Source organism: Corallococcus macrosporus, assembly GCF_017302985.1.
Classification (GTDB): Bacteria; Myxococcota; Myxococcia; order Myxococcales; family Myxococcaceae; genus Corallococcus; species Corallococcus macrosporus_A.
On sequence record NZ_JAFIMU010000007.1, the window covers coordinates 966,453 to 1,022,694 of the forward strand.

Consider the following 56,242-nt stretch of genomic DNA (forward strand, 5'->3'; position numbering starts at 1 on the left):
GCTACGCGCTCTCCACGGTGGACCGCACGGGCCTGCCGTCCGCGCAGTGGACCGCCATCGTGCGCGGCGGCATGTTCCGCCTCTACACCATGGCCACCATCCCCGCGGGCCTCTACCGCGCGACGCAGCCCTCGGGACAGCTGGCCATCAACTTCGGCGTGCTGTCGCGTCTGGCGCTGCTCAACAACGAGGGCCAGGAGCGCCTGCTGGGCATCGAGATGGGCCTGATGGGCCTGGGCCTGGTGCCGCAGTCCGGCGACATCCAGTTCCCGCCCACGCTCGCGGTCGTCATGGGGCTGGGGTTGCGCGTGCCCATCGGTCCGGGCGCGGCGGTGGGCGCGCAGGCGTGGATTGCCCGCGAGTTCCGGGGCGACATCACCCGGCGCACCAGCGGCGACCCCAACACCGACACCGTGGTGCCCTCCAGCAAGTGGTCCTTCATCTTCGGACCCAGCATCTCCGTGGGCAACGTGGGCTTCAACCTCTGAAGCCCACCCGGGACGTGGCGCGGCGGGCTACTTCCCGAGCAGCGCCTTGAGCAGCCGCCGCACCTCCGGCGGCCCCTCCACGCGGTAGCCCGCGCGCGTGTGCTTGTTGCCCGCGTGCACGGTGATGCCCCCCCCCTGCGGCACCGCCGCGAACAGGTCCTCGTCGGTGACGTCGTCGCCCAGGGCCATCACCCGCACGTCCGGCCCCTCCTGCTTCAGCACCTCCGGCACGACGCGGCCCTTGTGGACACCCTTGGGCCGCACCTCCACCACCCGGTCCCCGGGCAGGATGTGCATGGGCTCCTGGGAGAACTGCTCGAAGAGCAGCAGGCGCAACTCGCGCGCCTGGAGCGCGCCGAACTCCGCGTCCACCTTGCGGTAGTGCCACGCGAGCGACGCCGTCTTCTCCTCCACGAACGAGCCCGTCACCCGCGCCGCGAACGCGTCCAGCACGGGCTTCACCTTGGACTTCCACTCGAAGGACGCGCCCGGCAGCGCCTGCCACGGCTGGCCCCGGCGCATGCGCGACCACAGGCCGTGCTCCGCGTGCAGCCCCAGGGGCAGCTCTCCGAACCACGCCTCCAGCGTCTCACGCGGGCGGCCGCTCACGATGTGCACGGACACGTCCGGACGGGCGCACAGCTCCTTCAAGAGCGTTATCAGCTCCGCGTCCGGCGCGGCCATCTCCGGCGTGGGAGCGAAGCCCACGAGCGTGCCGTCGTAGTCCAGGAACAGCACCTTGCGCCCCGGCCCCTTCAGCTTGTCCAGGGCGGCCATGCCGTCCGGCAGCGGCGGCTTCTCCGCCTGGGAGGGCAGCCCCTGGAGCCGGTCCAGGAAGCTGCTCACCCACCAGTGCACGTCGCGTGACTTCACGCCCGCGCGCAGAGAGCGCATGCGCTCCTGACGCTCGGCCTGGGGCATCTTGAGCGCCTGCTCGATGGCGTCCGCCATGTCCTCCACGTCGTAGGGGTTCACCTGCAGCGCGTCGCGCATCTCCGCCGCCGCGCCCGCGAACTCGCTGAGCACGAGCACGCCGTCCTCGTCCGGGCGGGCCGCGCAGAACTCCTTGGCCACCAGGTTCATGCCGTCGCGCACGGGCGTCACCAGCATCACGTCCGCGCCCCGGTAGAGGCTCACCAACTGCTTCTCGTTGAGCGAGCGGTAGAGGTAGTGCACGGGCGTGCTGTGCACGGTGCCGTAGAGGCCGTTGATGCGGCCCACCAGCTCGTCCACCGTCTCGCGGTACTCGGCATAGGCCTGCACCTGCGTGCGGCTGGGGACGGCCACCTGGATGAAGCGCAGGCGCCCGCGCAGGGACGGGTCGCGCTCCAGCACGCGCTGCACCGCCAGCAGGCGCCGGGGAATGCCCTTGGTGTAGTCCAGCCGGTCGATGCCCACGAGCAGCCGCTCCCCTTGAGCGCGCCCGTGCAGCGTCTTCACCTCGTCCAGCACCGCGGGCTCCTGCGCCAGCGACTCGAAGGCGGCCGCGTCGATGCCCATGGGGAAGGCGCCCACGCGCACCTCGCGCCCCTGAAAGAGGACGCGGTCGATGTCCGTGTCCAGCCCCAGGTGCCGGAGCAGCGTGCCGGAGAAGTGCCGCACGTAGCTCACCGCGTGGAAGCCGATGAGGTCCGCGCCCAGCAGCCCCTCGAGCAGCTCCACGCGCCGGGGCAGCGTGCTGAAGATTTCCGACGACGGGAACGGGATGTGGTGGAAGTAGCCGATGCGCGCCTGCGGCAGGCGCTTGCGCAACATGCCGGGCACCAGCATGAGCTGGTAGTCATGCACCCAGATGGTGTCGCCCGGCTGGTAGTGCTTCGCGGCCAGGTCGGCGAAGCGCTCGTTCGCCTTGCGGTAGGCGTCCCAGTCCCGGTCCTGCCGGGGGACGCGGTCCAGCATGTAGTGGCACAGCGGCCAGAGCACCCGGTTGGAGTAGCCCTCGTAGAAGCGGCTGACCTCGCTGGCGGACAGGTACAGCGGCACGCAGCGCAGGTCCGACAGCTGCTGCTCCACCTGCGTGCGCTGGGCGTCCGTCAGCCGGGAGACATCTCCGGGCCAGCCGATCCACAGGCCTCCGGAGCGCTCATGCGGGCGGCTGAGCCCGGTGGCCAGCCCTCCAGCGCTCCGCACCACGGAGACGGAATCCTTCTCCGCCTTGACGGTGACGGGAAGACGGTTCGAGACGAGCAGGAGTCGAGCCATAGACCCACTAGCTCTATTCACCCCCTGCGGAAATGGCTACCACCTCCTGTGCCGGGCGGACGTTTACCGGCCCCTGGGCCGCCCGTGACCAGCCGAGCCGGACCAGCAGCGCGGGCTCCTTGCCGGCCTTCCAGATGAAGGCGTCCAGCACGTAGTGCGTGGCCTGCGGCAGTGCAAGCAACGGCACCACGAGCGCCAGCACATCGGCCTCCAGGACAGGTCCCGTGTCGCCGAACAACACCGGGCGGTCGTGCCACACGAGCACGTCCCACAGGCCCTCCTCCAGCAGCGCCAGCACGCCGAGGAACAGCAGGAAGCCGGGCAGCCCCGCGCGCAGGAGCCCCCCCAGTCCGCCGAAGCCCCCTTCCGCGTGGCGGCCGCGCGCGTAGCGGAACAGCAGCGCGAAGTACGGCACGCCGTGCAGCACCACGTTCATCACCGTGAAGGCGAAGTCGTCCCGCGCGAGCACGATGCCGCCGAACCACGCCACCCACGTGGCCACCACCAGCAGCACCTTGCCGGCCTGCACGCCGTCGCCCCGCGCGATGCGGAAGGACTGGAAGCCCGCCCACAGGCAGAGCACCGCCGCGTGCGCGCCCAGCGCCACGGTGCCCGCCCACGCGGGGAGCCCGGCGAGGAAGTCGTTCTCCACGAACCACCAGAAGGCGCGCGGCAGGTTCGCGTGCCACCAGATGACGGGCCCCAGCGTGGCGGCGTAGACGGCGGCCGCGTCCAGGCGCCGCTCGAAGGAGGACGCGCGCGCCTTGCGGTCGTAGAGCGCCACCCAGCCGTACTGCTGGCGGATGAAGTGGAACAGCGCCACGTACGCGAACAGGCTCCAGAACACGCCCGGAGACACCAGGTACGCGAAGACGCCCACCGCGTACGCCGCGAGCGGCGCGCCCACGTAGAGGCCCGCGCGGCGCGACACCTCCTCGCCGTCCAGGTACGTGCGGAACAGCGTGGACCAGACATGCGCCACGTCCACGCCCACCACGAACAGCAGCCACGCCCACGCGGGCGTGTCCCCCACCGCCCCCAGCCACGGCGCGGCCAGCACGAAGGCCACCGACGCGAGCGCGCTGCCGGCGAACACGGTGAGGTCCACGCCACGGCCGAACAGCCAGGCCTGCGTGGGAGCGAGGAGACGGGGCATCGGGACCGCGAGCCTACCAGCCCGCCCGCGCCGCGCATGGCTTCCGGGCCCTCACACCAGCCCTTCGCGCACCAGCCCCTCCGCGCTGGCGAGCACCGCCTCCGCCGCGGGACGTGCACGCCAGCCCAGCAGCCGCTCGGCCTTGGCGGTGCTGAACTCGCGCCGCACGCCCAGGTCGCCCACGAACTGGCGAAGCTCCGGGTCGAACAGGGCACCCAGGCGCACCAGGAAGTCCGGCACCGTCCGCGTGGACACCTTCGCGGCACGCGCGCCCAGGTGCTCGCGCAGCAGGTGGGCGACGTCGGAGAGCCACAGGAAGTCGCTCGTCGCGGCGAAGCGCTGCCCCGCGGCCTCCGGCGCGGTCATGACCTTCAGGTGCAGGTCCACCAGGTCGCGCACGTCCACCATCGCGAAGCCCAGCCTGGGCAGCCGGGACATCTGCCCGCGCAGCATCCGCGCCAGCAAATCCAGTGACCCGGAGATGTCCTTCCCCATCACCGGCCCCTGGATGAGGGAGGGCAGCACCGTGCTCAGCGTCATCGCGCCGCCCTGCTGTTTCACGAAGGCCCACGCGTCCTGCTCCGCCAGCGTCTTGGAATGCGCGTAGTGATTCACGCCCTTCCGGGTGAGGTCCGTCCACACGGTTTCATCCGTGGGCGGGGCCCCGTCGCCAGGAGGCCCGGACGGAAGCGCGGCCATCAGCGTGGACGTCATCACCACCCGCTTCACGCCCGCCTTCGCGCCCGCCCTCAGCACCCGCAGCGTGCCCTCGCGCGCGGGGCGGATGAGGTCCTGGCCCTTGAACTCGCCCACCCCCATGGGGGACGCCGTGTGCAGGATGAAGTCCGCCCCGTCCGCCGCCCGGTCCCAGCCCTCGTCCGCCAGCAGGTTCGCGGCGAAGACGGAGAGCCGGTCTCCGGGGTCCACCTGCCGGGAGATGCCCGCCCGCAGCGTCCCCTCCCGCGCCAGGCTCCGCACCGTGGTCCGGACCCGGTAGCCCTTCCGCAGCAGGGCCACCACCGTCCAACCTCCCAGGTAGCCAGAGCCCCCGGTCACCAGTACCGTTTCGGCCTTCGAGTCCTCGCGCATGGTCCAACCCGCCTCGTCCTGCTCCCGGGGGAGTAGGTATCAAAAGGAGAGTGGGTATATGTTGGTAACTTCGGCGCACTTCAAGAAGGCACCTTCATGAAACTCGGTCACCTCGACCTCCCCTCGGAGGTCTGCCGCTCCGTCGGGGACGTGCTCGGCCGCGTCGGCGACAAGTGGTCGGTGCTGGTCATCGTGATGCTGGCGGACCAGCCACTGCGCTTCAGCGAGCTGCGCCGGTCCATCGGCACCGTGTCGCAGAAGATGCTCACGGCCACGCTGCGCGGACTGGAGCGCGACGGCTACCTCACCCGCACCGTCACCCCCACCATCCCACCGCGCGTGGACTACGCGCTCACGGAGATGGGCCGCGACGTGCTGGTGCCGCTCAACGCGTTGGCGCAGTGGGCGCTCGCACGCCGCGAGCAGGTGGAGGCCGCGCGCCGCGCCTATGACGCGAAGGCGTGACGCCCGGCGCTGCGGTTTTCCACGGGGGTCCCCGCATACCGGAGCGTGCTGTCTCGTCAGAAAATGCGACCGGCAGCGGCCCGCATGACAGCCCCCGTGGAATCTTCCTGAAACAAAGTCATGCGTCAAAGACAACAACCCGACACGTGTGACTAATTTGCAAGGATATTCGTATTGAGCGTTATCATGGATAACGCCACACAGACGCAGGGCCCAAGCGAGGAGGCTGTCATGTCCGGAACGGCGATGATGAATGGCCTGGTGCACACCGCGGACCTCGAGTGGAAGCCGCTCGGTCCAGGAACCTCCTACCGCTTGCTGCGCGTGAGCGCGGAGACGGGCGTGTGGAGCGCCATCCTGAAGATGGAGAAGGGCGCTGTCTTCGCGCCGCACAAGCACCTGGCGGCGGCGGAGATCTTCATCCTCTCCGGCTCGACGCAGGACCGCTACGGCACCACGCGCCCGGGTGACTACGAGTTCGAGCCGGTGGGCGCCGAGCACCCCGCCACCACGGCGCTGGAGGAGTCGCTCATCCACTTCACCGCGCACGGCCCCATCGCGTTCCACGACGACAAGGGCCGCATCGCGATGCTGCTGGACTGCGAGTTCTTCCTGAAGGAGCAGCAGCAGGAGCCGCAGTACAGCATCAAGAAGGCGGCCTGACGGCCCTGCTGTGTTTCACTCGCCGGGTGTCTGACATTGACACCCGGCGCGAGCCAGGCGGCCCTGCTTCAGGCCGCCTCCAGCAGGCGCAGGAAGGCCCGGGCGGCGTCGGCGTCGCTGATGCCCTGGAGCCCCTCGCTGACCTGCAGCTCCGTGGACACGACGCCAGGCACGCGCGTCTGTCCGAAGCCCCCCGCCACCCAGACGCGGTCCTCGCGCGCGATGCGGTCGCGCTGGCGGTTGTACGCCTGGGGTGAGCCCCGCAGGAACACGTGGAACATGTTCGTCTGCACCGGCTGCGGCAGCACGGTGACGCGCGAGTCCGCCGCGATGAGCGTGGTGAGCGCCTTCGCGCGCTTCACGTAGCCGGGGATGGCCGCGAGCGCCGCGTCGAAGCGCATGGCGGCGGAGGCCACCAGGGGAGCCAGGTGGTACAGGTTGCCGCCGTGCCGGTGGCGCCACACGCGCGCCTCCTTGATGAAGTCGCGGCTGCCCACCAGCATGGCGCCGCCGATGCCGCCCACCATCTTGTAGAAGGACACGTAGACGGAGTCGAAGCCCTTGCAGATGTCCGCGTAGGAGCGGCCGTAGAAGGGCTGGCTCTCCCACAGCCGCGCGCCGTCCATGTGCAGCTTCACCTTCCGGTCGCGGCAGGTGCGCTTGAGCTCCTGGAGCTGCTCCCACGTCTGGAGCTGCCCGCCCAGCCAGCGCACCGGCAGCTCCACGCTGACGCTTCCCAGCACGTCGCGGGCGTTGGCCACGTCCTCCGCCAGCAGCGGCCGCGTCCACGGTCCCAGGTACACGGCGCGCAGCTGGTGCAGCACGGAGTACGCGTCGTCCTCGTGCAGCACGTGGTGCGACGACGGGTGCACGCCCACGGTGCGCACGTTGCTCGCGTCCGCGTAGATGCGCAGCGCGATGAGCTGCGCCATGGTGCCCGTGGGCATGAAGCACGCGTCCTCGAAGCCCAGCAGGTCCGCGACCTTCTTCTCGAAGGCCTGCACGAAGTCGCCGTTGCCGTAGACGTCGCTGGACAACTTCTGGCGCTGCATCCACTCGCCGATGCGCGCGTACTCCGCGCCGTCGTCGGAGCTGGAGCGCACCGGCAGGGACGCGGTGCAGGACTCCCGCAGCTTCTCGTACTCGGCGGGAGACATCGCCGGTGCGGCCCCCTTGGGCCCCGCGACGCCCGCGTCCGACGCGGGGACTCCCACGAGCCCGGGCGACTTCACGGTGCGCAGGGACGGCGTGCCCCCGTCGGCGGCCGCCTCGCCGCGCTTCGGGAACAGCGTGAAGCCCGCGAGCAGGCTGGTGAGTGCGAGGAACTCCGCGCGGCTGAAGCGACTGTCCTTCATGTGCCCTTCCCTCCCGCTTCCGGTGGCTACAACCAACTGGCGCTCGTACGCCCCATTCCCGCCAGGGCCCGCTCCGCGGCCTGGACGCCGAACCAGTTGGCCTCCTCGAAGAGGGCCATGCCGCCCAGGTCCGTGTGCGCGAAGTGCAGGTGCCGTCCCAGGCTCTGTTGCGCGGCGCGGCGCGCGTCCCCCCAGAGGAAGCCCGGTTGGGGGCGCACCATGGCGTGGCCCCAGCGCTGCACCTCCAGCCGCTGCGCGAGCGCGCCCACCCCGGGATGCGCCGGCAGCAGGTCCGCCATCACCAGCGCCTCCCAGTCCCCGTACGTCGCCAAGAGGGCCTTATTGCGCTCCGCCTTCACGTCCGCGCCGGCCATGGGCAGGTACCAGGTGAGCACCGTGGGCCCGCGCTCGTCCTGGCGCAGCGTCTGGTGCGTGGCCACCACGTAGCCCAGGCTCTGGCTCTCGTAGAAGACGTTGTCCCAGGCCAGCGGGAAGCCGCGCGACGCCGGCGGCGCGGACACCGTCAGGTTCGCCACCACCCACGGGCTGTAGACGAAGGCATCCAGCCACGCGGGCCGAGCCTCGCGCCACGGCGCCACCACGTGCGCGGCGACGAAGCGCGGGCACGCCAGCACCACCTGCCGGGCCTGGAAGGCGCGGGGCGCCCCGGTGCGCGCGTCCAGCGCGTGCACGCGGCAACCGTCCTCGCCCGGCTCCACCGTGTGCACCAGCACCTGCGTCTCCAACTGGCGCGGGCCCAGCGACGACGCCAGCTGCTTCACCAGCCGGCCGTTGCCCTCGGGCCAGGACAGGAAGCCGTCGCTGCGCTCACCCTTCCCATTCTGCCGGGCGGCGAAGTACCAGATGCCCGCCCAGGCGGAGACGTGCTCGGACGTGGTGCCGTAGTCGTCGCGGCACGCGTAGTCCACGAACCACTTGAGCCGGGGCGAGCGGAAGCCCTCCGCCTCCATCCACGCCGCCATGCTCACCCGGTCCAGCGCGGTCCACTCCGCGTCGTCGCTGGAGAGCGCGCCGGGCACCGCGAAGGCCTTGCGCCCCTTCGCGTCGCGCGCGGCGGCGAAGGCGTTCATCCGCGCGTCGAAGCGCTCCAGCTCCGCCAGGTCCCCGGGGCTCGCGCCCGCGCGCAGGTACAGCCCCTCGTACCAGTGGCCCTTGTAGAAGACGCGCTCGTCGGGCTCCTGGATGAGCAGCTCCTCCGCGAAGGACGGGTGCCCTTCCGCGTCCACGCCGGTGACGGCGTCCATCTCGCGCAAGAGGCGCATCACCGGCCCGCGGTCCTCCAGCGGGGACGGCAGGTAGTGCGCGCCCCACGGGAACGCGGACACGCCGTTGCGGCCGGAGCGCGACGTGCCCCCGGCCTCCGCCTCCAGCTCCACCACGCGCACGTCCTTCACGCCCGCGGCGGTGAGGCGCCACGCGGCGGACAGCCCGGCCGCGCCCGCGCCGACAATCAGCACGTCCACCGGCTCGAAGGCCTGCGCGCGCGGCAGCGGCCCCGTGCGCAACTTGTGACCGGTGTCCACCGCCCGGTCCACGATGGCGCCCGGCACCGGCGCGCGAGGAGCCTGGGACCGCGTACAGGCGCTCGCCACGGAGGCGCCCAGGAACGCGGCCACCAGCTCGCGCCGCGTCAGTTCCACCGGCGCCACTCCTCTTCGTAGTAGTGCACCAGCACCTGGTTGTTCAGCCGGTTCACCTCCGCGGGCAGCGGCGCCATGTCCGGCGAGAAGCGCGTGAGCCCCTCCAGCGTGTCCTCGTCCAGGAACGCCAGCCCCTCCGGCAGCGGGCGCTGACGGCCGGCCGCCTCCTGCGCCACCAGCACGTAGCCCCACTCCCCGAAGGACGGCACCAGCGCGTGGTAAGGCTGCGTCCAGAAGCCCGCCGCCTTGAGCGTGGTCTCCACGCACCAGAACGAGCGCCGCGCGAACAGGGGGCTGGTGCTCTGGATGACCGCCACCCCGCCCGGCGCCAGGCGCTTCTTCAAAATCTTGTAGAAGCCCGTCGTGTACAGCTTCCCCAGCGCGAAGTTGTTGGGGTCCGGGAAGTCCACCACCACCACGTCCCAGTTGTTCGTGCCTTCCGCCAGGAACTGCATCGCGTCCGTGTTGATGACGCGCATCTTCGGGTGCGTCATGGAGTGGTGGTTGAGCGCCGCCAGCTCCTTGTAGCCCGTGGCGAGCCCCGTGATGGCGGGGTCCAGGTCCACCAGCGTGATGGACTTCACCTCCGGATACTTCAGCACCTCGCGCGCCGCGAGCCCGTCCCCGCCGCCCAGAATCAGCACGTGCTCCACCTTCCGCGCGCGCACCATGGCCGGGTGCACCAGCGACTCGTGGTAGCGGTACTCGTCGATGCTGGCGAACTGGAGGTTGCCGTTGAGGAACAGCGAGAACCCCCGCTTGCCGCGCGTGACGATGATGCGCTGGTAGGGGGAGCTCGTGGCGTGGACGACCTCGTCCGCGTAGAGCTGGTCCTCGTAGAACGTGGTGAGCCGGTCCCCCAGCGCGAAGCACACCAGCAGCCCCGCACACAGCACCACCGCCTTGACGCGCAGGCGCACGGGGTTCGCCAGCACGGGCGCGAGCAGCCACGTGCTCCACAGCCCCACGCCCGCGTTCAGGAGGCCGAAGAGGAGCGACGTGCGCACCAGGCCCAGCTTGGGCACCAGCAGCAGCGGGAAGGCCACGCTGGCGGCGAGCGCGCCCAGGTAGTCGAACGTCAGCACCTGGCTGACCAGGTCCTTGAACTTGAGCTGGTCCTGCAGGATGCGCAGCAGGAGGGGAATCTCCAGCCCCACCAGCGTGCCGATGGCCAGCACGCTGCCGTACAGCACCACGGGGAACACGCTGGTGAGCGTGAAGGTGAGGAACAGCATCGGCGCGCACAGCCCGCCGAGCAGGGCCACGGCCAGCTCGATCTCCACGAAGCGCTGGGCCACCCCGCGCTCCACGAAGCGCGACAGGTAGCTGCCGATGCCCATGGCGAAGAGGTAGCCGCCAATGACGGTGGAGAACTGGGTGATGCTGTCCCCCAGCAGGTAGCTGGCGAGCGTCCCGACGATGAGCTCGTAGATGAGCCCGCACGTCGCGATGACGAGGACGGTGAGAAAGAGCAGCGTCTTGTTCAAAGCGTCACGTGTTTCAGCCGCTGATGGCCGCCGCGATGATGATGGCCAGCCCCAGGATGAAGGAGCCGATGACGATGCCCAGCGCGACGTTCTGGTCGACTTCAATCTCCTTGTGCACGTCGTACGGCAGGATGAGGCGGATGACGTAGAAGCCGGCCACGAACACCGCCAGGCCGATGAGCGAATAGATGACGCTCGCCAGCACTCCCTGCAGGGTGACCACCACTCCGAGCAACAGCATCACTTGCCTCCCATGAATCCACCGGTCCACAAGAGCACGCCGCCGGGACCGCGCTTCACGTCGCCGGTCACCCGCCCGCGCTCCTCGTCACTGAAGGGGGCCCACCCCGTATAGGTGGCCCACGCGTACGCCACGAGCACCAGTCCGCCCAGGAATCTCATAGGTTGCTTTCCTTCCAGCGCTCGGTCTCGAAGCTGTTGGCGCTGAAGAACGACAGCGCCGGGATGATGATGAGCAGCACCAGCGCGATGACGAACCAGCTCTCGTTGGGCGTGTCGTGCGTGAGCACCACCTGGTAGCTGACGATGGGACCGATCGTGGTCGCCGTGAGCTGCAGGCTCGGGTCGAACGACGTGGTCGTCCGCAGCACGTACTTGCCCTTGGGCAGCGAGGACAGGAACACGCTGCCGTCCTGGCCGCCCTCGCTCCAGGAGCCGTCGCTGTCGCGCCCGTGGTAGTAGCTCACCTCTTCGTAGAAGCTGACGACGTCCTGCGTGTCCTGGTTCACCAGGTCGCCCTGAACGCCCACCCAGGCGTTGTCGAGCGACTTCGACATGGTGATCTGCGCCCGCACGTTGCCGTCGCGCGAAAGCTCGAAGGGCTCGCTGAAGTGCATGGCGGTGGGCGTGCCGGACGCCGCGTCCCGGGGCAGCGTCACCCGCATGTCCAGCACCCGCGCGTTGAGCGCCCGCGCATGGAACACGGCCGACAGGGCGAACAGGCCCAAGAGCCACAGCGCGGACCAGGCCAGCGTCTTCATCATCGCCGCGCGGCGCGTGTTGGGCTGGCTGGGCGCGATGCCCCGGGGCCTGGGCAGCGGCTCCTTCAGCTTGAACGCGTCACGCACCTGCTCCGGCGTGAGGTACTCGCCATGCGTGTAGGTGACTTCGTTGTCGGTGGCGTCCTCGTTCACCGAGTACGGCGGCGCGACGTACTCCGTGGCGCGCGCCGTCTCGCCCTGGAAGACCTTCCAGTAGAACTCGCCCACCACCGCGTCGGTGACGGCGGTGACGGACTGGAAGGCCTTGTAGCGGCGGCGCTCGTAGAACGCGGACACCTGCGGCACGACGCTCGCGTCACCGGCCGCCATGGGCTTCAGGAAGACCCAGTGGCCGTTGGACTCCATCAGCCAGGTGAAGCCGCGCGCCGGGTGGTAGAGCAGGTACTCCATCCACGGGTAGCGCGTGCCCTCCACCACGCACGAGCGCTCCTGGTAGCCGATGCAGATCCACTCCGCGCCGTCGAGCGTCCCCTTCTGCCCCAGCGAGAGGGCCGCCGGCAGCTCCGGCTTCTGGAGCAGCTTGAGGAAGGCCAGCTTCCCCTGCGCCACGCTCATCAGCGCGCCGCAGTACGGGCACGCCACGCGCAGCGTCTGGTCCGGCGCGCGCAGCTCCAGGGGACCGTTGCAGTTGGTGCAGCGCGCCTGCTGCAGCTGCGCCTTGCGCACGCGCGGGCGCATCTCCCCCGCGGGGATGCCCAACTGGGACAGCTCCAGCTTCTGCCCCAGGAACACCTCCGGGTCGCGGTCGCGCGTGCCGAAGTCCAGGGTGACGAAGAGGCCGCGCGGGCCGGTGGCGTCCACGTAGTGGCTGTCCGCCGTCGGATCCACGTCGCTGGGGAGCTGGCCTTCCGCGGCGGTGACGCGCCCGTGGCCGCGCTCCTCCACCACCAGCGGCCGGTTGCGCAGGCGCAGGCGGTCACCGGGATGGAGGCGGTCCAGGTGGATGCCCTCCTCCACGCCCGCGTCGGAGAGCAGGTGGAAGGCGCCCTCGGACTCGCTGAGCCAGCCGGTGCGGCCGTCGGACATCTCCACGTACCACTCGTCCCAGGGGCCAGCGCCGTGGTCCTTCTGGAGGTGCCCGACGATTTGAAACGAGGTGTCGTTGACGCGGCCCTCCAGCCCCAGGCGCAGCGGGGAGTCGGTCTCCACGACGCGGGACACCTTGCCGTGGGCCTCCAGCTCCGCGCCCACGCGCGCCACCATCGTCTGGCAGTAGGCGCAGACGACCACCTGCGCGGACCCGACGGAGAACTCCACGCTCGCGCCACACGACGGACACGCCCCCTGCGTCACGCCTCCACCCCTCTCGACAGCTCGCGCACGCGGCAGGACGTGGCGCCCAGGTGCTTTTGCGCCAGCGCGTCGAAGTCCGGCCGCGCGCGGGTGCGGCAGCAATACACGTTGAGCGCGGCGAAGCCGTGCTCCGGGAAGGTGTGGATGGTCAGGTGGCTTTCAGCCAGGAGCGCCAGGCCGGTGACGCCGCCGGGCTCCGGGAAGACGTGCCACTGCGGCTGGCCCACGACCTTCAGGTCCATCAAGACGACCAGCTCCTCGAAGAGCGCCGCCAGCGCGGCCGCGTCCTTGAGCCGCTCCGGCGCGCAGCCGCTCGCGTCAACCAGCCATTCCTGTCCGGTTGTCACAGGGGAAACCTCCGGGGATGGAGCCCTCTTTAACACGCTGGAGCCCGGTCGAAAGCCGCTAGGATGCCCGCCCCATGCGCACCCGATTCCTGACCGCTGGACTCCTCTGCCTCGCCCTGACCGCGTGCTCCAAGGACAAGGAGCAGCCGCCGGCCGCGAAGGCCCCCGCCGCACAGCCCTCGCCCTCCAACTCCCAGGCGGCTACCCGCACGGTGAGCCTGCAGACGGACGCGGCCTCCGCGAAGGGCTTCCAGAAGAAGGCCCTGGAGGGCCAGGACCTCTGGGCCACGATGGAGACGAACCAGGGCACCATCGTGCTCAAGCTCTTCTCCAAGGACGCGCCCAAGACGGTGGCGAACTTCGTGGGCCTGGCGTCCGGCGAGCAGCCGTGGATCAACCCCCGCACGGGCGAGCGCGTGGAGGGCAGGCCGCTGTACGACGGCGTCATCTTCCACCGCGTCATCCCGGACTTCATGATCCAGGGCGGCGACCCCACGGGCACCGGCCGGGGCGACCCGGGCTACCGCTTCGGCGACGAGTTCAAGAGCAACCGGGACTTCGACAAGAAGGGCCTGCTGGCCATGGCCAACGCGGGCCCGGGCACCAACGGCAGCCAGTTCTTCATCACCACGTCCACGCCGCAGTTCCTCAAGGGCCGTCACACCATCTTCGGTGAGGTGGTGAAGGGCTACGACGTGGTGGAGAAGATCGCCAACACGCCGCGCAATCCGCAGGACCGGCCGGACACGGACATGGTCATCCAGCACGTCACCATCAGCGACGCGCAGCCGTGAGCCTCCGCCCGCGCCACGTGCGCACGAAGCTGGGAGAGCTGAACTGCCACGTGGTGGACGCGCTCCCCCCGGGCACGACGCCGGAGCTGGTGGTGGTGTTGAGCCACGGCTTCGGCGCGCCGGGGACGGACCTGGTGGCGCTGGCTCCGGAGCTGATGACGGCCGCGCCACGGCTGGCGCAGGCCGTGCGCTTCGTCTTCCCGGAGGCGCTGCTGTCGCTGGAGTCGCTCGGCATGCCCGGGGGCCGCGCGTGGTTCGAGATCCCCATGGACATCCTCATGGGCCGGGGGCGCGACTGGGAGCAGTACTCCCAGACCGTGCCGCCGGGGGCACCCGCCGCGCGCCGGGCGCTGATGAGCACGGTGGCGGCGCTCGGGGTGCCCATGAATCGCGTCGTGCTGGGAGGCTTCAGCCAGGGCGCGATGATGTCCACGGACGTGGCCCTGCGGCTGGAGGAGCCTCCCGCGGGCCTGTGCCTGCTGTCCGGGGCGATGGTCGCGGGCAAGGAGTGGGAGCCGAAGGCGAAGGCCCGGCCGTCGCTGCCGGTGTTCCAGGGGCACGGCCGCCAGGACGCGGTGCTCCCCTACCCGGAGGGCGAGCGGCTGCGCGCCATGCTGACGGGCGCGGGGCTGACGGTGGAGTTCCTACCTTTTGACGGCGGGCACACCATCGTCACCGAGGAGCTGGAGCAGCTGGCGGCGTTCCTCGTGAAGCGGATGGACGGGCGCTGACCCGCGGGACGGAGGTTCGGGGTGTACCAGGCGAAGGAGCTGACGGTGTCCACGCGGGGCCGGGGCCTGGTGGACATCACCGGTGAGGTGCAGAAGGCGGTGAAGGGCTCGGGCATCCGCGAGGGCCTGTGCACGCTGTTCCTGCACCACACCAGCGCGTCGCTGCTCATCAGCGAGAACGCGGACCCCGTCGTCCAGCGCGACCTGGAGGCGTTCTTCTCCCGGCTGGTGAAGGACGGCGATCCGCTGTTCCAGCACGACGCGGAGGGGCCGGACGACATGCCCGCGCACGTGCGCACGGTGCTGACGCAGGTGTCCCTGAGCGTGCCCGTGAAGGACGGAGCAGCGGACCTGGGCACGTGGCAGGGCGTCTACGTCTGGGAACACCGCACGTCCCCGCACCGCCGCCGCGTCACGGTGTCCGTGCTGGGCGGCTAGAGCCCTTCGAGCCTCGTCACCCAGGCATCGAAACGAGGACACGCAGCCCGAAGACTTGCGAGTCCGGTTGATTCGACCGCGAGGGGGCCATGGAGCGTCTTCCCATAGCTCGGAATCCTCGCAAGGAGTCGTTTAGATGGCGCGCTCTTAGGGCCATCATTCACGTCCTCCGGTGGATATGCCGCGATCTCGGAGCGAAGCTGCTCGAGTCCCCGCAGATCATCTTCTGCGTCCAGCACTCGCGCCAGCTCGCCAAGACTGGCGAGCACCAATGCCTCGAACTCGTGCCGCTGAACATACGGGATGAGTCGGCGGTCCCCGAACTGCTTGGAGATCACATCCTCTACTTCGGACGCACGATGACGGGTGTCACCGATCCTGGACAGAGCTTCGAGTTGAGGAAAGTCCTTGGGCAACCCGTAGAGATCAATCAGCGTGGTGAATGCCACGTCGGGGCCTGAGTTCTCGCCCATGACGCGCCTCAGATCCCTGTCCCAATTCCTCCAGAAGCCCCCGCCCTTGTCGAGTTTGGCGCCCGTGAGTGCATCGCGGCGGGTCGTCACGATGATGACAGATGTATAGATGGAGCGCGCATTCAGGTGTGGGCATAGGACTCCCTTCACGAACCCTTCCTCAGTCTGCCCTTCCACGACGATGATGAGCCGCTTCACGGGCGTCCCCCGAGGACGTTCTTCTCGTAGAGCTCGGACAGGCTGTAGTCCTCAAGCCAACCCTTCAGCCGTTCGGGGTCGAGCCGCCGGAACGTCGTGGCGCCCTGGGCCCTCTCCGTGACAACGACCTCCTGAGGCTCGAACAGGTCGAGCAGCGCTGGCGACTGCGTCGCCAGCAGGATCTGCGCGTGGGTGCTGGTGGAGCGGACAAGGCTGGCAAGGATGCCGAGCGCGGCTGGGTGAAGCCCGAGCTCCGGCTCATCGATACTGAGGAACGCAGGGAGCGATTCCACAGGCTGACCGAGCGCGGTGAACAGTGCGATGCACCGCAGCGTTCCATCCGAGAGATGGTGCGGACCGAAGAGCTGGTCTCGCTCGTCCACCCAGTCCAGCCGCACGCTCGATGTGTCCGGGTGTGCCGGGTCGACCAGGGTTGGCTGCAGGCTCTTGATGAAGGGGGCCACACGCCTGACGAGCTGGCTGATGCGGCGCCATGCCGCCTGCTTCGCGGGCTCTTCACTGATCTCAAGCGACCGCAGGTACGCAGCCAGGTTGCTTCCATCAGACCGAAGGAAGCGCACGTCTTCCTGACGGGAGTTCTGACGCAGCGGAGCGGCGAACGAGGTGTCGTGGAAGTGGAAGAAGTTTGTCTTCGACAGCCACCACCTCACGGTCTTGGCGGTCGGGCCACCCTGCTCGCCCGCGGCTTCTTCCAGGATGGACTCCTTGTGCCCCGCGCCCAGCGATGTGAGCTTGGTCACGTCGCTTCCGGCACGTCGATGCTCGACGGTTTCGTCCAGGAACAGAAGCGTGTCGCCCGCCGCATATCCCAGGCGCGCGACATAGGCATTCGCTCCCGTCTTCTGCTCGAACTCCAGGCGGATGTTCAGCTCTCTCGTCAGCTTGGGCCCATAGTGCAGGAGTGCGGAGGCGCCACCCGCCTCCCCGACATACCGGCGGAGCGACTGCGTCCGCATCAGTGCGACCATCCGCAAGAGGGAGAGCAGGTTCGACTTGCCCGCTCCGTTGGCGCCGATGAGGACCGTCACACGACCGGGTTCCAGGTCGACGTTCTGGAGCGACCTGTAACCTTCAACGTGGATGCGCGTGATGGCTTTGTTCTCAGCGGACATGCGTCGCTCTCCTCCGACATGGCGCGCGGCAAGGTAGCCGCTCCCCTCTCGCGACTACAAGGAACGCCCTGTCTCCGCCACTCCTAGAGGTCGCGAACGGTGGCGACGACGGGCGCGCTCTTGCGGCGCTTCTTCGGCGCCTCATGGGCCTGACCGCGGATGCGCACCCAGGTGCCCGGGTCCGCTGGCGTCGCGTGGGCCATGGACCAGCCGGTGGGCACTTCCGGCGTGGTCCAGCCGTAGAGGGCGCGGGCGTCCCTGGGGGCCAGGTTGATGCAGCCGTGGCTCACGGGTTCGCCGAAGCGGTCGTGCCAGTAGGCGGTGTGCAGGGCGAAGTCGCCCTCGAAGAACATGGTCCACGGCACGGTGGCCACGCGGTAGCTGGCGCTGCCCATGGTGCCCGTCATGTCCGCCTCCGCGAACTTCACCCAGATGCGGAAGAGTCCTTCGGGTGTGTCGGTGCCGGGTTTGCCGGAGGAGATGAGCGTGGCGTAGACGGGGCGGTCGCCCTCGTAGGCGATGAGCGTCTGGGCCTCCAGGTCCACGTCCAGCCAGCGCGCGCCGGGTTCCACGATGGACGGTGACGCCAGCGGCCACGCGACGTGCAGGTCGTCGCGCGCCACCCAGTGGTCCTCCGCGATGCGGACCCACTGGCCATCGGGGGACAGCTCGCGCACGGAGACGAGCGTGCGCGGCGGGAGCACGGTCTCGCGCTCGGCGCTCGCGTCGGGGGCCTTGCGCACCACCACGTCGGTGCGGGGCGCGGTGCGGGACTGGGCCCAGCCGAAGGGCATCGGCAGGGACGCGAGGGCCTCCGCGTCCAGGCCGCTGAAGTCGGAGGGGCGGTGTTCGCGCAGCACGCGCGCTTCGAAGTACTGGCCGTCGGAGGTGCGCCAGAAGGTGCGCCGGCCGACCTTCACCTGGCCCAGGAGCTTCACGGTGACGGAGCCCTTGAGCAGCACGCCCTGCCGCTTCCTCCGGGCCAGCGCGAGGCTCGGGTAGGCGCGCACGCGGTGGCCGACGACGCGCGCGTAGATGCCGGGCGTCAGTGCGCCCTCTTCCAGGCGAGGCAGCGGGCGGACGCGGGGCTCGCGGAAGTTCTGTTCCAGGTAGCGCTCGCAGACCCAGCCACGGGGCTCGATCTCCACCCACGTCTCGCAGTCGGGTCCACGCATCGCGCCCTTCCAGCGCACGCGCATGTCCTGGGCCACGGTGCCCAGCGAAGGCGAGTCCTGCCGGGGCTCCGAGCGCACCGCGATGGAGCGGCGCACGCGCAGCGAGCCCGCGTCCGGTGCGTAGGGAATGGCGTAGGGCTCCATGCCCGCGTCGACGTCCGTGAGCGGAGCTTCGGCGACGACGTCCTCGTCACCGTCCGTGCCCACGACAGCGGGGCTTCCTCCGTCCAGCCCATCCGTATCGGCTTGCGCGAGGGCATCCGTCCCGGTCGCCGGTTCCTCCGCGTCGATCAACGGCTCACCGTCCGGTCCCAGTTCCAGCACGGGGACCTCGGACTCGGTGATGACCTGCGGTTCCTCTTCGCCGGGCAGGGCTTCGGTGCTCGCGCCGACGGAGACGGACTGCGACAGCGAGGGCTCCAGCGACAGCGCACTGCCCGCGTCCTCGGAGTTCTCCAAGGCGTCCAGCAGGGCCGGCGCGGTGGCGTGCATGACGCCGCCATCGTCGGAAGGCTCGGGCGCGGTGGCCTCCCATGCGAAGTGCAGCGCCTGCGCGGACTCCGCGGGCGCAGCATCGGGCTCGGGCACCTGTGCCGTCACGGTGCCCGCATCCACCGGAGCGATGGGAGCGGGGGGCTCCACCGGAGCGCACGCGAAGAGAATCAGGGGGAGTCCGAGGGGCAACCAGCGGCGGCGCATACAGGCCGCAACGCTACGGGTCCCCGCTGACATCCTCAACGTCGGCCCAGGTGCGATCTCCTGCGCGCGAAAGCGCCTGGGTGGGCAGGGCATGCGCCCCGAACGGCGATTGCCACGAACGGCGGAAAGTGCCCGCCGCGGATCAGCCCCGGCCCTCCGCGGGCGGGATGCCCTCGGGGGCTTCTGGCGCCTCCAGGAGTTTGTAGAGCGTCTTGCGGTCCACGCCCAGCAGGCGCGCGGCTTCGCTCTTGTTGCCGCCCACGTGCTGGAGCACGTGCGCCGCGTACCGCCGGGACAGCTCCGCGAGGCTGGGCAGGTCTCCCGCGAGCCCCGTCAGCCGCTTGGGCGCGTCACCGATGGGCTCCGGGAAGTCCGGCGGCCCCAGCACGCCCGTGACGTTCAGCGCGAGCGCCCGCGCCATCACGTTCTCCAACTGCCGCACGTTGCCCGGCCAGTCGTACACCGTCAGCCGCGCCATCGCGTCCGCCGTCACCACCGGCCGCACCCCGCCCCGCGCATGCAGCGACGCGAAGTGCTCCACCAGCGCCGGGATGTCCTCGCGCCGATCGCGCAGGGGCGGCAGGTGCAGGTGCACCACGTCCAGCCGGTACAGCAGGTCCTCGCGGAAGGCCCCTTCCGCCACCCTCGCCTTCAGGTCCTTGTTCGTCGCCGCCAGCACCCGCACGTCCACCTTCACCGGGACGCTCTCGCCCACGCGGCGGATCTCCCCCTCCTGGAGCACGCGCAGGAGCTGCGACTGGACCTTCATCCCCACGTCGCCAATCTCGTCCAGGAACAGCGTGCCGCCGTTGGCCTCCTCGAACAGGCCGCGCCGCGCACCCGACGCGCCCGTGAAGCTGCCCTTCGCGTGGCCGAACAGCTCGCTCTCCATCAGCGACTCGGTGATGGCGCCGCAGTCCACCGGGATGAACGGGCCGGAGGAACGCGCCGAGCGCTTGTGCAGCGCCCGCGCCACCATCTCCTTGCCCGTGCCCGTCTCACCGGTGATCAGCACCGGCACGTTGCTCGTCGCCGCGCGGGCGACCTGCTTGTAGACCTCCAGCAGCGCCTGGCTGCGGCCCACCAGCGACGTGCGCTCCACCTGCTTGCGCAGCGTGCGGTTCTCCTCCACCAGCCGCTTCTGCTCCAGCGCGCGCTTCGCCACCCGCATGATGGCGTCCACGTCGAACGGCTTGGACAGGTAGTCGAAGGCGCCCTGCTGGATGCTGTCCAGCGCGCCCTCGATGTTGCCGAACGCCGTCACGACAATCACCGGCGTGTCCGGCAGGTTCGACTTCACCAGTTGGAGCACCTTCAGGCCGTCGCCCGGGTCCGGCATCGCCATGTCCGTGAGGACCAGGTCGAAGGACTGCTCGCCCATCCGCTCCGATGCGCCCTTGGGGTCCGGCGCCTGCGTCACCGGCCCCAGCACGCCCAGCAGACGCTGGAGCAGGTCCCGCGCATGCGGATCATCATCGACGACGAGGATTCGGGCTGAGCTCATGAGGCCTTGCGGATGGAGGGGGCGTCGCGCTGCGGCCCGGACTCCACCACAAGCGGCGCCGGAGTGCGCGCCACACGCGCGAACCTCACGCGGATCCGCGTGCCTTTTCCCTCTTCCGAGTGCACCGTGAGCGTCCCGCCGTGCGCCTCCACCACGCGCCGGGTGGTGGCCAGCCCCAGGCCGTGCCCGGGAATGCCTCGCACCTCCGCGGCCCGGAAGAACGGCTGGAACAGCGACGCCTGCGTCGCCGGGCTCATCCCCAGCCCGTTGTCCGTCACCTCCACCACCGCGTCCGTGCCTTCCGTCGCCACCCGCACCTTCACGCGCGGATCCGGCCGGCCCGCCGTGTACTTCACCGCGTTGGACAGCAGGTTGCGCGCCACCACCTGGAGCAGCTGCGCCGGGCAGTCCACCAGCACGCCCGGCTCCAGCTCGCGCTCCAGCGACACGCCCAGCGCCGTGGCCGTCTGGCTCACCTCCAGGAGCAGCGTGCTCACCGCCGTGTCCAATTCCCCCATCGTCCCGTCGCCCCGGGTGCCCGCGCGGCAGAAGCGCAGCAGCGCTTCAATGAGCTCGCCCATGCGCACCGCGCTGGATTCGCACTGGGAGATCATCTCCAGCGCGCCCGGGTCCTTCACCGCGCCCGAGCGCCGGATGAGCGTCAGGTAGCCCTTGAGCGGGGACAGCGGCCCCATCAGGTCGTGCGCCACGCGGCGGGTGAACGCATCCAGCTCCTGGTTGTGCCGCCCCAGCTCCTCCAGCTGCCCCTGGATGGTGGCGTCCTGGCGCTTGAGCAGGGAGATGATGTGCCAGCCCACCACCATGGACAGCAGGATGGCCAGCAGCGTGGTGACCGCGCCCAGGGCCGTGTTGCGCACCCGCAGCGTGCCCAGCCGTCCCACCAGCACGCGCGCGTCGGATGCGTTCTCCGTGGCGAGCTGTCCCGCCAGCTGGTCCACCTCCGCCGCCAGCGGGCGGATGCTCTCCACCAGGTGGCGCCGGGCGCGCTCCGCGTCGCGCTGGCGTGAGAACACCGCCGCCGCGCGCACCTGATCCGCGAGCCCCTGGCACGCGCCGTTGAAGCGCAGCCAGACCTCCTTCTCACCCGGCGGCAGGTGGCGCATGTACGCCTCCGAGGACTGGCGGATGCTGCCCAGGATGTCCTCCATCACCGCGTCGGCTTCCTTGCGCTCGGCGTCTCCGCTGGAGCGCACGTGCGCCTCGATGGCGGACTCCAGCGACATCACGTCCACGCGGATGCGGCCGATGAGGCTCGCGCGCTCCAGGGCCTCCAGCACCAGCGCGTCCACCTGATGCCCGGTGCGCACCTCCGTCCAGAGCATGAAGCCGGTGACGCCCGACAGCAGCATCACCACGAAGAAGAAACCCGCGCGGTAGCCACGGATGGGGGTCCGCGAGTTCATCGCCACGGCCACGCTCCTTGGATCATCTATTCGTGAAACTCAGGGCACCGGGCCCTTGGCCTCGGTGGAGGAGGCACCCGGCAGGGGCGGCTGGGTGCGCCGCCGCGCGCGCTCCAGCGCGGACTCGTACCACACGTCCGACAGCTCCTCGTGCAGCGCGGACAGCTCCCGCTGACGCGCCAGGAGCTGCGCGTTGTGCTCCTCCAGCGTGTGGCGCTCCGCCTCCAGCCGCGCCAGCTCATCCGTCGCGGTCGTGCGCGCCTGCTCGGCTTCCGCGCGCGCCTGCTCGGCCTCCGCGCGCTCCTGCGCCAGCTCCTCCAGCGCGGACTCCAGGGCCGCCATCCTCGCCGCCAGCGCCTCGGTGCGCTCGCGCTCGGCCTGGTACTCGCGCTGCCAGCGCTCCGTCTCCGACACCTGGGCCTGGAGGCGTTCAGGCGGAATGGTCGCGGCGCATCCCACTCCGAGCCACGCCATACTCCATGCCGCCAGCAGGTGCCGCATACGCCATCTCTCCCGACACCTGACCGCGCGACATGCACGACGAGGACGACCGGGCTTCATGCTCCATCTCGCGGCCCGGCGCGTGGCGCTCGGAACGGAAAGGACGCGGTGCAGCTTGCAGAAGAGCGTCGTTGCCGTCAAAGCAACGTGCGCCTGCCTGGGGAGCTTGCACCCATTGTTTCAATCACAACTGAGGAGATTCTCCCCATGGTGGATCCGCTCCCACCCGGAGAACCCCGCGAAGTTGCTTGAAACCGGTCCTGGCACGCCGGGTGCTCTAGGGCTCTGGCATCAACCGATGCAATCCCGCGTCGGCGTGTCGTCCCCGGAGCCATCCATGAAGACCGTCATCGTCGCCGCCCTGTTCGCCGCCTCCGCCGCTTTCGCCAACACCCCGGCCCCCGCCGCGCAGCCGGCTCCCGCCGCCGCCCCTGCCGCGCAGCCGGCCCCCGCCGCCGAGCCGAAGACCGAGGCCGCCGCCCCCGAGGCGAAGGGTGAGATGAAGGGCGAGATGAAGACCGAGACCAAGACCGAGACCAAGGCCGGCAAGAAGGGCTCGAAGACCAAGACCGAGAAGAAGACCACCACCGAGACGAAGACCGAGGGCTGATCCCTCCCGTCACGCGGCGGTCCGTCTCCAAGGGGCGGACCGCACGTGGTGCCCGACAGGGGCGCTCTCTTCAGAGGGCGCCCCTGTTGTCGTTTCCAGGCCCCGGAACGGCCCTTCTCGCCACTTCCAGTGTTTTCAGTAGAACCACCATTTGACAGGAACAGAGGAATCGCGCATAACAGGACATATGTGGATGGCGGCTCATCCACGACAGGAAGGGGCGTCCCCCTCCCCCCCTTCAAGCGAGACGGTCATGGTGGAAGCGTTCACGAAGGTGTCCGAAGCGTCGCGGTTGCTCCTGGACAAGGGCCTGTGCCCGGCCACGGGTTCGGATGCGCTGGGCATGGTGGCCCGCCCGCTGAAGGTGGACCGGGCCTGCATCTTCGAGAACCGGACCACGAACCTGGCGGGCCGGTTCCTCACGGACCTGCGCCACGCGTGGGCGGAGCCGGGCGTGGTGTCCCCCCTGGCGCACCCGGTGCTGCGCGCGCTGCCCATGCACGACTACGCGATGGCGTGGACGGACATGCTGGAGGCGGGGATGGTGGTCAACTGCACCTCGCGCGAGGCGCCGCCGATGATGCGCGAGCTGCTGGAGCGCCAGGGCGTGCAGTCCGTGCTGCTGTGCCCCATCGTCCCGGCCAAGCAGTGGTGGGGCTTCGTGGCGTTCGAGGACTGCCACCAGCCGCGCATCTGGCGCCCGGAAGAGGTGTCGCTGCTCAAGTCGCTGGCGCGGGCCATTGGCGCGTCCGTGCGGCACGCGAGCATGCGCTCCTCGCTGTCGCAGGTGCGCTCCAACCTCACCAGCGTGCTGCGCCCCGTCGTCGGGGACACCTGAGCCCACCTCCGGACTCCGGTGGGTCGTACCCGGGTCATGGCCGCCCGCCTTCCGGGCGAGCGGGAGGGGGCCCGAGGGACTGAAGGGGAGCGGTAACGCGGCGCCCCGTTTCTGCTACCCTCGCCGCCCTGCGCCCCGCCCATGTCCTCGTTTGAGCCAACCGCCATCAGTCGTTCCCGGCCTCCTGACCTCGTCAGCGGCTACCGCCTGGAGAAGCTCGTCGGTGCCGGCGGCATGGGAGAGGTCCACAAGGCCACCCAGCTGTCGCTCGGCCGTACGGTCGCGGTGAAGCTGTTGAACCCGGAGCTGGCCAAGGACCCGTCGTTCATCGCGCGCTTCCAGAAGGAAGCCGCGGCGCTGGCGACCCTGAGCCACCCCCACGTCGTCTCCATCGTCGACAAGGGGAAGACGGACACCACCTATTACCTGGTGATGGAGTTCGTGGACGGGCCGTCCCTGCGCGAGCTCATGCGCAGCCCGTCCATGGAGACGCCGGTGCTGCTGCGCCGGATGCTGGAGATCTGCCGGGCCATCGAGTACGCGCACGGCCGGGGCGTCATCCACCGCGACCTGAAGCCGGAGAACATCCTGCTGGATCAGCAGGCCGGCGGCATCGCGAAGGTGTCCGACTTCGGCCTGGCGTCGTTCCTGGACGACGCGACGGCGGCCTCGCGCTTCGCGCTCACGTCCACGCACGTGTCCATGGGCACCATCTCGTACATGGCGCCCGAGCAGCGCGTGGACGCGAAGAGCGCGGACGCGCGGGCGGACATCTTCTCGCTGGGCGTCATCCTCTACGAGACCTTCACCGGCGAGGTGCCGCTGGGCACCTTCGATCCGCCGTCGCGCAAGCGCGGAGGGCTGGACCCCCGCGTGGATGCCATCGTGATGCGGTGCCTCAAGCCGGATCCCGACGACCGCTATCCTTCCGTCACCGCGCTCATCGCGGACCTGGAGCCGCTGGTTCCGGGAAGCCTGCTGTCCATGCCGCCCCTGCGGCTGACGCGCTGGCAGCGGGCGAAGCACGCGATGCGCCGCGCGGCGCGGGTGACGGCGCAGACGGCCGCGGGCGTGACGGTGCTGGCCGCCGTGGGAGTGCTGGGCGTGGCGTACCACCGCAGCGGGCAGGTGCACACGCAGGAGCCGCTGCCGGGCAAGGTCATCATGGACACGCGGCTGCAGGACACGCCCCGCAACGGGCCGGGCCGGGTGGAGGACGTCACCCCGGACAAGCGCCGCGTGACCATGGGGGACGGCCCGGACCTCCCGCAGATGCTGGTGGCCGGCCGGACGCTGAGCTTCGAGAACAAGGCCCTCGTCTTCCCTCCCGTGGAGGAAGATGGAGCGTCGCGCGTGGGCCGCGCCCGCGTGGACGTGGTGGGGCTGGTGGGCGGCGTCGCCCGGCTGACCGCGCGCGTGCGCGCCGAGGCGCCGCCGACCACGTGGAAGCGCCGCCTGAAGGAAGTGCTCAACGGCCCGCCGCCGGAGCCGGTGGCCTCGCTGGGCCTGATGGGCCGGGAAGGCCGCTACGTCACCATCGTGCATCACGGCGCGGGTGCGCCGCTGTCCGTGGAGTGGTCGCTCGGCGAGCGCAGCGGCGCCATGCTGGGCCTCGTCGCCCCGGAGAGCGAGGCGCGGCTGGAGCTGTTCGTCACCGAGGACGGCGTGATGCAGGCCTACGTCGGCCAGGGGAAGGATCAGCGCCCCATCGCGGAGCCCTTGAACCTGGGCCGCGACTGGCAGGCCCAGTTCGCCGAGGCCCCCGCGCCGGCCGTCGGCTGCATCGAGGGCACCTGCAGCATCGACGGGCTCACCTACACGGTGGACCGGCCCGCGCCCGTGACGGAGAGCCCCGCCTCGCCCGTGGTGGTCATCCCCCAGGCGCCGGTGCGCACGGTGGCGGCCAACACGGTGCCGGCCAAGGCGGTGGTCCAGAAGAAGCCGGCCCCGCCGCCCCCGCCCAAGCGCCCGCCGGCCAAGGCAGCCCCCGTGAAGACCGCCCCGAAGCGCCGCTAGGGGACCGGGCGGGGCCAGTCCCGGACACGCGCTTCAAGGGGAATATGGCCTCGCCGGAGGGATTGCATTATCCCTCGGCTCCCCTATGCGCACCTTCCGTCGCGGCCTGACCGCGCTCGCCCTCGTCGCCGGACTCACCGGCTGCCCCCGGCCCTCCTCCGTCGTCGCGCCCCACGTGCTCGAGTCCGCCGCCGAGCGCGCCGGCCAGGGTGACGCGGAGGCGCGCACGCTCGCGTTCGCGGGCTTCCACGCGTACCTCGTCGCGGGCGACGTGAAGCTCGCGCAGCAGCGCTTCGACGCCGCCGTGCAGAAGGACCCGGGCGACCCGTACGCCCTGGAAGGCCAGGCGCTGCTGGCCCGGCGCAACGGCCAGTCCGACCGCGCGCTCGCCGCGTCCCTGGAGCTGGTGAAGCGCGCCCCGCGCCACCCGGTGGCCGTCATCGCCGCCCGCTACGTGCTGGACCGCGTGGGCACCTCGCGCGCGGAGGACGACACCATCCTCAAGGGCGTGGACGCCGCGCTCACCGCGGGCGCCCGGGGTGAGACGGCCTACCTCTTGCGCGCCGCGCGCCTGGCGGTGGCCAGCCTCCGCGCGGACTCCGCCACCCAGGCCCAGACGCTCAAGGACCTGGGCAGCGCGAGCGAGGCCTCGCTGGTGGGCCCCTTCTCGCCCTTCCACGTGCTGGCCATCGACGAGCCCATCGCGCCGGAGAAGGACGGTTCGTTCGCGGGTCCCTTCACGGGCGCGTACGGCCCGCTGGCGGTGCGCACGCTGCGCTCGCCGGACGGCCGGCTGGACCTGGGCGGCGAGCCCGGCCACGGGGACATGTACGCGCTGGGCATCGACGCGGAGGTGGCGGAAGCCGGCGTGTACGTGCTGCGCACGGTGAGCCAGACGTCGCACCGCGTGCTGATGGACGGCGCCCCCGTGCTGGAGCGCCGCGACTGGGCGCGCACCGCGTCCACGGTGAGCGTGCGCGCCATGGAGCTGCCCGCCGGCAAGCACCGCTTCGTGGTGAAGATGTCCCGCGACAACACCCAGGGCGGCCTCACCTTCGCGCTGATGAAGGCGGACGGAAGCCCCGCCGGCGTTCGCCTCACCGCCGCCACCGGGCCCGCGCCGCGCTGGAACGCGAGCGCCCCGGACGAGGCGGAGGTCCCGGACCTGTACCCGGGCGCGGAGGACCTGGCCCAGGCACTCCAGGGCGAGGCCGGTGAGACGCTGAGCACCTTCCTCGCGGTGCGCGACGGCCTGGCGCGCGACCCGGACGGCACGCAGCGGCTGATGGCGAAGCTGGAGGCCACCACGCCCGCGCTGCTCACCCTGCGCGCGGAGCAGGCCGCGCAGGACCGCGGCATCCCGTCCAAGGTGGCGCGCGGCCGGGCCACGCGCGACCTGGAGGCGGCGCTGGCGAAGGACCCGGGCAACGTGTCCGCGCTGCTCTTGCGCGCGGACCTCTTCCTGGATGACGGCCAGCCGGCCACCGCGCTGGACACGCTGAAGACGGCGCGCGACGCGGTGAAGCCCGCGGGCTTCCCGGTGCACATCCTCCTGGCCCGCGCCGCGCTGGCGCTGGACGTGGACGCGCAGGCGGAGGTCGCCCTGGCCGCCGCGCTGGAGGCCCAGCCGGGCCTGTGCGAGGCGCTGGGGTTGCAGTACTCGCTGGCGCGCCGGCGCGACGCGGTGGCCCGCACGGACGAGCTGGTGAAGGCCCAGGAGGGCTGCCCCGGCGCGGACGCGCGGCGGGTGGACCACCTGCGCACGCGCGGCGACCTGGAGGGCGCGGCGAAGGGCTACACGCAGCTCCTGGCGCAGGACCCGGACAACCTCACCACCGCCGCGGCGCTCTCCAGCGTCTACCTGAGCCAGCGCCGCTACGACGACGCGGCGAAGGTGCTCCAGGCCCAGGCCACCGTGTGGCCGCGCAACGCGGAGATCCTCAAGCGGCTGGCGGACGTGCGCGAGTACGCGGGCCAGGCACAGGAGGCGCTGAAGCTGCGCGAGCAGGCACTCAAGCTGGACGGCACGGACCTGGCGCTGCGCCGCGCGGTGGAGCGCGCGAAGACGGGCAAGGAGCTGCTGGCGGCGTACGCCATCGACGGCAAGGAGGCGCTGAAGGCCTACGAGGCGGCGCCCGTGACGGGTGGCAGCTCGGCGGCGTACGTGCTGGACGCGGCGGCGGTGCAGGTCTACCCGGACGGCTCGCTCGTCAACCGCATCCACACCATCCAGAAGGCGCTGGAGCAGTCGGGCGTGCAGGAGATCGCGGAGGTGAACATCCCGCGCGGCGCCCAGGTGCTGGCGCTGCGCACGCTCAAGGCCGACGGCCGCGTGCTGGAGCCGGAGAACATCGAGGGCAAGGACACCATGAGCCTGCCCGGCGTGCAGGTCGGTGACTCCGTGGAGGTGGAGTACCTGCTGCCCGAAAGCGACCGCGGCCCCGCGCAGCCGGGCTTCACCGCGTCCGCGTTCTACTTTCAAATCGCCAACCAGCCGAACGCGTGGAGCACGTACACCGTCGTCGCGCCCAAGGGCAGCGGCATGAAGGTGGACGCGCACGGCATGAAGGCGCCGCCGCCGGAGGTGAAGGGCGACGTGGAGGTCTTCCACTACGACGCGCGCCGCGTGCCGCCGTTCATCCCGGAGCCGGACGCGCCGCCCTCTGGCAACGAGTACCTGCCCTTCGTGATGGTGGGCGCGGGCGAGACGGGCAACGACGGGCTGGCGCGCGTGTACGGCGACGCGTTCCAGGACCGGTGGCTGCGCACCTCGGAGGTGGAGGCCTTCGCGCGTCAGGCCACGGAGGGCAAGAAGGGCCTGGACGCGGTGAAGGCGCTGCACGCCGCGGTGATGAAGCGCTTCTCCGGCCGCGACGCGAGCCTCGCGCAGTCCGCCGCGTCTACCGTGGCGCAGGACCGCGGCAGCCGGCTCACCGTGATGAAGGCGGGCCTGGAGACGCTGGGCATCCCGTCGCGCGTCGCCGCCATCCGCACCTTCAACACCGACCCCGCGCCCTACCTCTTCCCGGCGGACGCGCTCTTGCCCTACGCGGCGCTGCGCGTGGAGGTGCCGGGCGAGGAGCCGGTGTGGCTGGACACGTCCGTGCGCTTCGGCCCCTTCGGCGAGCTGCCGGAGGCCGCCATGGGCGAGCGTGAGGCGTACCTCATGCCGGAGCCCGGCAAGCCGCTGCAGAAGGTGAAGACGCCGCCGCTCAAGCCGCGCGCGGGCAAGGACGTGAAGCTCACCCTGGAGCTGGGCGCCGACGGCGGCCTCAAGGGCCAGGGCGAGGAGACGTACACCGGCTTCGAGGCCGCGCAGATCGCCGAGGCCTTCGAGCAGCTCTCCGCGGAGAGCCGCAAGCAGGCGCTCCAGGGCGCGGTGTCGCGCTACTTCGGCGGCGCGGAGCTGTCCTCCGTGAAGCTGGAGCACGAGGAGTCCGTGGGCGCGCCCTTCACGCTGCGCTACGCGTTCACCGTGCCGCGCTTCGGGCGCATGGAGGGCGACAGCCGCATGGCGCTGGGCCCCCTCACCTTCCCCGCGCTGCTGGGCCGGCGCTACGTGCAGCTGTCCACCCGCACCACGCCGCTCTACATCGACGACACGGAGGCCAGCCGCACCCACGTGGCCCTCACCCTGCCCCAGGGCTGGAAGCTCAGCGACCCGCAGGCGGCCCTGAAGGTGGACAGCGAGTTCGGCCACTTCACCCGTTCCGAGAAGCAGGACGGGCGCACGCTCAGCATCACCGAGTCCATCCAGGTGCCCCGCGCCCGCGTCACCCCGGCGGAGTACGAGAAGTTCTCCGCCTTCGCGGGCGACGTGGACCTGCTCCAGGTGCGAGAGCTGTTCCTCGTGAAGCAGTAGCTCGCGCCTCTTCCGCGCGTCACCTCAGTGGTGCGCGGAGCCGGGCTCGGACAGCTTGCGGTGCTGCTCGGCGGAGATGGGCGCGGGCAGCACCGTGGCGGCCGCGGCCATCACCTTGTTCGCGAGCGAGCCGGCGACGACCTTGTCCTTGCCGGCCATCAGGGCCTCGTAGCCCTCGCGCGCCACCTGCTCCGCGCTGTCCTTCTTCTGCGCGCCCACGCGCGTGTCGTCCATGCCGGCGCGGTGGAAGAAGTTCGTCTCCGTGGGGCCCGGCATCAGGGCCGTCACGGTGATGGCGGTGTCCTTCAGCTCGTTGCGCAGGGCCTCGGAGAAGGAGAGCAGGAAGGACTTGGAGGCGGCGTACACCGCCTCGAACGGGCCCGGCATGGTGGCCGCGATGGACGACGTGAAGAGGACGCGGCCCACGTTGCGCGCCACCATGTCCTTGAGCACCAGCTTCGCCAGGTGCACCGACGACGTGACGTTCAGGTTGATGAGGTTCAGCTCCGCCTGGAGGTCCGTCTGCCGCGCGAAGTCGCCGCCCACGCCCACGCCCGCGTTGATGGCGATGGCGTCCACCGGGCGGCCCACCTGCTTGATTTCAGCGTAGAGCTTCTGGACGCCCTCCGCCTTCGCCAGGTCCACCTGCACGCTCTTCACCCAGGCGCCCAGGCTCTCGAAGGCGGCGACCACCTCCACGATGCCCTTGTCCTCCGCGGCGATGAGCAGGTCGAAGCCGTTCCTCGCGAACTGCTTGGCCAGCTCGTAGCCGATGCCACTGGAGGCGCCGGTGACGACGGCGAGGGGACGGGTGGACGTGGATGCGCGCGAGGCCATGGCTCTCTCTCCGGGGTGGGGAAGACGTGGAGTGAAAGCTTTGGCGTCGCGCGGTGCCGGGCAAGCAGGGCTCGGCCGCCTGCCTACGGCTGCTGGAAGATGGCGACGGTGGGCGTGCCGTCCTCGCCGATGTAGCCGCGGTACATGCCGCTGGAGTTGAAGGGCATGGCCACGTGGCCCTGGCGGTCCATGGCGATGACGCCGCCCTCGCCGCCGGCCTTCACGAGCACGTCGTTCACGACGTAGCTGGCGGCCTCCGGGAGCGGCAGGTCCTGGTACTCGACGCGGGCGCAGATGTCGCGCGCCACCGTGTAGCGGATGAAGAACTCGCCGTGGCCCGTGGCGGAGACGGCGCAGCGCTCATCCGCGTAGGTGCCCGCGCCGATGATGGGCGCGTCCCCCACCCGGCCGAAGCGCTTGTTGGTCATGCCGCCCGTGGACGTGCCCGCCGCGAGGTTGCCTTCCATGTCCAACGCCACCGCGCCCACCGTGCCGAACTTGTGGTCCCCCGTGATGGGGTCCACCCCTGGCGTCAGCGACGAGCCGGGCTGCGGCTGCGGCTGCGCGGGGGGCTCGGGCTGGGCAGGCTGCGCGGGCGCGGGCGGTGCATCCTTCGCGCGCTCCTGCTCCAGCGCGCGCTGGAGGCCCTGCCAGCGCTCCTCCGTGAAGAAGTACTTCGCGTCCACCAGGGGCATGCCCTGCGACCGAGCGAAGGCCTCCGCCCCGTCGCCCACCATCATCACGTGCGGCGACTTCTCCATCACCAGCCGCGCCAGGTCGATGGGGTTCTGGATGTGATGGACGCCGGCCACCGAGCCGGCCATGCGCGTCTTGCCATCCATCACCGCCGCGTCCAGCTCGTTCACGCCGTCGTGGTTGAACACCGCGCCCTTGCCGGCGTTGAAGTACGGCGAGTCCTCCATCACGCGGATGGCCGCCGTCACCGCGTCCATGCTGCGGCCGCCCTTCGCCAGCACCGCGTGCCCCGCCTGGAGCGCCTGCGTGAGCGCGGCGCGCATCGCGGCCTCGCGCTCCGGGGAGAGGTTCTCGCGTGAAATCACGCCCGCGCCGCCGTGGATGACCAGCCCCCACTTCGGCTTCACGCGCGGCGCTTCATCCGTGCGCAGGGCCGCCTCGTCGCGCGCGGCGCCCGCCTGCGACGACGTGGCGCAGCCCATGGGGGCCAGCAACAGCGCGGTGCTCGCGAGCAGGCCGCGGTGCATCCGGGAAGAGAACGAGGGGGACATGCCGTGCGCCTCCAGAAAGGAACGTGTGTCGTAGAGCCGTTCCCCTCAAGCGTCCAGCGCCGCCGCGTGCCGCGCCGCACCCGCCACGGGGAGGATTCCGCCCCGGCGACACCCCGGGCGCCTGCCTGCCCGCCTGCCCTCCGCTTCCCCTCCCAGGAGGGCATGTCCACCGTGCAGGTTTGGGTTGTCGGGCAGCGCCGGACATCGGGACATCGGGAGGACGGGGCAATGAAGAAGCTGAAGGGGATGCGGGTGGCCGTACTGGCGGCGGATGGCTTCGAGCAGGTGGAGCTGACGCGGCCGGTGAAGCGCCTGGAGAAAGAGGGCGCGAGCGTCACCATCGTCTCCCTCCACAAGGGCCGCATCCGGGGCATGAACCTGCTGGTGCCCGGCCGCAAGGTGCGCGTGGACGCCACGCTGCGCGAAGTGAAGGCCGCGGACTTCGACGCGCTGCTCCTGCCCGGAGGCTTCATGAACCCGGACTTCCTGCGGCAGAGCGCCCTGGCGCTGGACTTCGTGAAGGACGCGGACCTGCTGGACCTGCCCATCGCGGTCATCTGTCACGGGCCGTGGCTGCTCGCGTCAGCGGGGCTCCTGGAAGGCCGCCACGTGACGTCCTGGCCGGGCATCCGCAACGACATGGAGAACGCGGGCGCGCACTGGACGGACCAGCCCGTGGTGCGCGACGGCAACTGGGTGTCCAGCCGCGGGCCGCACGACCTGCTCGCCTTCGAGCACGCGATGGTGGAGATGTTCGCGGAGCGCATGTCGCCCGAAATCACCCGCCGCGCCACGGCGGAAGCCCCGTCGCGCTGGCCCCGGTGGCTCGCGGGCGGACTCGCCGCCGCGGCCACGGTGGGCCTGGTCGCACGCGGCCGGAAGGCCCTGGTCTAGGCCTTTACATCCAGCCCAACTGGAGCCGCGCGACGTCCGTCATGCGGCTCTGGTCCCACTGCGGCTCCCAGACCAGCTCCACGTTCGCTTCCTTCACGCCGGGCAGCGCGGAGACCTTGGAGCGCACGTCCTCCACCAGCACCTGGCCCATGCCGCAGCCGGGCGCCGTGAGCGTCATCTCGATGTCCACGCGCTGTCCGCCCTCGTCCAGCGGCGTGGCCTTGCACGTGTACACCAGCCCCAGCTCCACGATGTTCACGGGGATCTCCGGGTCGTAGACCGTCCGGAGCTGCTCCCAGACCTGCTCTTCGTTGAACTCACCGAACTCGCCGGGCGTCACGCTCTCATCGGGCGCCTTCGCCTTGACGGCGTACTCCTCGCCCAGCACGTCCGCGTTCTTCTGGTCGATGCGGAACAACTGGCCGTACGGGTCCTGCACCGTGACGTTGCCGCCCAGCGTCTGCACCACCGTCAACTCCGAGCCCGCCGGCAGCAACACCTTGTCCCCGCTGGGGATGAGCATCGCGTCCACGTCGCGCTCGATGACCGTCATCGCGCCTCGCATGTCCCCTCCTCCCTACTCCGTCGACACCGACGTGGTGCGGCCATCCAGCGCCGCGTGCAGCGTGTGCCACGCCAGGCTCGCGCACTTCACCCGGGCCGGGAACTCGCTCACGCCCGACAGCACCGCGAGCTTGCCCAGCGACTCCACGTCCACCTTGTCCGGGCCTTCGGTCACCAGCGTGTGCACGCGCTCGAAGAGGGACTCGGCCTCCTCGCGCGTCTTGTCCTTCACCGCGCCCGTCATCAGCGACGCGGACGCCTTGGAGATGGCGCAGCCCTGGCCCTGGAAGCCGATGTCGCGGATGACGCCGTCCTCCAGCTTGAGCGTCACGGAGAGCTGGTCGCCGCACAGCGGGTTGTAGCCCTCCGCCGCGCAGGTGGCGCCCTCCACCACCCGGAAGTTGCGCGGGCGCTTGGAGTGCTCCAGCACCACCTCCTGGTAGAGGTCCTTGAGGTCGGAACTCACGCGAACACCTCCTTCACCTTCTGCAGGCCCTTCACCAGCGCGTCCACGTCCTCGCGCGTGTTGTAGAGCGCCAGCGACGCGCGCGCCGTGGCCGCCACGCCGAAGCGCTGCATCAGCGGCTGGGCGCAGTGGTGCCCGGTGCGGATGCAGACGCCCTCCTGGTCCAGGATGGTGCCCACGTCGTGGGGGTGGACGTCCTCCAGCGTGAAGGACAGCACGCCCGTCTTGTGCGGCGCCGTGCCCACCAGCTTCAGCCCCGGAATGGACTGGAGCGCCTCCGTCGCGTACGCGAGCAACCACTGGTCGTGCTGGGACACGTTCTGCATGCCCACGGCCTCCAGGTAGCGGATGGCCGCGGCCAGCCCCACCGCGCCCGCCATGTCCGGCGTGCCCGCCTCGAAGCGGTGCGGCACGCGGTTGTAGACGGTCTTCTCCATGGTCACGGAGAGGATCATGTCCCCGCCGCCCTGGTACGGCGGCAGCGACTCCAGCATGGAGAGCTTGCCGTACAGCACGCCGATGCCCGTGGGCCCGAAGAGCTTGTGGCCGCTGAAGGCGTAGAAGTCACAGCCCAGGTCCTGCACGTCCACCGGGAAGTGCGTCACCGACTGCGCCCCGTCCACCAGCACCGGGATGTTCTTCGCGTGCGCCTTGGCCACCAGTTCCTTGATGGGGTTCACGGAGCCCAGCGCGTTGGACACGTGGGTGATGGCCAGAAGGCGCGTCTTCTCCGTGAGCAGCGCGTCCACGGCGTCCATGCGCAGCGCGCCCTGCTCGTCCACGGGAATCACGCGCAGCTTCGCGCCCGCCGCGTCGCACACCATCTGCCAGGGCACGATGTTGGAGTGGTGCTCCATGGCGGAGATGAGCACCTCGTCGCCAGGGCCCACGTGCTTGCGGCCGTAGGTGGCGGCCACCAGGTTGATGGCCTCCGTGGTGCCGCGCACGAAGATGACCTCGCGCACGTCCTTCGCGTGGATGAAGCGGCGCACCGTCTCGCGCGCGTCCTCGAAGGCCTGCGTGGCGCGCTCGGAGAGGATGTGCACGCCGCGGTGCACGTTGGCGTTGTCGTGCGTGTAGTAGCGCGTGATGGCGTCCAGCACCGCCTGCGGTTTCTGCCCTGTGGCGGCGCTGTCCAGGTACACCAGCGGCCGGCCCCGCACCTCCTGCCGCAGGATGGGGAAGTCCGCGCGCACCCGCGCGAGGTCGAATCCAGGCCCACTCATCCCATCACCTCCGCCGAACCCGGCAGCTTTTCCGCGAGGAGCGCTTCCACGCGCGCCCGCACCGGACCCTCCGGCACCGCGCGCACCAGCTCGCTCGCGAACGCCTGCGTCAGCATCCGCTCCGCTTCCACCTTCGGGATGCCGCGCGAGCGCAGGTAGAACAGCGCGTTGTCATCCAGCCGGCCCACCGCCGTGCCGTGCGCGCACTTCACGTCGTCCGCGAAGATCTCCAACTGGGGCCGCGCATCCACCTGCGCGCCCTCGGACAGCAGCAGGTTGCGGCTCTGCTGGCTGGCGTCCGTCTTCTGCGCGTCCTCGCGCACGCGGATCTTCCCGTGGAAGGTGCCGCGCGCGCGGTCGTCCAGCACGCCCTTGTAGAGCTCGCGGCTGGAGCAGTGCGGCACCGCGTGGTCCAGGTCCGTGCGGTTGTCCAGATGCTGCGTGCCCCGGCCCACGAACAGGCCGTTGAGCACGCACTCGCCACCCTCGCCCGCGAAGGCCGCGTGCACTTCGTTGCGAGCCAGCGCCCCGCCGAACGAGAACGCATGCGACTGGAAGCGGCTGTCGCGCCCCTGCCGCGAGTACAGCCCGCCCAGGTGCAGCGCGGTGTCCCCTTCCGCCTGGAGCTTGAAGTGGCGCAGGCTGGCGTTGTCCCCCAGCGACACCTCCGTCACCGCGTTGGTGAACGTCGCGCCCGAGCCCAGGCCCGCGTACGTCTCCACCAGCGTGGCCTCGCTGCCCTCGCCCGCCACCACGACGATGCGCGGGCTGGCCAGCACCGGCCCGTCGCCACCGCGCGCGAGGAACAGCAGCTGCACCGGCACCTCGCTCAAGGCCCGGGGCGCGAGCGTGAGCAGCGCGCCCTCCTCCAGCAGCGCCGCGTTGAGCGACGTGAAGGCATGCGCCGACGGCCGCGAGAGCTGGCCCAGCGTCTCCTGGAGCAGCGCCCCGTCCTCGCGCAGCGCCTGCGACAGCGGCTTGAGCACCACGCCGCGAGGCAGGCCGGACAACACCGACAGCGCCGGCACGAAGCGCCCATCCACGAACACCAGCCGGGGACCGGGCAGCGCCAGCCGCGCCACCGCCTGCGCCACGTCCTCGCCCGCGGACACGTCCCGCGCGGGCTGGAACGGATGCGACGACAGCGTGGCCACGGGCGTGTACTTCCACTCCTCGTCCTTGGAGGTGGGCAGGCCGCGCGCCTGGAACTGGCTCAGGCCCTCTTCACGAATGGCCTGGAGCCACGCCGGGGCGTCCCCGCGCGCCTGGAAGGCCCGGGCCACGTCGGCGTAGTGGGCCGCGCTCATGGCCGGGCCTCCTTCGCCTTGCCGGCGGCGGCGCCCTCCCCGCCAATCCAGCCGTAGCCCTTCTCCTCCAGCTCCAGCGCCAGCTCGCGCCCGCCCGAGCGCACGATGCGGCCCGCCGCCATCACGTGCACGTGGTCCGGCACGATGTAGTCCAAGAGCCGCTGGTAGTGGGTGATCACGACCATGGCGCGGTCCTTCGCGCGCAGCGCGTTCACGCCGCCCGCGACGATGCGCAGGGCGTCGATGTCCAGGCCCGAGTCCGTCTCGTCCAGCAGCGCCAGCCGGGGCTGGAGCACCGCCATCTGGAAGATCTCGTTGCGCTTCTTCTCTCCGCCGGAGAAGCCCTCGTTCACGGAGCGGTTCATGAACGCCGCGTCCAACTGCACGAGCTTCGCCTTCTCCTTGGCCAGTTGGAGGAAGTCCATCGCGTCCAGCTCTTCCTCGCCCTTCGCGCGGCGCTGCGCGTTGAGCGCCGTGCGCAGGAAGTGCAGGTTGCCCACGCCGGGAATCTCCACCGGGTACTGGAACCCCAGGAACACGCCCGCCTTCGCGCGCTCCTCCGGCGGCGTGCCGAGCAGGTCCTTGCCGTCGAACAGCACGGAGCCCTTCGTCACTTCATACGTCTCACGCCCCGCCAGCACGCTCGCGAGCGTGCTCTTGCCGGAGCCGTTGGGCCCCATGATGGCGTGCACCTCGCCGGCGCCAACCTCCAGGTGGATGCCCTTGAGGATGTCCTTGCCGCCCACGCGGGCGTGCAGGTCCTGGATGCTCAACAACGACGCCATCACCCGACGCTCCCTTCCAGACTCACGCCCAGGAGCTTCTGCGCCTCCACGGCGAACTCCATGGGCAGTTCCTTGAAGACCTGACGGCAGAAGCCGTTCACGATCATCGACACCGCATCCTCCTGCGAGATGCCGCGCTGCCGGCAGTAGAAGAGCTGGTCCTCGCCAATCTTCGACGTGGACGCCTCATGCTCCACCTGCGCGGTCGCGTTCTTCACCTCGATGTACGGCAGCGTGTGGGCGCCGCACTCGTCGCCCAGCAGGAGCGAATCGCACTGCGTGTAGTTGCGTGCGTTCGCCGCGCTCTTGAGCATCTTCACCTGGCCCCGGTACGTGTTCTGCCCGCGGCCGGCGGAGATGCCCTTGGACACGATGGTGGACCGGGTGTTCTTCCCGATGTGCACCATCTTCGTGCCCGTGTCCGCCTGCTGCCGGTGGTTGGTGAGCGCCACCGAGTAGAACTCGCCCACCGAGTCATCCCCCTTGAGGATGACGCTGGGGTACTTCCAGGTGATGGCCGAGCCCGTCTCCACCTGCGTCCACGAAATCTTGGCGCGCTGGTGCGCGATGCCGCGCTTGGTGACGAAGTTGTAGATGCCGCCCTTGCCTTCGGCGTCGCCCGGGTACCAGTTCTGCACCGTGCTGTACTTGATGGACGCGCCGTCCATCGCCACCAACTCCACCACCGCCGCGTGCAGCTGGTTGGTGTCGCGCATGGGCGCGGTGCAGCCCTCCAGGTAGCTGACGGAGGCCCCTTCGTCCGCGATGAGCAGCGTGCGCTCGAACTGGCCCGTGTCCGCCGCGTTGATGCGGAAGTACGTGGACAGCTCCATGGGGCACTTCACGCCCTTGGGCACGTAGCAGAACGAACCGTCGCTGAAGACCGCGGAGTTGAGCGCCGCGAAGAAGTTGTCGGAGAAGGGCACCACCGTGCCCAGGTAGCGCTCCACCAGCTCCGGGTGCTCGCGCACGGCTTCGGAGAACGAGCAGAAGATGACGCCCGCCTTGTAGAGCTTCTCCCGGAACGTGGTGGCCACCGACACGGAGTCGAAGACGGCGTCCACCGCGACGTTCTGCAGGCGCTTCTGCTCCTCCAGCGGGATGCCCAGCTTCTCGTAGGTGCGGAGGATTTCCGGGTCCACCTCCGACAGGCTGTCCTTCTTCGGCTTCTGCTTCGGCGCCGAGTAGTAGCGGATGGCCTGGTAGTCGATGGGGTGGTACTTCACCGCCTGCCACGTCGGCTCCTTCAGCGTGAGCCAGTGGCGGTACGCCTTCAGGCGCCACTCCAGCATGAAGGCCGGCTCGTTCTTCTTCGCCGACAGCACGCGGATGACGTCCTCGTCCAGCCCGGGGGGCAGCGTGTCCGCCTCCACCTGGGTGACGAAGCCCGCCTGGTAGCCCTTGCGGGTCAGCTCCTGGATGGTCTCGGTGCTGCTCATGAACGGACTCCCGTGACGGAAGGAGGAAGGGCCGCGGACGTCGGCAGGCCCAGGCCCACCAGCCGCTCCGGCATGCGGGGCGCGGGCGCGCGCAGGTCCGCGAGCGTCAGCTTCCCCAGCGCTTCCTGGATGGCTTGATTGATGAGGCGCCAGTGGCCGCGCACCTGGCAGACGGCCTCCAGCTCACAGGGGCCGGCGGGCTTGCCCTGGTGCTGGCCGCACTCCGTGAGGGACACCGGCCCCTCCAGCGCGGACACCAGCTCCGCCAGCGAGATGGCCTCCGCCGGACGCGACAGGCCGTAGCCGCCGTTCGCCCCCCGGTGCGACACCACCAGCCCCGCCTGCAGGAGGCCCTTGAGGACCTTGCTCGCGGACGGAAGGGCGACATGCGTGCGCGCCGCCAGCTCTCGCGTGGTACGGGTTTCCCCGTCCGCGCGTGCCAGCTCGGCCATCAGCACGATGCCGTAGTCGGTCATCTTGCTCATCCGGAGCATGTGGGGGGTGTCTCCTCGGGGCTGTCCGCGGGCCCGATGCCCGCGACGGCCTCTTATGTAATCTGGACCACCGCAGTCCACATTCAAATCGGGGCGTGACGAGCTAGGGTGGGGCCGTCCGCTTTTCGTGTCCGTCTCCCCTCCGAGGAGCCCTACCGATGCGCCGTCCCCTCCCCCTCCTGCTCACCGCGCTGGCCCTGGCCCTGGTGGGTTGTGAGAAGAAGTCCGCCCCGGCCCCCGCGCCCGCGCCCGCCACGCAGGGCGGCAGCGCCACCACGGCCCCGCCGGGCCCCCCGCCGGAGGGCAGCATTCTCATTGGCGAGGTGGGCAGCCTCACCGGCTCCGAGGCCACCTTCGGCATCTCCGCGCGCAACGGCATCGACCTGGCGCTGCAGGAGGCCAACGCCGCGGGCGGCGTGCGCGGCCAGAAGCTGGTGGTGCGCGTCTACGACAGCCAGGGCCGTCCGGAGGAAGGCGCCCAGGCCGCCACGCGGCTCATCGCGCAGGACAAGGTGGTGGCGCTGCTGGGTGAGGCCGCGTCGTCCGTGTCCATGGCCATGGCGGACAAGGCGCAGGCGGCGAAGGTGCCCATGATCACCCCCACCTCCACCAGCCCGGAGGTGACGAAGAAGGGCGACTACATCTTCCGCGTCTGCTTCATCGACCCGTTCCAGGGCCTGGTGATGGCGAAGTTCGCGCGGGAGAACCTCAAGCTCGACAAGGTCGCGGTGCTCACCGACAACAAGAGCGCCTTCTCCGTGGGCCTGGCGGACGTCTTCAACCAGAAGTTCAAGGAGTTCGGCGGCACCATCGTCGGCAACGAGAGCTACTCCAAGGGCGACACGGACTTCCGCGCGCAGCTGACGTCCATCAAGAACATGAAGCCGCAGGCGGTGTTCGTGCCGGGCTACTACACGGACGTGGGCATCATCGCGCGGCAGGCCCGTGAGGTCGGCCTGCGCGTGCCGCTCTTGGGCGGGGACGGCTGGGACTCCGACAAGCTGTACGAGCTGGGCGGCTCCGCGCTGGAGGGCAGCTACTTCTCCAACCACTACTCGCCGGACAACCCGGACCCCGTCGTGCAGAACTTCCTCAAGAAGTACAAGGCCGCCTACGGCAGCGTGCCGGACAGCGTGGCGGTGCTGGCGTACGACGCCGGGCGCCTGCTGGTGGACGCGATGAAGCGCGCGCCGGACACCTCGGGGCCCGCCATCCGCGACGCCATCGCGGCCACGAAGGACTTCCCGGGCGTGGCGGGCACCATCAACCTGGACGCCAACCGCGACGCGGTGAAGCAGGCCGTGGTGATGAAGGTGGAGGGCGGCAAGGCGGTGTTCGTCACCACCGTGAAGCCGTAGCCGCGCCGGCCCGGCCGCCCGTCCCCGACGTCAGGGGATGGGCGACTGGATGACGTAGTAGATGGACTGGAAGTAGGTGCTGAGGGCCCGCAGCAGCTGGACGAGGAACGGCCAGCTCAGCACGGTGAAGCCGAAGAAGGCCGCCGTGATGACGCCGTACTCCGACATGGCCTGCCCGCGCTGGAGGGCCTGCTTCAGGCTGGTGCGCGTCTTCATGGGGCGCCGCCGCCCTTCTTCTTGCCGTTGCGGCACTGGTCCACGCACTTGTCCTTCGCCTGGCCGGCGACCTTGGTGCAGTAGGACTGCGCGTTCTTCGCCTTCTCCTTGCAGATCTTCTCGAAGTTCACCTTGTCCTCCGCGCAGCGGCGCTCGCAGCTGGCGGCCGCGAAGGACTGAGGGGCCCACAGCAGCGCGCCCACGCTCAGGGACAGGGCCAGGACCGGGTTCTTGAAACGCTTCATCGCTCGTTGCTCTCCCCGCGCCCATTTCACGGCGCGGCCTGGGCCCGCATCAGGGACAGGTGGAAGTCCACCGACTGCTGCGCGGCAGGTTGCCTCAACGTGGCCTCGCCGCGCAGCCCCGTGCGCGTCAGGCTCAACTGGGTCTCCTGGAAGCCCTCCTGACGGGCCTCCGTCACGCTCCAGCCCTGGTCGCGCAGCTGCGCGAGATAGGCCTGCTCCGCCTCGGGGAGCGTGGTGCCGGGCACCCGGCCCGACACGGTGATGTTGGTGGCGCCTTCCATGCGCAGCGACAGGGACGCCACGTCCTGCAGGCCCCGGGGCACCGGGATGCCCGAGGGCACCCGGCCGGCGCGCTCCAGGTAGTTGCGCATGCGCGCCGAGGAGACGAAGACGAGCGTCTCACCGCCCTGGTGCAGCGTGGACATCAGCCGCACCTCGTCGTCCTTGGAGACCCAGTAGCCCACGTAGCCGGCGTTGTCGTTGAAGCGCACGCCCACGACGGGCAGGCCCTCATCCAGGAGGAACTTGCGGTAGTGCTGCAGCACCTGGTCCGACGAGTCCTGCGTGGAGAACCACGCCACCGCGATGGGGGTGTCCGCGCCCAGGTAGTCCGCGGCCAGCGCCTCCGGACGGCCGCCGTTGGGATAGGGCGGGAAGTACGACAGCGTGCGCGCCAGGATGGCCTCGTCGCGCTTGGAGCGCGTGGGGCCGCTCTGCGCCGCGGCCTCCTGGTCCAGCTCGTCCGCGGCGGCCTCCGCCCGCTCCAGCTCCGAGCGGGCGCCGCCGTAGCGCACCTCCTCCAGGCCCACGCCCAGGAGGAGGCCCACCACCGCCACCGCCCCCAGCACCGCCGCGGTGCGGAAGGCAGGATGCGCGGACAGCTGCTTCAGCACGACTCCGGATCCTTGCACCCCATGTACCACTCGCCCCGCTGCCCGTGCTTGTACGTGTCCTGGTTCTTGTCGTTGTCCCAGTCACGCCACTCCTGGTTGAAGTAGCGGGTGCTGCCCTCCTGGTCCACGGTGTTGGCCGGGGTCTGCATGTTGGCCAGGTGCGGGTGGATGGAGACGTACGGGTTGTTGGGCGAGTCCTCGAACATGTAGAGCATGGTGCCGTCCAGCAGCTCGTCCGTCAGCGCGCTGCGGAACTCCTGCATGCTGCCCTTCATGGCCCAGGCACTGCTGACGTTCGAGTACACGTAGTCCACGCGCTCGTAGAACTCACCGCTGGAGTCCGACGGGGAGATGTCCGCGTCCTCGGTGAGCGCCCAGGTGTCGGTGATGATGCTCATGCGCTGTTCCTTGAGGAAGTACGCATTGCCGCCCTTGCTCATCTCGCCCTCCTTGCCTGCCTGGGCATTCACGTGGACGTTCCCCTCGCCCTTCCAGTTCTTCTTGGTCAGCTCCTTCTTGCTGAACTCCGGCAGGAACTGCTCGGGCAACAGGTAGTTCTCCACCACCGCGCGGGCGGAGCACTCGATGTAGCCGCCGTTGGTGAACTGGCCCTGGTACTGGCCGGCCAGGCCGCCCAGGGACGCCGCGCCGGTGTCCGGCGCCTCGCACGTCACCTGCTTGGCCTTGTCGTTCATCCAGCACACGTGGGCGACGACCGCCAGGTGGTGGTCCAGGTCCTCGCAGTCCGCGTAGTTGCTGCCGGACATGACGTCCGGCCGGTCGATGCCGGACTCGTGGTCGCAGTAGGTGAGGCGCGCGTTGTGCTGGACGTTGGAGCTGCCGCCCTGGGGGCCGGTGCCGCCGCCGCCGCTCTGCTTGAGCCCCTTGGTGTAGTCCTGCGTGGTGAAGTCCCAGATGGTCGTCACCGCGGCCTCCTGGGCATCCAGCGAGTAGCGCAGGAGGTCATCCAGGAAGAGCGCGTACATGAAGATGGGGATGAGGGCGATCATCGAGAGCGCCATCTCCACGGAGGCGGCGCCCCGGACGCGGCGGCGGGCGGTCAGGAGAGGAGCGCTCACAGGGCCAGGTCCTTGGCGCCGGCGAGCTGCGCGGCGTCGCCGTTGCCGGCGCGGTTGAGCACCTTCGCGGCCTCCTGGGCCGTGAACGGGTGCAGCTTCACGCGCCAGTAGGGGTTGAAGAGGCCCGGGGCCTCCTTCCAGCCGTTGGGGCCCAGGCGGTGGTAGTAGACCAGCGCCTTGGAGAGCGCCGCGCCCTCGCCGGGCGCGAGCTGCAGCTGCCCGTCGCCCTGGGCGCCGTGCGTGAGCGTGAAGGAGCCGCTGGCGTTGAGCTCCCAGGGCGCCTTCTTGGGGTCCCCCACGAAGAACTGCTTGGTGACGTAGCTGTAGACGTGCGGCTGGCCCCAGTCCGTGTCGGGGCTGTCGTCGGCGCGGAACTTCATGAAGCAGTTGCCGGTGCTCGAGCAGGACATCAGGTCCTTGGTGTTGATGCCCTTGAACTCGTCGTGCTGGCCGGAGTGCGCACCGGAGGGCTCGTGGCTGCCGCCGTTCTCACTGCTCTCCACCAGGGCCTTGTACGTGCCCACGCCGAAGCCGTGGCGCCACTGCGAGATGAGCGTGCCGTGCTCGTCCGCGACGACGACCTTGCCCTCGTTGCCGGTGACCTGGCCGGGGCCGTGGATGTTGCTCTTGGTCTGGGCGACCTTGGCCGTGCCCTGGTGCCCCACGACCATGTGCGTGCCCTCCTGGGGGATGTCCTTGAGCAGGTCCTTGATGAAGTCGCTTTTGAAGTAGGTGGGCAGCCCGTTCATGATGACGGGCAGGCTGCGGTTGGCGGCCCAGCCGGGACGCGAGGCGTTGGAGATCTCCGTCATCACCTGGGCGCGCGCCTTGTTGCTGGAGCCGGAGCGCGAGCAGTTCATGCCGTCCACCGCGCAGTCGAACTCCTCCGCGTTGAGCCCGCCCACGGACGAGTTGAGCGCGCTGGCGCCGGGGACGTTCCAGTCGGTCAGCTGCGACAGGCTCGCGGACTGCCCGCTGCGCACGGCGTTGCGCGCCTTGTTGTGGGCGGACTTCTGCGACTCATGGATGTCGTTGGCCATCTTGTTCAAATCCTGGATGACCTTGTTGAACTTCTCCTCCACGTCCTTGACCTTGGAGTCGTAGTCGCTCGCCTTGGAGCTGTAGTCCATGGCGATCATCACCGCTTCCAGCGCGTCGAAGCAGTGCTGGAAGTTGTAGGGCGGGCACTGCGCCACCTCCAGGGCCGCGACGAGGAAGAAGCTCATCATGCCGGCGCGCATCATGTCGCCCGTGGCGCTGGCGGCGGCCATGTAGCCGTGCGCGGACGTCATGCCCACGTAGCTGGACGCGATGGCCCGGTTGCTGGCCGCGTAGTAGTTGAGCGCGCGCGCCTCCACGACGCCCATGGAGTAGGCGAGCGCGTCGCTGTGCTGCTGCAGGCTCATCTTCTCCCGCAGGGCGTGGCTCAGGTTGAAGCTCAGCGTCGACATCAGCGCGAGCAGGAGGAACGACAGACACGCGAGCACCAGGGCCTGGCCCCGGTGGCGGCGCTTGGGCCGGGAGGCGGACCTCACTCTTTGAACGGTTCGAACGGGAAGATGCATTTGTTCTTCTCCGGAAGTTCCTTCTGGGTGAGGTAGAGGTTGGAGTGCATCCGCATGATGTAGGTGGCGCGGATGGGCAGGATGTAGAGCTTCTTGTTCGCGGCGGCGTCGTACTTGGACATCTTGTTGACGATGAACTCGTCGCGGTCCGAGTCCTTGCCCAGGCGCAGCACGTACGGCAGGTCCCGGCCGCGCGCGATGTTGTAGATGACGACGTCCGCGAACGGGATGGGCAGGCGGTAGTTGAACGTCACCTGGACGCTCAGCTTGGTGCGCAGGCTGTCCGCCCAGCCCTGGTCTCCGGAGGCGACCTTCGGATCATCGAAGTCCATCTCCTTGTTGCCGTGGGAGCCGGAGCCCATGTTCCCCTTGATGGGGCCGCAGATGGTGACCTCCGCGAACTTCAGGCCGTCGGCGTCGCCCATCTCGTTCTTGCCGATGTCGCCGCCCTGGAACTTGGACTTGAAGTCGCTGGCGCTGGTGATGGGCTTGATGATCTCCGCGCCCCCGCTGGCGGCGGTGCTCACCATGGGCAGCAGCACCGCGAGGGCGGCCTTCTCCATGGTGGGGATGTCCGCGTTGTGCAGCGAGCCCGCGCGCACGGCCTTGTAGGCCGCGTACTTCGTGAGCAGCCGCGCCTGGTGCATCAGCCCCAGTTGCAGGATGCCCATCAGCATGAACACGAACAGGGGCAACACGATGGCCGTCTCCACCGCCGCCTGGCCTGACTCGTCGCTGCGCCGCATGCCTCGCCCCTGTACTGAAATACCCCAGGGTGGGAGTCTTCCCGACCCGTTGTGCTGTTACCATACCGCCCGGGGGTTCCCCGGGAATCGGCCAAGTGGCCGGGAATGCAGGCCCGGCCTCCAGGCTTGCGGACATTATCGGGCCGGCCGGAGCCCAGGGTGCTTGACGCTGTGCGTAGGCCATGGTTGGCACGCCCTTCGCGTTGAGCACAGGGAGACGAATCACATGAACTGGCATGTGGCGAAGCGAATGGGCGTAGTGCTGGCGGTGGCGGTGCTGGCGGCCTGCAGTGACGACGGCGACGGGGACGGCAAGCCGGATGGGGGGGGCGGCACCAACACCAGCAAGTCCCTGGGCCCGGGCCTGGGCTTTTCGAAGGAGGACCCGACGGGTCAGCCCTTCACGCTGCCGGCGGGGGTGACGCTGGAGACCCCCATCATCGCGTACTCGCCGGAGAACCCGGTGGACTGCGACGACAAGTACTCGGACGAGGCCAAGGGCACGGGCGAGGAGGTGCGGGTGTGCCTCATCTTCAAGAACACCACGAACGGGCCCATCAACGTGACGCTGCCGCCGGGGCTCGTCCTCGTGTCGACCAACGACGACGTGCAGAACGGCATCATCGTGCAGACGATCACCATCGAGGTGCCGCCGGGTGAGCGCTACTTCGCCCCGATGTTCGCCTACTGCGCCAACCAGGACCGCTCCACGACGGGCCTGGGCGACCGGTACGTGCTGGGGCCCTCCGTGCAGCAGAAGGACTTCCAGGACATGTTCGCGCTGCTGGCGGGCAAGCAGCTCACGCGTGAGAAGGCCGCTCGGGTCCAGAGCGTGGTCCACCACGTGTCCCAGGGCGAGGGGCTGTCCGCCGCCGACCGCGCCACCCTGCAGGGCCTGTAGCCCCGCGCCGCGGCCCTTCGTCCGGCGGGCTCACCTCCGCCGGGCGATCTCCTGGATGAGCGCCACGTAGCGGCGCTGCTGGGGGTTGAGCTTGAAGGCCTTGCGAAGGGCGTCCTCCGCGAGCGCCCACTGGCCCTCGCCGCGGGCCACGTCGCCCAGGAAGGCCCAGCCCTCCTCCAGGCCGGGCTCCTGGCGCACCAGCTCCTGGAGCTCCTGGAGCACCAGCCGGCCGTGCGCCTCCGGCTTCATGAGGTAGCGCGCCCAGGCACGGTGGACCTGGTGCAGGGGCCGGGGGTCGATGTCGCAGGCGTACTCGAAGTACTCGAAGGCGCCCGCGAAGTTGCGCGCCTCCAGGCGCCGCTTGCCCTCGTCGAACTGGGTGGTGGCGTCCAGCAGGTCCGTGCGGATGCGGAACTGCTCCGCGGTGGAGGGCCGGCCGGTGTTGTTGCGCGCCTTCTCCCGCGCGGCCTGCCGGCGCTTCTTCCACAGCGTGTTCTGCTCCGGCTCCGACAGCGCGCCGTACGCCCGCGCGTACGCGGCGAGCATCCCTTCCGCCTTCTCCTTCAGCTCCGCGGTGTGGAAGCGCAGCGGGGAGAAGCGGTCCGCGGCGGCGAGGAACGCCTTGCGCAGCGCCACCGGCTGCACGTCCTCCGGCACGTCCAGGAGCGCGAACGGATCCTGGCTGCGGTGGTTGAGGAACGCGCCCACCAGCGCGTTGCGCGCGGCCTCGTCCTCGTCAGAGAAGGGCGTGCCGGACGGCGCCTGGGCCGGCACGGGCACCGGCGTGATGACGGGCTCCGGCGCGTGCGCCGGGATGGGGACGGCGGGGGCCTTGCGGGCCAGCTCCTCGGTGCGCGCGTCCACGTCCTCCACGAAGCCCGCGACGCCCAGGAGGCACAGCGCGTAGAGCCGGCGCAGCACGGCGTCCATGTCGAAGCCGGTGCGCTCCAGCAGCTCGTTGAAGGTGGGCCGCTGGCGCAGGGCCTGGAACAGGCGCGCATCCTTGGAGGACAGCTTGGGCGCGGACTCCACGCCGGGCATCTGTCCGAAGCGGCGCTCGTCGGTGAAGGTGAAGTGCGTGGCGACGGTGTCGAAGGGCAGCTGCGTGGAGACGCCGGTGAGGATGAGCTGCGCGGTGTTGGCGCGCACCGTGGCGTCAGGGCTCTCCACGTCCGCGATGAGGCGGTACTTCGCGTCCGTCCAGCGGAAGCAGTCCAGCAGCTTGTGCGCCAGGTTCGCCTGGAGCTGCTTGTAGAGGTCGAAGGGGCTGATGAGCCCCTTCTGCACGAGCAGCGCGCCCAGTTGCAGGCCCGAGGACACGCTCTCCGCCAGGGCCTTCTGGTAGTCGGCTTCCGACAGGCGGCCCTTCTCCACGAGGTACTTGCCCAGCGTCTCGTGCAGGAGGTTGGAGTTGCACGCCACCGGCGCGCCGTCCTCGAAGGTGATGCGCTTCTCGCGCTGGCGCACCTTGAGTTCCAGCGTGCAGGTGCGCTCCTCCACCATCAGCGCATGCAGCAGCAACGGGAAGGGCGTGTCCGCCAGCATGCCCTCGCGCTGGCGCAGCACCTGGGACGGCGGGGGGAACATGCGCGGAAAGCCTACTACTCCGCGTCGTCGCCGCCCATGTCGTCCGCGGCGTAGGGCTCGTCGGCGTAGGCGCCGTAGCGGTTGGAGATGTCGTGCGTGGGCAGGTACCGGGTCAGGTACGCCCCCACGCCCATGAAGAGCAGGGCCACGGCGGCGTACGTGAGCGGGCGGGACGGGCGGGCCCGGTAGGCCCACCAGCGGTCGCGGCGCTGCTGGAAGCGGGGGGCGATGGCGTACTCGCGCCAGGCGGCGTCGCGGGCCTCCTTCGCCTCGATGTCGAGCCCCAGCTTGTCCAGCGTGCGCGACAGGAGGACGCGTCCCTCCACGGAGCCCTGGCGCACCTGGAGGAAGCGCTCCAGGGCCTCGCGCGCGCCCTTCAGCTCGCCGCGCTGGAGGCGGAAGCGGCCGCGCTCCAGGTCGATGGAGCCCTGCTTGTAGTCGGCGTCCAGGCGCTCGGCCTCGGTGAGCAGCAGCTCTCCACGGGGGGCATCGCCCGCGCCCAGGTAGGCCACGCCCAGCAGGTAGAGGGTGTCCACGTCGTCGTCGCCCGCGTCCAGGTTGGGGCGCAGGAGGTCCACGGCCTCCTGGTAGCGCTTCTGGCCCAGGCGGATGTCGGCCAGCTCCGCGCGGGCGCGGCGGTCGTGGGTGTTGGTGAGGATGGTGCCCGCGAGCTCGCCCGCGCGCTGCCAGCGCTTGAAGGCGCGCATGGGGCTGGGGAACACCTGGAGCGTGAAGCGGTCCGCGGCGAACAGCAGCACGGCCAGGATGGCGAGGGACAGCAGCGGGCTGCCCGTCAGCATCGTGAGGCCCATCCACATGAACCACTTGGTCAGCACGGTCGAATCGTCCTTCTCCGAAGTCGCCTACAGCAGCCGCGCGCAGATGGCGCTGTGCACGTCCGCCCCTCGCTCCGTCAGGGCCAGCCTGCGGCCGTGACGTGTGGCGAAGCCATGGGCCACCAGCCGCTCCACCTCCGCGCGCCGGGGCTCCACCGGCTGGCCGTATCGCTCACAGACGGCCTCCCAGTCCACCCCCGACACCAGGCGCAGGCCCATGCTCAGCCGCTCGGCGAAGAGCTCCTCGGGGCCCAGGTCCTCGCGGCTGGCCTCCGGGAGCCTCCCCTCCTCCACCGTGCGCAGGTACGCCTCCGGGCCGCGGAGGTTCACGTAGCGGTGGGCCGTAGGGGACAGCAGCATGCCGGTGGCGCCCACGCCCAGCGCCAGGTACTCGCCGCCGGTCCAGTACAGCGCGTTGTGCCGGGAGCTGAGGCCTTCGCGCGCGTGGTTGGACACTTCGTAGCGGGTGAGGCCGTGGGCGCCGTACACGTCGCGCACGACGCGGGCCATGGCTACCACTTCGTCATCCTCCGGCAGGGAGAGCTCGCCCCGGTCCAGTTGCTTGGACAGCGGCGTGGACTCCGCCAATACCTCGCGCTCCACGGTGAGCGCGTAGGTGGACAGGTGCTCGGGCTCCAGCGTCACCGCGCGGCGCGCGTCCGCCTCCACCTGCGCCAGCGTCTGGCCGTGCACGCCGTAGATGAAGTCCAGCGCCACCACGGGGAAGCCCGCCTTGCGCGCCGCCGCCACCGCGCCGTCCACCATGGCGGCGTCGTGCGCGCGGCCCAGGGCCTTGAGCGTTTCCGGCTGGAAGGACTGCACGCCCAGGGACAGGCGGTTGATGCCCGCGGCGCGGTAGCCGGCGAAGCGCTCCGCGTCCGCGCGCTCCGGGTTGCCCTCCAGCGAGACCTCCAGGTTGGGAGCCAGCGACATGCGCGCGGCGATGCCCTCCAGCACCCGCGCCACGTAGCGGGGGTGCCACAGCGACGGGGTGCCGCCGCCCAGAAAGAGGGACTCCAGGGGCTTCGTGCGCAGTGCCGGATCCGCGGCGAGGCGCGCGTCCAGCTCCGCCAGCACGGCGTTGGCGTAGCGCTCCTCCGGCACCTGGCGCGCGACCGCCACCGCGAAGTCGCAGTAGGGGCACTTGGCCAGGCAGTACGGGAAGTGCAGGTAGAGCCCGAAGCGGGCCGCCTGCATGCCCGTCAATGGGTCCGTGGGCGCGGCGAAGGACATGGAGGTCCAACCTCTACTTCAGGGCCTTCAATTGCGCTTCCAGCCGCGCCACCTTCGCCTTGGTGCTGGCAGCCGATTCGAGCGCTGCCTCGGCCGCCATCAGCTTGCGCTTCATGGAGGCCACGTCCGCCTTGAGCTGGTCGCGCTCGGCGACCACGTCGGCGGATGCACCCGCGCCCGAGGCAGGGGCCGCCGCGAGCTTCGCTTCCAGCGCCTGACGGGCCGCCTGCTCCGCCTTGAGCGAGGCCTGCGCCTGGGCGAGCTTCGCCTCCAACGCGGCCGTCTCCGCGCCGCCGGGCTGCGCGCCTGCTCCGCCGGCTCTCGCCTGCAGCGCGGCCCGCTCCGCCTGCTCTACTTCGAGCGCGTTGCGGGCCTCCTCCAGCTGCGCCTCCAGCGCCGCCTTCACGCCCTGCTCCTCCAGGAGCGTGACGTCGGACTGAGAGAGCTTCGCCTCCAGCGCGGCCCGCTCGGACTGCTCCGCTTCGAACGAGGCGCGGGCCTCCTCGAGCTTCGCTTCCAGCAGGGCCTTCGCGCCCTGCTCCGAGGCGAGCTTCGCTTCGAGCGCGGCCTTCGCGGCGTCCAGGTCCTTCACGCGGGCCGCCTGGGCCTCGGCGGTGCGCCGCTTGGCCTCGGAGGCCTCCAGTGCGCCCTCCACCATCTTCACGCGCTGCTGGAGCCGGTCCACCTTGTCCGCTTCCGCGCGGGCGGCTTCCAGTTGCTCGTTGAGGGCGGCCAGCTCCTCGCGCTGCCCCTCATGTCCGGAGCTCAGCGCCTCGGCGCGGCCTTCGGCCTCGGCGATGGCCAACCGCACGTCCGCGGCCTCGGCTTCCACCGCCTCGCGGCGGGCGCGCTCCAGCGCCAGCTCCTCCTGGGCCTTGGCGACCAGGGCCTGCTGGCGCTGCAGCTCCGCCTCGCGCTGGCCCGCGGCCGTCTCCAGCATGGACACGCGCGCGGAGTAGCCCACGCGCTCCGCCTGCGTGGTGGCGAGCTTGCGCTCCACCGCGGCGAGCTGCTCCTGGTGGGCTTCCCGCTCGGCCTGCGTGGCCGTGGACTGGGCGGTGAGCTCCGCCAGCTGGGCCTCCAGCGCCGCCACCTTCGCCTCGGCCGCGTGCACCCGGCCCTCGGCCTCCTGCACCGCCTCGCCGAGCGCCGCCGCGTCCGACTCCATCCGGTCGCGCAGCGAGACCTGCTCGACCTCCGCGGCCTCCAGCACCTCGCGCAGCGAGGCCAGCTCGGACTCGGCCATGCGTGCGCGGACTTCCGCCGCCTCGACCTCGGCGCGCGCGGCTTCACGCGCCTGGGCGACCTCCGCCTCCAGCTCGCGCACGCGGGACTGCGTCCGGACGGCCTCCGCGGCGCGCGCCTCCAGGGCGCTTCGGAGCGCGGGCAGCTCCGCGGCCTCCGCCGTGCGCGCGGTGAGCGCGGCGCGCAGGCCCACCGCGTCCGCGTCCTTCAGCGCGAGCGTGCGCTCCAGCTCCGTCACCTGCGTCTGGAGCGTCTTGAGCCCGTCCTCCACCACCGCGAGCTGGCGGCGCGCGGCGTCCCGCTCGCCCTCCATCACCTTCGCGTGGGCGTGCGCCTCCTCCAGCGAGCTGCGCGACCAGTCGCTCTCGCTCTCCAGGGCGCCCATCGCGCCCTTGGCCTCCGCGAGCGCCGTCTCCAGTTGGCTGATGTTCAGCGCCTGGGCGTCGCGCTCGGCGGTCAGCCGCTCCACGTCCGCGAGCACCGACTGGTACTGCTCCTGGACCGCCTCCAGCGCGCCCTGCGCCTCCGACTTGCCGGAGGCCAGCTCCGCCACGCGGTCCTGCGCGAGCCCCAGCGCCTCCTTCGCGCCGACCAGCTCCTCCGCCATCGCGCCGCGCGACTCGCGCTCGGCCTGGAGCTCCTCCGTCAGCCGGGGGATCTCCGACTCCACCTCCGCCAGCGCGCGGGAGAGGTCCTTGCGGTCCGCTTCCGACGCGGCGAGCTCCGCCTCCAGCGAGGAGACCTTCGCCTGGGCCAGCTGCAGGCGCTGCTCGTCCTGCGGCGACCGCGCCGGAGCACCCGCGACGCCGCCGCCTTCCTTGCGCGCCTTCTCCAGCGCGGCCTTCAGCTGCGTCACCTCGCCCTCGCGCTCGGCGTACAGCGCGCGCGCCCGGGCCAGGGTCTCCGTCTTCTGCTTCAGGATGCCCCGGAAGAACTCCAGCTTGTCCTCGGGGGAGCCGCCCATGGGCAGCCGGGGCTCGGCGGGCTCCGCGAAGGGGTCCCCCTTGCCAGGGCTGCGCGCCGCGGCCGCCGGGGAGGGCGGCGTGGTCGTGGGCAACCCGCCCCCGGCGATGGGCGCGGGGGTCGTGGGCACCCGGGCGGCCGGAGCGGCGGCGGGCCGGGTGGCCGGGTCAGCGGGCAAGCCTGCGGCGGGCCGTCGGGGCGGCAGGGGGGGAGGCGCGGAGGGGGGAGGCTTCGGAACCGTCAGGGGCCTGGTGAGCGCTGGGGCGGGCGCCGCCATGGGGGCGTCGCCGTCATCCAGCAGTTCCTTCAGGTCCGCGAGCGGATCCGCCTCGTCCGGGGGAGACGGCATGTGCGCGTCCCAGGTTACCGGCCACGGGGGCTTTCCACCAGTTACGCGATGGGGACCGCGCCGCTTCGCCTGCCTGGTGGGAGACAGGCGGCACGGTCCGCTCGACGTGGGAGGGGTGGGACGTTAGCCAATGGAGCAAACATCACACCTCGCCTTGCCTCCCTTGGAGAGGGCTGACAGCTTCGGACCACCTCTATGGCCATCCGCTACACCCTGCCCAACGGGCTCACCGTCGTCTTCGAAGAGCAGCACGCCGCCAAGGTCGCGGCCTTCCAGGTCTGGGTCAAGGCCGGCAGCGCGGACGAAAGGCCGGACCAGGCGGGACTCGCCCACCTGCACGAGCACATGCTCTTCAAGGGCACGGAGCGCCGGGGCCCGGGTGAGATTGCCCGCGACATCGAGGCGCACGGCGGCGAAATCAACGCCTGGACGTCCTTCGACCAGACCGTCTACCACATCGTCATCGCCAGCCAGTTCGCCCGCACGGGCCTGGACATCCTGGGGGACGCGGTGCGCCGCTCCGCGTTCGACAAGGACGAGCTGGCGCGCGAAATCGAGGTGGTGTGCGAGGAGATCAAGCGCAGCTACGACTCCCCGTCGCGCCGCGCGTCCCGCGGGCTGTTCACCGCCGCGTTCCAGACGCACCCCTACCGGCTGCCCGTCATCGGCACCGAGGAGAGCGTGCGCAGCTTCACCCGCGAGAAGGTGCTGGAGTTCTACCACCGGCACTACACGCCGAAGAACCTGGTGCTGGCCGTCGCGGGCGACCTGAACGAGGCGGAGCTGCGCCAGTGGGTGGACGAAATCTTCGGCGGTGACTGGGGCCGGCCGTACGCGGGCGCGGTGCAGCGCCCGCGCGACGCCGCGCCCACGGGCCGCCGCGTGCTCATCCAGACGGAGGACGTGAAGGAGGCCTACGTGCACCTGGCCTTCGCCATCCCGGAGCTGGAGCACCCGGACGTGCCCGCGCTGGACGTGCTGGCGATGATTGCCGGCCAGGGCAATTCCTCATGGCTGGTGCGCGAGGTGAAGCGCCGCCAGCACCTGGTCAACGACGTGCACGCGTCCGCGTACACGCCCAAGGACCCGGGCATCTTCTCCGTGTCGCTGACGCTGCCGCCCGCGCAGGCGCAGAAGGCGCTCACGCAGACGGCGCGCGTGCTGGAGGCGCTGCGCACCACGGACGTGCCCCTGGACGAGCTGCGCATCGTGCAGGCCGGAGTGGAGGCGGAGGCCGTCTACCGCAAGGAGACGGTGCAGGGCACCGCGCGCAACCTGGGCTCGTACCAGACGTCCCCCGGCGGCCTGGAGTCCGAGGCCCGCTACCTGGAGGACATCCGCAACCTGAAGCCGGAGGACCTGCGCCGCGTGGCCCAGAAGTACCTGCGGTTGGAGCACGCCGTCGTCACCGCGCTGGTGCCGCCCGCCGCGGAGCTGACGGAGGCGCACGTGCACGCCGCGCTGGATGAAGCGGCGAAGAGCCCCGGCCTCACGCCCCCGGAGCGCGCCGCCCGGCAGCCGCCTCCGGAAGGCGCGCCGCGTCCGGCCCGCAGCGCCATCGCGTCCGCGCGCTCGGAGGTGGTGCAGGAGAAGCTGGCCTCCGGCGCGACGCTCATCATCCGCGTGGAGCCGCACGTGCCGCTGTTCTCCATGCGCGCGGCGTTCCTGGGCGGCGCCCGCTACGAGACGCCCGAGGACAACGGCATCACCACGCTGCTCAGCCGCAGCCTCACCAAGGGCACCTCGACGCTCAGCGCGGATGACATCTCGCACCTGGCGGACCTGTACGCGGGCAACATCAACGCCCAGGGCGGCCGCAACTCCGTGAGCCTGAAGGCGGACTTCCTGTCGCGCTACTTCGAGCCCGGCTTCCGGCTGTTCGCGGACGTGATGCTCAACCCGGCCTTCCGCGAGGAGGAGGTGGCGCGCGAGCGCTCCCTGCTGCTCCAGGACATCCTCACCCGAGAGGACAAGCCGTCCAGCCTGGCGTTCGAGCTGTTCTCGCGCACGCTCTACCAGGAGCACCCGTACCGGCTGTCGCTCGCGGGCGAGAAGGCCTCCGTGGAGGCGCTGGGGCCCGAGCAGCTGCGCGCGTACCACCGCGCGCACATGGACCCGTCGCAGATGACGCTCAGCGTGGTGGGCGACGTGGACGTGGCCCAGGTGCGGGCGCTGGCGAACGAGTACTTCGGCAAGTCGCGCGGCGGCGCGGTGGCCCCGAAGCAGGTGAAGGTGGAGGCGCCGCCGTCCGCTCCTCGCACGGAGAAGAAGGTGCTGGCGCGCGCGCAGACGCACCTGGTGATGGGCTTCCAGGCGGCGCGGATGACCGACCCGTGGCGCGTGGTGCTGGACGTGCTGTCCACGGTGCTGTCGGGCCAGGGCGGGCGGCTCTTCATCGAGCTGCGCGACAAGCGCTCCATGGCCTACAGCGTGAGCAGCTTCTCCATGGACGGGTTGGATCCCGGCTACTTCGCCGTCTACATGGGCACCAGCCCGGAGAAGGTGGACGCGGCGGTGGAGGGCATGCGCCGCGAGCTGCAGCGCATCCGTGACGAGCCCATCCCCGAGGCGGAGCTGGAGCGCGCCAAGCAGCACATCATCGGCGCGTATGAAATCGACCTGCAGCGCAACAGCGCCCGCGCGATGCTGCTGGCGATGGACACCTGCTACGGCATCGGGCTGGACAACTTCCTGCACTACTCCGAGCGCGTGGCGAAGGTGACGTCGGCGGACGTGCAGGAGGTGGCCCGCCGGGTCATCGACTTCGACCGCATGGCCACGGCCGTCGTCGGGCCGTAAAGGCGGCCTCAGCGCGAGCGTGGAAGCGTCACGACGACGGCGCTTCCACGCCGCACCGGGTGCGGTAGAAGGGGCGCCATGTCCCAGACCTACCTTTCACTCACCGTGGATATCGCGGAGGAGTCCTCCGAGATCCTCCAGGACCTGCTCCATGAGGCCGGCGCCCTGGGCCTGGAGGTCCGCGACGCGGAGACGCCCACCATGCCGGGCGTGCGCGCGCCCACGAAGGGTGAGTCCATCGTCGTCGCCTACTTCGAGGACCGCGAGGCGGCCGAGGAGGCTCGCGACGCGGTGGCGGAGAGCCACCCCACCGCGCGCCTGTCCCTGGACGAGCAGCCCCAGCAGGACTGGAGCAACGAGTGGAAGTCGCTCATCAAGTCCGTGCAGGTGGGCCGCCTGTGGGTGGGGCCGCCGTGGGACGCCGCGAACGCGCCGGAGGGCAAGCTGAAGGTCGTCATCGAGCCGAAGATGGCCTTCGGCACGGGGGACCACCCCACCACGTCGCTGTGTCTGGCGGCGGTGGATGACTTCATGTCCACGCACCCGGGCGCGAGCGTGCTGGACGTGGGCACCGGCACGGGCGTGCTCGCCATCGCGGCGAAGAAGCTGGGCGCGGGCCACGTGGTGGGCACCGACAACGACCCCACCTCCGTGGAGCTGGCCCAGGAGAACTGCGCCGACAACGGGACGCCCGACCTGGACATCTCCGGGCGCGAGCTGACGGAAGTGGCCGGCACCTTCGACCTGGTGCTCGCCAACATCCTGGCCAACACGCTGATCGAGCTGGCGCCCCTCATCGTCCCCAAGGCGAAGGACCGGCTGGTGCTGGCCGGCGTGCTCGCGCACCAGCGCGTGGACGTGGAGGCCGCGTACCGCAAGCTCGGGTGCACCGTGCTGGAGGGCGCGCAGCAGGGCGAGTGGGTGCGCATCGACTTGAAGCGCTAGAAACAAGAGGGGGTCGGGCCGCGAACGAGAACGCTCGCCAACCCGACCCCATCTGGACTCGCGAGGCTTTCCCCCTTGACGTCAGGACCTCGCGACTCCCGCCGTGTGCGGACAGGCATTGCAGTCCGCGTGCCCGCTGCCGTGCGCTGGGAGCCGCTGGGGGCAGCGGCCGGGCTGTAGCGGGGCGGGTTACGAGCGGCGTGGCGCCTGTGACCTTCCGCGCCACAGCAGGGCTCAGACGAACGCGAGGTTTCCGGCCGCGCGCAGGGAGCCCACGACTTCGTTGCGCGTGTTGAGGATGCGCGGCTCCGCGTGGTGCTCCAGGCCCGTCATGGGCAGGGACAGGCCCTGCGCTTCCGCGACGAGGCGCAGGACGGCGAGCAGCGCGGGCGGAGCGCA

General features: G+C 70.6%; 51 protein-coding genes (2 of these 51 only partly in view). 15 read left to right on the forward strand and 36 right to left on the reverse strand.

What is annotated here, in order from left to right:
• A protein-coding gene (locus JYK02_RS16220; protein WP_207052091.1) for a hypothetical protein crosses the window boundary here: on the forward strand, window positions 1-488 show its 3' portion. Its footprint begins 1,804 nt before the window's first position; only the last 488 of its 2,292 coding nucleotides appear in the window; its start codon lies beyond the left edge, outside the window; the stop codon is at window positions 486-488.
• Between the two features lie 27 nt (window positions 489-515).
• Here JYK02_RS16220 and JYK02_RS16225 read toward each other — a convergent pair whose 3' ends face one another.
• From JYK02_RS16225 to JYK02_RS16235, 3 genes are read right to left on the reverse strand one after another with little or no spacing between them, the layout of a single operon-like run.
• Window positions 516-2,690, reverse strand: coding sequence for a bifunctional alpha,alpha-trehalose-phosphate synthase (UDP-forming)/trehalose-phosphatase (locus JYK02_RS16225; RefSeq protein ID WP_207052094.1), 2,175 nt, complete (start codon window positions 2,688-2,690; stop codon window positions 516-518).
• 13 nt (window positions 2,691-2,703) lie between these two features.
• Window positions 2,704-3,846: a hypothetical protein gene (locus tag JYK02_RS16230; RefSeq protein ID WP_207052096.1), complete on the reverse strand. Its 1,143-nt coding sequence runs from the start codon at window positions 3,844-3,846 to the stop codon at window positions 2,704-2,706.
• A 51-nt stretch (window positions 3,847-3,897) separates the two neighbouring features.
• Window positions 3,898-4,935 (reverse strand): NAD-dependent epimerase/dehydratase family protein, encoded by a 1,038-nt coding sequence (locus JYK02_RS16235; protein ID WP_207052098.1) that lies wholly within the window; start codon window positions 4,933-4,935, stop codon window positions 3,898-3,900.
• A 96-nt stretch (window positions 4,936-5,031) separates the two neighbouring features.
• Between JYK02_RS16235 and JYK02_RS16240 the strand changes: the two genes are divergently transcribed.
• Together JYK02_RS16240 and JYK02_RS16245 are read left to right on the forward strand one after the other, a co-directional pair.
• The gene (locus JYK02_RS16240) at window positions 5,032-5,400 is read left to right on the forward strand and encodes a winged helix-turn-helix transcriptional regulator (RefSeq protein WP_207052100.1); all 369 of its coding nucleotides are present in this window, start codon (window positions 5,032-5,034) and stop codon (window positions 5,398-5,400) included.
• Window positions 5,401-5,631: 231 nt separating this feature from the next.
• Window positions 5,632-6,063 (forward strand): cupin domain-containing protein, encoded by a 432-nt coding sequence (locus JYK02_RS16245; RefSeq protein ID WP_207052102.1) that lies wholly within the window; start codon window positions 5,632-5,634, stop codon window positions 6,061-6,063.
• Between the two features lie 68 nt (window positions 6,064-6,131).
• On the opposite strand, the gene JYK02_RS16250 is transcribed toward JYK02_RS16245, so the two are convergent.
• Genes JYK02_RS16250 through speD form a run of 7 tightly spaced genes read right to left on the reverse strand, consistent with a single transcriptional unit; the run spans window position 6,132 to window position 13,228 of the window.
• Window positions 6,132-7,418 carry a threonine aldolase family protein gene (locus tag JYK02_RS16250; protein ID WP_207052103.1) on the reverse strand — a complete coding sequence of 429 codons (1,287 nt, stop codon included), beginning with the start codon at window positions 7,416-7,418 and terminating at the stop codon, window positions 6,132-6,134.
• Window positions 7,419-7,444: 26 nt separating this feature from the next.
• Window positions 7,445-9,079 carry an FAD-dependent oxidoreductase gene (locus tag JYK02_RS16255; protein WP_207052105.1) on the reverse strand — a complete coding sequence of 545 codons (1,635 nt, stop codon included), beginning with the start codon at window positions 9,077-9,079 and terminating at the stop codon, window positions 7,445-7,447.
• Entirely contained in the window at window positions 9,070-10,566 is a 1,497-nt protein-coding gene (locus JYK02_RS16260) for a polyamine aminopropyltransferase (RefSeq protein ID WP_207052107.1), read from the reverse strand. Before JYK02_RS16260 ends, JYK02_RS16255 begins: the two co-directional genes overlap by 10 nt.
• 13 nt (window positions 10,567-10,579) lie before the next feature.
• Window positions 10,580-10,807: a DUF350 domain-containing protein gene (locus JYK02_RS16265; RefSeq protein WP_120556026.1), complete on the reverse strand. Its 228-nt coding sequence runs from the start codon at window positions 10,805-10,807 to the stop codon at window positions 10,580-10,582.
• Entirely contained in the window at window positions 10,807-10,968 is a 162-nt protein-coding gene (locus JYK02_RS16270) for a hypothetical protein (RefSeq protein WP_164933141.1), read from the reverse strand. The genes JYK02_RS16265 and JYK02_RS16270 overlap by 1 nt, the downstream gene beginning before the upstream one ends.
• Window positions 10,965-12,881: a DUF4178 domain-containing protein gene (locus tag JYK02_RS16275; RefSeq protein WP_207052109.1), complete on the reverse strand. Its 1,917-nt coding sequence runs from the start codon at window positions 12,879-12,881 to the stop codon at window positions 10,965-10,967. Before JYK02_RS16275 ends, JYK02_RS16270 begins: the two co-directional genes overlap by 4 nt.
• Window positions 12,878-13,228: an adenosylmethionine decarboxylase gene (gene speD / locus JYK02_RS16280; RefSeq protein WP_207052111.1), complete on the reverse strand. Its 351-nt coding sequence runs from the start codon at window positions 13,226-13,228 to the stop codon at window positions 12,878-12,880. The genes JYK02_RS16275 and speD overlap by 4 nt, the downstream gene beginning before the upstream one ends.
• A gap of 74 nt (window positions 13,229-13,302) precedes the next feature.
• Between speD and JYK02_RS16285 the strand changes: the two genes are divergently transcribed.
• From JYK02_RS16285 to JYK02_RS16295, 3 genes are read left to right on the forward strand one after another with little or no spacing between them, the layout of a single operon-like run.
• On the forward strand, window positions 13,303-14,022 hold the full coding sequence (locus JYK02_RS16285; protein WP_242588768.1) for a peptidylprolyl isomerase: 720 nt from the start codon (window positions 13,303-13,305) through the stop codon (window positions 14,020-14,022).
• Window positions 14,019-14,753 (forward strand): phospholipase, encoded by a 735-nt coding sequence (locus JYK02_RS16290; RefSeq protein ID WP_207052113.1) that lies wholly within the window; start codon window positions 14,019-14,021, stop codon window positions 14,751-14,753. Before JYK02_RS16285 ends, JYK02_RS16290 begins: the two co-directional genes overlap by 4 nt.
• Window positions 14,754-14,774: 21 nt before the next feature.
• On the forward strand, window positions 14,775-15,191 hold the full coding sequence (locus tag JYK02_RS16295) for a secondary thiamine-phosphate synthase enzyme YjbQ (RefSeq protein ID WP_207052115.1): 417 nt from the start codon (window positions 14,775-14,777) through the stop codon (window positions 15,189-15,191).
• Here the strand turns inward: JYK02_RS16295 and JYK02_RS16300 are convergent.
• From JYK02_RS16300 to JYK02_RS16325, 6 genes are all read right to left on the reverse strand, one after another.
• Window positions 15,188-15,862 carry a DUF4276 family protein gene (locus JYK02_RS16300; protein ID WP_207052117.1) on the reverse strand — a complete coding sequence of 225 codons (675 nt, stop codon included), beginning with the start codon at window positions 15,860-15,862 and terminating at the stop codon, window positions 15,188-15,190. The two genes, JYK02_RS16295 and JYK02_RS16300, sit on opposite strands and share 4 nt — an antisense overlap.
• Complete coding sequence (locus JYK02_RS16305) at window positions 15,859-16,995, reverse strand: AAA family ATPase (protein ID WP_207052119.1); 1,137 nt, start codon at window positions 16,993-16,995, stop codon at window positions 15,859-15,861. The genes JYK02_RS16300 and JYK02_RS16305 overlap by 4 nt, the downstream gene beginning before the upstream one ends.
• 83 nt (window positions 16,996-17,078) lie before the next feature.
• Window positions 17,079-18,854, reverse strand: a complete 1,776-nt coding sequence (locus JYK02_RS16310) for a L,D-transpeptidase family protein (RefSeq protein WP_347402505.1) — start codon at window positions 18,852-18,854, stop codon at window positions 17,079-17,081.
• 157 nt (window positions 18,855-19,011) lie between these two features.
• Window positions 19,012-20,373 carry a sigma-54-dependent transcriptional regulator gene (locus JYK02_RS16315; RefSeq protein WP_207052121.1) on the reverse strand — a complete coding sequence of 454 codons (1,362 nt, stop codon included), beginning with the start codon at window positions 20,371-20,373 and terminating at the stop codon, window positions 19,012-19,014.
• The gene (locus JYK02_RS16320) at window positions 20,370-21,797 is read right to left on the reverse strand and encodes an ATP-binding protein (RefSeq protein WP_207052123.1); all 1,428 of its coding nucleotides are present in this window, start codon (window positions 21,795-21,797) and stop codon (window positions 20,370-20,372) included. Before JYK02_RS16320 ends, JYK02_RS16315 begins: the two co-directional genes overlap by 4 nt.
• A gap of 39 nt (window positions 21,798-21,836) precedes the next feature.
• Entirely contained in the window at window positions 21,837-22,271 is a 435-nt protein-coding gene (locus JYK02_RS16325; RefSeq protein WP_242588769.1) for a hypothetical protein, read from the reverse strand.
• A gap of 364 nt (window positions 22,272-22,635) precedes the next feature.
• Between JYK02_RS16325 and JYK02_RS16330 the strand changes: the two genes are divergently transcribed.
• The 4 genes from JYK02_RS16330 to JYK02_RS16345 all read left to right on the forward strand — a co-directional run bounded on the left by JYK02_RS16330 (window position 22,636) and on the right by JYK02_RS16345 (window position 29,624).
• Window positions 22,636-22,908 carry a hypothetical protein gene (locus tag JYK02_RS16330; RefSeq protein ID WP_207052127.1) on the forward strand — a complete coding sequence of 91 codons (273 nt, stop codon included), beginning with the start codon at window positions 22,636-22,638 and terminating at the stop codon, window positions 22,906-22,908.
• A 253-nt stretch (window positions 22,909-23,161) separates the two neighbouring features.
• Window positions 23,162-23,746 carry a GAF domain-containing protein gene (locus tag JYK02_RS16335; RefSeq protein WP_207052129.1) on the forward strand — a complete coding sequence of 195 codons (585 nt, stop codon included), beginning with the start codon at window positions 23,162-23,164 and terminating at the stop codon, window positions 23,744-23,746.
• Between the two features lie 141 nt (window positions 23,747-23,887).
• On the forward strand, window positions 23,888-25,762 hold the full coding sequence (locus JYK02_RS16340; RefSeq protein WP_207052131.1) for a serine/threonine-protein kinase: 1,875 nt from the start codon (window positions 23,888-23,890) through the stop codon (window positions 25,760-25,762).
• Between the two features lie 85 nt (window positions 25,763-25,847).
• Window positions 25,848-29,624 (forward strand): tetratricopeptide repeat protein, encoded by a 3,777-nt coding sequence (locus tag JYK02_RS16345; protein ID WP_207052133.1) that lies wholly within the window; start codon window positions 25,848-25,850, stop codon window positions 29,622-29,624.
• A gap of 24 nt (window positions 29,625-29,648) precedes the next feature.
• Here JYK02_RS16345 and JYK02_RS16350 read toward each other — a convergent pair whose 3' ends face one another.
• Window positions 29,649-30,461 carry an SDR family NAD(P)-dependent oxidoreductase gene (locus tag JYK02_RS16350; RefSeq protein WP_207052135.1) on the reverse strand — a complete coding sequence of 271 codons (813 nt, stop codon included), beginning with the start codon at window positions 30,459-30,461 and terminating at the stop codon, window positions 29,649-29,651.
• 83 nt (window positions 30,462-30,544) lie between these two features.
• Window positions 30,545-31,708: an isoaspartyl peptidase/L-asparaginase family protein gene (locus JYK02_RS16355; RefSeq protein ID WP_207052137.1), complete on the reverse strand. Its 1,164-nt coding sequence runs from the start codon at window positions 31,706-31,708 to the stop codon at window positions 30,545-30,547.
• Between the two features lie 228 nt (window positions 31,709-31,936).
• Here JYK02_RS16355 and JYK02_RS16360 point away from each other — a divergent pair, with 228 nt between their 5' ends.
• Window positions 31,937-32,602, forward strand: a complete 666-nt coding sequence (locus JYK02_RS16360; protein ID WP_207052140.1) for a type 1 glutamine amidotransferase domain-containing protein — start codon at window positions 31,937-31,939, stop codon at window positions 32,600-32,602.
• Window positions 32,603-32,606: 4 nt separating this feature from the next.
• Here JYK02_RS16360 and sufT read toward each other — a convergent pair whose 3' ends face one another.
• From sufT to JYK02_RS16395, 7 genes are read right to left on the reverse strand one after another with little or no spacing between them, the layout of a single operon-like run.
• Window positions 32,607-33,167, reverse strand: a complete 561-nt coding sequence (sufT, locus tag JYK02_RS16365; RefSeq protein WP_207052141.1) for a putative Fe-S cluster assembly protein SufT — start codon at window positions 33,165-33,167, stop codon at window positions 32,607-32,609.
• A gap of 12 nt (window positions 33,168-33,179) precedes the next feature.
• Complete coding sequence (gene sufU / locus JYK02_RS16370; RefSeq protein WP_207052143.1) at window positions 33,180-33,632, reverse strand: Fe-S cluster assembly sulfur transfer protein SufU; 453 nt, start codon at window positions 33,630-33,632, stop codon at window positions 33,180-33,182.
• Window positions 33,629-34,858, reverse strand: a complete 1,230-nt coding sequence (locus tag JYK02_RS16375) for a cysteine desulfurase (RefSeq protein ID WP_207052145.1) — start codon at window positions 34,856-34,858, stop codon at window positions 33,629-33,631. The genes sufU and JYK02_RS16375 overlap by 4 nt, the downstream gene beginning before the upstream one ends.
• Window positions 34,855-36,165: a Fe-S cluster assembly protein SufD gene (gene sufD, locus JYK02_RS16380; protein ID WP_207052147.1), complete on the reverse strand. Its 1,311-nt coding sequence runs from the start codon at window positions 36,163-36,165 to the stop codon at window positions 34,855-34,857. Before sufD ends, JYK02_RS16375 begins: the two co-directional genes overlap by 4 nt.
• Window positions 36,162-36,950 (reverse strand): Fe-S cluster assembly ATPase SufC, encoded by a 789-nt coding sequence (gene sufC / locus JYK02_RS16385; protein WP_207052148.1) that lies wholly within the window; start codon window positions 36,948-36,950, stop codon window positions 36,162-36,164. Before sufC ends, sufD begins: the two co-directional genes overlap by 4 nt.
• On the reverse strand, window positions 36,950-38,389 hold the full coding sequence (sufB, locus tag JYK02_RS16390) for a Fe-S cluster assembly protein SufB (protein WP_207052150.1): 1,440 nt from the start codon (window positions 38,387-38,389) through the stop codon (window positions 36,950-36,952). Before sufB ends, sufC begins: the two co-directional genes overlap by 1 nt.
• Window positions 38,386-38,883, reverse strand: a complete 498-nt coding sequence (locus JYK02_RS16395) for an SUF system Fe-S cluster assembly regulator (RefSeq protein ID WP_207052152.1) — start codon at window positions 38,881-38,883, stop codon at window positions 38,386-38,388. The genes sufB and JYK02_RS16395 overlap by 4 nt, the downstream gene beginning before the upstream one ends.
• A gap of 158 nt (window positions 38,884-39,041) precedes the next feature.
• Here JYK02_RS16395 and JYK02_RS16400 point away from each other — a divergent pair, with 158 nt between their 5' ends.
• A complete protein-coding gene (locus JYK02_RS16400) occupies window positions 39,042-40,241 on the forward strand; it encodes an ABC transporter substrate-binding protein (RefSeq protein WP_207052154.1) in 1,200 nt (399 codons plus the stop codon).
• Between the two features lie 30 nt (window positions 40,242-40,271).
• Here JYK02_RS16400 and JYK02_RS16405 read toward each other — a convergent pair whose 3' ends face one another.
• From JYK02_RS16405 to JYK02_RS16430, 6 genes are read right to left on the reverse strand one after another with little or no spacing between them, the layout of a single operon-like run.
• Entirely contained in the window at window positions 40,272-40,457 is a 186-nt protein-coding gene (locus tag JYK02_RS16405) for a hypothetical protein (RefSeq protein WP_207052156.1), read from the reverse strand.
• Complete coding sequence (locus tag JYK02_RS16410; RefSeq protein ID WP_207052158.1) at window positions 40,454-40,702, reverse strand: hypothetical protein; 249 nt, start codon at window positions 40,700-40,702, stop codon at window positions 40,454-40,456. The genes JYK02_RS16405 and JYK02_RS16410 overlap by 4 nt, the downstream gene beginning before the upstream one ends.
• A 26-nt stretch (window positions 40,703-40,728) precedes the next feature.
• The gene (locus JYK02_RS16415; RefSeq protein ID WP_207052160.1) at window positions 40,729-41,595 is read right to left on the reverse strand and encodes a hypothetical protein; all 867 of its coding nucleotides are present in this window, start codon (window positions 41,593-41,595) and stop codon (window positions 40,729-40,731) included.
• A complete protein-coding gene (locus tag JYK02_RS16420; protein WP_207052162.1) occupies window positions 41,589-42,674 on the reverse strand; it encodes a hypothetical protein in 1,086 nt (361 codons plus the stop codon). Before JYK02_RS16420 ends, JYK02_RS16415 begins: the two co-directional genes overlap by 7 nt.
• Window positions 42,671-44,209, reverse strand: a complete 1,539-nt coding sequence (locus JYK02_RS16425; RefSeq protein ID WP_347402506.1) for a hypothetical protein — start codon at window positions 44,207-44,209, stop codon at window positions 42,671-42,673. The genes JYK02_RS16420 and JYK02_RS16425 overlap by 4 nt, the downstream gene beginning before the upstream one ends.
• The gene (locus tag JYK02_RS16430; protein WP_207052167.1) at window positions 44,206-44,985 is read right to left on the reverse strand and encodes a TadE/TadG family type IV pilus assembly protein; all 780 of its coding nucleotides are present in this window, start codon (window positions 44,983-44,985) and stop codon (window positions 44,206-44,208) included. The genes JYK02_RS16425 and JYK02_RS16430 overlap by 4 nt, the downstream gene beginning before the upstream one ends.
• A gap of 226 nt (window positions 44,986-45,211) precedes the next feature.
• Here JYK02_RS16430 and JYK02_RS16435 point away from each other — a divergent pair, with 226 nt between their 5' ends.
• Window positions 45,212-45,886 carry a hypothetical protein gene (locus JYK02_RS16435; protein ID WP_207052169.1) on the forward strand — a complete coding sequence of 225 codons (675 nt, stop codon included), beginning with the start codon at window positions 45,212-45,214 and terminating at the stop codon, window positions 45,884-45,886.
• Between the two features lie 30 nt (window positions 45,887-45,916).
• Here the strand turns inward: JYK02_RS16435 and JYK02_RS16440 are convergent, their stop codons facing one another.
• Genes JYK02_RS16440 through JYK02_RS16455 form a run of 4 tightly spaced genes read right to left on the reverse strand, consistent with a single transcriptional unit; the run spans window position 45,917 to window position 52,099 of the window.
• A complete protein-coding gene (locus tag JYK02_RS16440; protein ID WP_207052171.1) occupies window positions 45,917-47,473 on the reverse strand; it encodes a DUF4388 domain-containing protein in 1,557 nt (518 codons plus the stop codon).
• A gap of 14 nt (window positions 47,474-47,487) precedes the next feature.
• A complete protein-coding gene (locus JYK02_RS16445; protein WP_242588999.1) occupies window positions 47,488-48,306 on the reverse strand; it encodes a hypothetical protein in 819 nt (272 codons plus the stop codon).
• Window positions 48,307-48,336: 30 nt separating this feature from the next.
• A complete protein-coding gene (gene hemW / locus JYK02_RS16450) occupies window positions 48,337-49,542 on the reverse strand; it encodes a radical SAM family heme chaperone HemW (protein WP_207052176.1) in 1,206 nt (401 codons plus the stop codon).
• 13 nt (window positions 49,543-49,555) lie between these two features.
• A complete protein-coding gene (locus tag JYK02_RS16455) occupies window positions 49,556-52,099 on the reverse strand; it encodes a plectin 1 isoform 8 (protein WP_207052178.1) in 2,544 nt (847 codons plus the stop codon).
• 195 nt (window positions 52,100-52,294) lie between these two features.
• Here JYK02_RS16455 and JYK02_RS16460 point away from each other — a divergent pair, with 195 nt between their 5' ends.
• Together JYK02_RS16460 and JYK02_RS16465 are read left to right on the forward strand one after the other, a co-directional pair.
• Window positions 52,295-54,898 (forward strand): M16 family metallopeptidase, encoded by a 2,604-nt coding sequence (locus JYK02_RS16460; protein ID WP_207052180.1) that lies wholly within the window; start codon window positions 52,295-52,297, stop codon window positions 54,896-54,898.
• A 78-nt stretch (window positions 54,899-54,976) separates the two neighbouring features.
• A complete protein-coding gene (locus tag JYK02_RS16465) occupies window positions 54,977-55,843 on the forward strand; it encodes a 50S ribosomal protein L11 methyltransferase (protein WP_207052182.1) in 867 nt (288 codons plus the stop codon).
• Between the two features lie 234 nt (window positions 55,844-56,077).
• Here JYK02_RS16465 and JYK02_RS16470 read toward each other — a convergent pair whose 3' ends face one another.
• Window positions 56,078-56,242, reverse strand: partial view of an asparaginase gene (locus tag JYK02_RS16470; RefSeq protein ID WP_207052183.1) — the 3' portion only. It continues 831 nt past the right edge of the window; only the last 165 of its 996 coding nucleotides appear in the window; its start codon lies beyond the right edge, outside the window; the stop codon is at window positions 56,078-56,080.

Coding starts and splice junctions, on each gene's coding strand:
- JYK02_RS16225 (WP_207052094.1), bottom strand. CDS start 2,690: ATGGCTCGACTCCTGCTCGTCTCGAACCGTCTTCCCGTCACCGTCAAG.
- JYK02_RS16230 (WP_207052096.1), bottom strand. CDS start 3,846: ATGCCCCGTCTCCTCGCTCCCACGCAGGCCTGGCTGTTCGGCCGTGGC.
- JYK02_RS16235 (WP_207052098.1), bottom strand. CDS start 4,935: ATGCGCGAGGACTCGAAGGCCGAAACGGTACTGGTGACCGGGGGCTCT.
- JYK02_RS16240 (WP_207052100.1), top strand. CDS start 5,032: ATGAAACTCGGTCACCTCGACCTCCCCTCGGAGGTCTGCCGCTCCGTC.
- JYK02_RS16245 (WP_207052102.1), top strand. CDS start 5,632: ATGTCCGGAACGGCGATGATGAATGGCCTGGTGCACACCGCGGACCTC.
- JYK02_RS16250 (WP_207052103.1), bottom strand. CDS start 7,418: ATGAAGGACAGTCGCTTCAGCCGCGCGGAGTTCCTCGCACTCACCAGC.
- JYK02_RS16265 (WP_120556026.1), bottom strand. CDS start 10,807: ATGCTGTTGCTCGGAGTGGTGGTCACCCTGCAGGGAGTGCTGGCGAGC.
- JYK02_RS16270 (WP_164933141.1), bottom strand. CDS start 10,968: ATGAGATTCCTGGGCGGACTGGTGCTCGTGGCGTACGCGTGGGCCACC.
- JYK02_RS16285 (WP_242588768.1), top strand. CDS start 13,303: ATGCGCACCCGATTCCTGACCGCTGGACTCCTCTGCCTCGCCCTGACC.
- JYK02_RS16305 (WP_207052119.1), bottom strand. CDS start 16,995: ATGTCCGCTGAGAACAAAGCCATCACGCGCATCCACGTTGAAGGTTAC.
- JYK02_RS16315 (WP_207052121.1), bottom strand. CDS start 20,373: ATGAGCTCAGCCCGAATCCTCGTCGTCGATGATGATCCGCATGCGCGG.
- JYK02_RS16320 (WP_207052123.1), bottom strand. CDS start 21,797: ATGAACTCGCGGACCCCCATCCGTGGCTACCGCGCGGGTTTCTTCTTC.
- JYK02_RS16325 (WP_242588769.1), bottom strand. CDS start 22,271: ATGGCGTGGCTCGGAGTGGGATGCGCCGCGACCATTCCGCCTGAACGC.
- JYK02_RS16330 (WP_207052127.1), top strand. CDS start 22,636: ATGAAGACCGTCATCGTCGCCGCCCTGTTCGCCGCCTCCGCCGCTTTC.
- JYK02_RS16335 (WP_207052129.1), top strand. CDS start 23,162: ATGGTGGAAGCGTTCACGAAGGTGTCCGAAGCGTCGCGGTTGCTCCTG.
- JYK02_RS16340 (WP_207052131.1), top strand. CDS start 23,888: ATGTCCTCGTTTGAGCCAACCGCCATCAGTCGTTCCCGGCCTCCTGAC.
- JYK02_RS16345 (WP_207052133.1), top strand. CDS start 25,848: ATGCGCACCTTCCGTCGCGGCCTGACCGCGCTCGCCCTCGTCGCCGGA.
- JYK02_RS16350 (WP_207052135.1), bottom strand. CDS start 30,461: ATGGCCTCGCGCGCATCCACGTCCACCCGTCCCCTCGCCGTCGTCACC.
- JYK02_RS16355 (WP_207052137.1), bottom strand. CDS start 31,708: ATGTCCCCCTCGTTCTCTTCCCGGATGCACCGCGGCCTGCTCGCGAGC.
- JYK02_RS16360 (WP_207052140.1), top strand. CDS start 31,937: ATGAAGAAGCTGAAGGGGATGCGGGTGGCCGTACTGGCGGCGGATGGC.
- sufT (WP_207052141.1), bottom strand. CDS start 33,167: ATGCGAGGCGCGATGACGGTCATCGAGCGCGACGTGGACGCGATGCTC.
- JYK02_RS16375 (WP_207052145.1), bottom strand. CDS start 34,858: ATGAGTGGGCCTGGATTCGACCTCGCGCGGGTGCGCGCGGACTTCCCC.
- sufD (WP_207052147.1), bottom strand. CDS start 36,165: ATGAGCGCGGCCCACTACGCCGACGTGGCCCGGGCCTTCCAGGCGCGC.
- sufC (WP_207052148.1), bottom strand. CDS start 36,950: ATGGCGTCGTTGTTGAGCATCCAGGACCTGCACGCCCGCGTGGGCGGC.
- sufB (WP_207052150.1), bottom strand. CDS start 38,389: ATGAGCAGCACCGAGACCATCCAGGAGCTGACCCGCAAGGGCTACCAG.
- JYK02_RS16395 (WP_207052152.1), bottom strand. CDS start 38,883: ATGCTCCGGATGAGCAAGATGACCGACTACGGCATCGTGCTGATGGCC.
- JYK02_RS16400 (WP_207052154.1), top strand. CDS start 39,042: ATGCGCCGTCCCCTCCCCCTCCTGCTCACCGCGCTGGCCCTGGCCCTG.
- JYK02_RS16405 (WP_207052156.1), bottom strand. CDS start 40,457: ATGAAGACGCGCACCAGCCTGAAGCAGGCCCTCCAGCGCGGGCAGGCC.
- JYK02_RS16410 (WP_207052158.1), bottom strand. CDS start 40,702: ATGAAGCGTTTCAAGAACCCGGTCCTGGCCCTGTCCCTGAGCGTGGGC.
- JYK02_RS16430 (WP_207052167.1), bottom strand. CDS start 44,985: ATGCGGCGCAGCGACGAGTCAGGCCAGGCGGCGGTGGAGACGGCCATC.
- JYK02_RS16435 (WP_207052169.1), top strand. CDS start 45,212: ATGAACTGGCATGTGGCGAAGCGAATGGGCGTAGTGCTGGCGGTGGCG.
- JYK02_RS16440 (WP_207052171.1), bottom strand. CDS start 47,473: ATGTTCCCCCCGCCGTCCCAGGTGCTGCGCCAGCGCGAGGGCATGCTG.
- hemW (WP_207052176.1), bottom strand. CDS start 49,542: ATGTCCTTCGCCGCGCCCACGGACCCATTGACGGGCATGCAGGCGGCC.
- JYK02_RS16455 (WP_207052178.1), bottom strand. CDS start 52,099: ATGCCGTCTCCCCCGGACGAGGCGGATCCGCTCGCGGACCTGAAGGAA.
- JYK02_RS16460 (WP_207052180.1), top strand. CDS start 52,295: ATGGCCATCCGCTACACCCTGCCCAACGGGCTCACCGTCGTCTTCGAA.
- JYK02_RS16465 (WP_207052182.1), top strand. CDS start 54,977: ATGTCCCAGACCTACCTTTCACTCACCGTGGATATCGCGGAGGAGTCC.